Below are 48,589 nucleotides of genomic sequence, written 5' to 3' on the forward strand. Positions count from 1 at the left end.
CGGGCCGCCGCCACGTCGACGTGCTCGTAGCCGTGGCTGGTGCACTGGATCAGTTCCAGGTCCCGCGCGGCCTCGACGTGCGCGGCGGTGACCGGGGCGATGGCGGTGAGGATGACGTGGGCCTCGCTCAGCGCCCGGGGGTCCTCGTCGGTGGACTCCACCACGGTGACCCGGGCGGACTGGGGGAAGACGGCGCTGAGCGCGGCACCGGTCCGCCGGCCGCCGACGTGGGGGGCGATCACGGCGAGGACGTTCTTGCGGGACATCGGGCTTCCTGGTGGTCGGCGGCGGATGCGGGCGGGGCGATCCGGCGGCGCCGGCCGTGACGCCTCGCGGTCCTCCGCGGGGCCCGGTGGTCCTCCGCGGGCCGGAGCCTCGCCGGGATCATCGCAGCGGGGCCCGCCCGGCGTCCACGACCCCCCTCGGGATTGCTCACCGGATGACAAGAACGCTGCACAGTCGCGACGAGTCCGATTGACCGCGGCGGGCGGCGGTGACCACCCTGGCGGCAGGTGCGGGTGTCGCATCCGGCGCGGGTACGGATCACGGGTGAGGATGGGGAACATGGACGCGGACGTCATCGTGGTCGGCGCCGGCCTGGCCGGTCTGGTGGCCACCGCCGAGCTCGCCGACGCGGGCCGCCGGGTGATCCTGCTGGACCAGGAGCCCGAGGCGTCGCTGGGCGGGCAGGCGTTCTGGTCCTTCGGCGGGCTGTTCCTGGTGGACTCGCCCGAACAGCGGCGGATGGGCATCCGCGACTCACTGGAGCTGGCCCACCAGGACTGGATGGGGACCGCCGGCTTCGACCGCCCCGAGGACGCCTGGCCGCGCCGGTGGGCCGAGGCCTACCTCCACTTCGCCGCCGGGGAGAAGCGGGCCTGGCTGTACGGCATGGGCGTGCGGTTCTTCCCCGTCGTGGGCTGGGCCGAGCGCGGCGGCTACACCGCCAACGGGCACGGCAACTCCGTGCCGCGCTTCCACATCACCTGGGGCACCGGCCCGGGACTGGTGGAGCCGTTCGCCCGGCGGGTGCGTGCGGCGGCCGGGCGCGGGCTGGTCTCGCTGCGCTTCCGCCACCAGGTCGACGACATCATCGTCTCCGACGGCGCGGTGCAGGGCGTGCGCGGCACGATCCTGGAGCCCAGCGACGCCGAGCGCGGACGGCCCAGCTCCCGGGTCGCGGCCGGGGACTTCGAGCTCCGCGCGCAGGCGGTGATCGTGACCTCCGGCGGGATCGGCGGCAACCACGACCTGGTCCGGGCGAACTGGCCCGCCCGCCTCGGCGAGCCGCCCCGGCACATGCTGTCGGGGGTGCCCGCGCACGTCGACGGCCGGATGCTGGCGATCACCGAGAAGGCCGGCGGGTCCGTGATCAACCGCGACCGGATGTGGCACTACACCGAGGGCATCACCAACTGGAACCCGATCTGGGACAACCACGGCATCCGCATCCTGCCCGGTCCCTCCTCGCTGTGGCTGGACGCGCGGGGCAACCGCCTGCCCGTGCCGCTCTTCCCCGGCTTCGACACCCTGGGGACGCTCAAGCACATCATGTCCACCGGGTACGAGCACACCTGGTTCGTGCTCACCCAGAAGATCATCGAGAAGGAGTTCGCGCTCTCCGGCTCCGAGCAGAACCCCGACCTGACCGGCAGGGACGTCCGCCAGGTCCTGCAGCGGGTACGGCCCGGCGCCCCCGGCCCGGTGGAGGCCTTCAAGCGCCACGGGGCCGACTTCGTGGTGGCCCCGAGGCTGCGCGACCTGGTGGCGAAGATGAACGAGGTCACCGGCGAGGACCTGCTGGACTTCGACGTCGTGGCACGCGAGGTCGTGGGCCGCGACCGGGAGATGGCCAACCCCTTCACCAAGGACCTGCAGATCGCGGCGTTGCGCAGCGCCCGGGCCTACCGGGGCGACCGGCTGATCCGCACCGCCGTACCGCACCGGCTGCTCGACCCGAAGGCCGGGCCGCTGATCGCGGTGCGCCTGCACATCCTGACCCGCAAGACCCTGGGCGGGCTGCACACCGACCTGTCCTCGCGGGTGCTGGACGCCTCCGGTGCCCCGCTGCCGGGCCTGTACGCCGCCGGGGAGGTGGCGGGCTTCGGCGGGGGAGGCGTGCACGGCTACCGGTCGCTGGAGGGAACCTTCCTGGGCGGCTGCCTGTTCTCCGGCCGCGCGGCGGGCCGGGCCGCGGCCGAGGCGACCGCCTGATCCTCCCAGACGTTCCGGAAGGCCGGGCGGGCCGTGTCAGAGGACCGCGAGGTTCCCGACGGTCCGGTGGACCGGGACTCCCGGGACGGGGACGGCGCCGGTGCGGTTGACCCAGCAGAAGCGCACCCCGGCCTCCTGCGCGCAGCCGCCGTCCCCCACCGGGGAGTCGCCGACCATCAGGGCGTCGTCGGGTTTGGCCTCCAGCAGCGACAGGGTGTGGTGCAGCAGCGCCCCGTCGGGCTTGCGCAGGCCCACCTCCGGGGCGATCACCACGTGCTCGAAGAACCTCTCGATGCGCGTACGGCGGAGCTTGGCCCGCTGGACCCGGGCGATGCCGTCGGTCACCAGCGCCAGCCGGGAGCGGCGCGCCAGCCGCCGCAGCGCCTCGCGCGCCTCGGGGAAGAGCACCGCGTTGCGGCCGAGGGCCTCCTCGAAGGCCGCCGCCACCCGGGGGCCCGCGCCCAGCCGGGCCCAGCGCTCCAGCCGCAGCTCGGCCAGGCCGATCCGGCGCTCGCGGTAGTCGGCCCACAGCGGCTCGTTGGCCGCGTGGAAGTCGCGCAGGAACGCGCTCAGGCCGGTGCGGAAGAAGCGCCGGTGGGTCTCACGAAGCGCGCCGTTCTCGGTCCGGGCGTAGTCGACCACGGTCCCGTCCAGATCGACCAGCAGGACCCGGTAGCGACTCTCCCTCGCCGAGCTCATCGCGCTCCGACAGCCGGAGGATCTCCTCGACCGTCGCCACATCCGCCGTGTAGATGTGCGGGACGTCGACGAAGACCCTCATTGACCCACAGCCCACCCTGAGATCCTCCGCGACCTCGCTCTGGATACTACGCAGAGGCACGTAGTTGAGATAGCAGGTGAAGGCGTTCTGCGAGCGGAATGTCGCGGTCATCGTCAGCCGCTCCTCACGGAGCCGGAAGGCGAGGGCGGTCAGGCACGGCACCGCGTCGGGCCGCTCGCCGGGCACGGTCAGCGAGATCCAGCCGCTCTTGCTGTACGGCTTGGCGCGCAGCATGTCGGTGACCCAGCGCAGCTGGTCCACGCCGAGCAGCTGGCGCAGCCGGCCGCCGTAGCTGTACTTGAACGGCGGGACGACCGCCGGCTCGCTGAACTTGCTGGCGTACAGAGGGATCTTGACGCTGTCGGCGTGGGCCGCCAGGACCGGGTCGTCCCAGCCCAGTTCGGCGATCTCGAACAGCACCGCGGGGGCCTCGATGATCGGACCCCGGTCGTCGTCGGCCGGTCGGCCGTTGTTCCTCACATGATTCATCAGCCAAATCCAGGTCTCCCCACAGGACGTGAATCGGAGGAGGTCTGCCATCAAGTCTCCACGTTCGGGAAATGGAAGGGGTTCTTGGGAAGCCGGCGCTGGCGCGAGACGTTGGCCCGCACGTAGTAGACGGAGTAGTGGATCGCCGAGAGCAGGCCGATGAGCACCACGAGCACCGCCGGATCGGGACTGGCGCCCAGCAGGCCGAGGACGCCGACCGCGATGTAGGAGCTGTTGACGAGGGACAGCATCATCACGTTGATCCCCGGCCAGGCGAGCGGCGCGTAGGTCTCCGGATAGCGCGGGTCCACCGGCAGGTTCGGGGACCAGCTCAGGGCGGAGAAGTGGTCCTTGAGCTGGACCACGTAGAGCAGCCGGAAGTTGTTGAGCGCGCGTGCGGTGCGCATGTGCGCGTTCACCGCCTCGATCAGCCGCAGGAACGGCAGCACGCTCAGCAGGCCGAAGCCGAGGACCGTCGCGAACAGGTAGCGCGGGGCGTCGTCCCACGAGGTGAGGGAGACGGGATTGATCACCTTCGCGCTGGCGAGGGCGATCGCGGCGACGAAGGGCGCGCCGAGCATCGTCATGGACAGCCGCGTCATCTTGATGCGCTCGTCTTTGGCGGCCAGATAGACGTGGTAGGTCCCGACGAAGTCGATGGCCACCAGTTGCAGGAATTCCTTGGGGTCCACGGGCAGGTTGTCGAGTCTCTCGGGCAGCGACTCCGCGGTCATGCGCGGCAACATTTTCTTCATCCGGCCCAACCTCGTGGGTTGTGAACTTTTTCCAGTAAGGAAATTTTGACTCACTTGTCAGCTCTGCGCGCAGGTTTCGTGGACTTATCTTAAATAACTTTGCCAAGGTCAGGGGCGTCGTCGGCGAGGCGGGGCCAAGAATGAGAAACCTTCACGGACGGAGAAGATCGTGCCGCTCTTCCGGAACGCGGCCTTACGGCCTCAGAAACGCCCGGAACGGGCCGCGCGGCGGTGGAGCATCCACAGTTTGAGTTTGGCGGCGGCCAGGAAGCTCCACAGGGCCAGCCAGAGCAGCAGGGCCGCCCACCGGCCGACGTCGCGGGCCGCGTCCCCCTGGGAGACGGTGGCGAACGCGCTGACCAGCACGGCGGCGAAGGCGCCCGCGGGCAGATAGAACGCGAGTTTGACCGCCGTCCAGGCCGTCGGGCGCGGGCCGTAGAGCCGTTCGAGCCGGTCCTCCGGGGTCTCCGGCCGCACCCGGTGGCGTTCGGCCCGGCCCGGCTCCCCGGATCCGGCCGCGGAGGCCCCCGCCCGGGACATGGGCTCCGGAGGCGCCGCCTCCGGAGCCCGCCCGGCCCGCTCCCGGTCGTAGCGGGATCTCCGCTCCGGATCCGACAGCAGGCCGTACGCGTCGGCTATCTCGGTGAAGAGCGCCTGGCCCTGGGGGTTCTTGTCCGGGTGGTAACGGCGGGCCAGGCGCCGGTAGGCATGCTTCAGCTCCTCGGGCGTGACATCGGGCCGGACGCCGAGCACCTGGTACGGATCTTTCCCTTGGAGATCGTTCATGCTGGAGAACCCGTCCGCACGGGGATCTGGGGAAGATCCATTCTGGCACGCGGGCGGGTGGATGAACCGTCCGCGCGTGATGGTCCTCAGGACATGTTTTGTCCGGCCGTGAGAAGGCCCGTCACTCGCGTGACAGCGCCGGTCCGTCCACCTCCCCGCTCCGCCGCGTGCGCGCGTCGTGGGCCACCGCGAGGGCGACCAGGAGGTACGGCGCGCTGAGCACGGCGAAGACCGTGCCGTGCCCGGCGAACTCCGAGACGACGGCGTACAGGCCGTAGGCGAGGACCGTCGTCAGGTCCGTGCCCAGGTTGGCCAGCGAGGTCACCGTGGCCCGGCTCGGCCCGGTGATGCGCTCCTGCAGCCGCGCGTCGGCCACCACGGTCAGCATCTGGAAGGCGCAGAACGCCGCGGCCACCAGGAAGAGGCCCTCCGGACGGCCGGAGAGGGCGCCGCCGCCCAGGATCAGGGCGGCCAGCGCGATGACCGCCGCCAGCGCCTTGGCGGTCAGGCGCCGCCCGGCCCCGGCCAGCAGGCCGCCGGCCGTCATGCCCGCCCAGACGAGCAGCACCCACACGGGCACGTCCCGGTCGGGGACGCCGGTCTCCTGCACGAGCAGGGCGACGTACTCCTCCAGGGCGCCCCAGACGGCCGCCACCGCGGGGACGAGCAGCAGCGCCCGCCGTACGGACCGGTCGCCGCGGGCCTCGGCGAGGCCGGAGCGCAGGATCGCGACGTACCCGCGCGGGTCGTCGTCCTCGTCCGGACCGTCCGCCGAGCGGTGCTCGGGCAGGGCCAGGGCGACGGCCGCGCACAGCAGGCAGGCGACCACGCTCGCCACGCCCAGCGCCGGGTAGCCGCCGAAGGCGAACACCGGCCCCGCCGCCGCGGTGGCCACCCCGACCGCGATCAGGCTGGCCGTCTCGGTGCGGCCCAGGATCCGCGCGTAGCGCCCGGCCGCGCCCAGGCGGTCGAGTTCCTCGTAGGCGAGCGCCTCGAACGCGCCCGAGACCAGCGACCCGCGCGCACCCCACAGGACGAACCCCAGGGCGAAGGCCCAGTAGGAGGGAGCGAAGGCCCACAGGGCGAACCCGGCCGCGCCCAGCAGCGGGGCGACCGCCAGCAGCAGCCGCCGCGAGACCGCGTCGGCCCACACGCCGGAGGGCACCTCCAGGACGATCCCGGTGAGGGCCCAGAGGACGAACAGCGAGGAGATCTCGGAGACGGACAGGCCGGTGTCGGCGAACAGCAGCGCGTACACCGGATAGAGAAGGATGAGGTCGTCAAGGAAGACGTAGGCGTAGAGAGTGGCGGCCAGCCGCTTCGCACGCGCTCCGGGCGCACGTGAAGATGAAATGATCATGAGGTCTTTCCGTGGGGACGATTCGGACTCCGGGTGGCTGGCATCCCGGGTGGTCCGCGGCATCGCGTCCCGCGTCGACCTCTAGAGGTTCATCAATGTCGCCATGTCATGCCCGTGATTCTACGCACCGGGCGCCCTCGTGGGACAGGGGTTATCGGGCCGCGGGGTGACGGGCCCCCGCCGGCCCTCACCCCGCGGGCCCGTCATCCCCGGCGCTGCGCGTAGACGGCGACGGTCAGGGTGCCCGGGCGCCGCAGGTACTCGGTGATGATCGCGCGCAGGCGGACCCGGACCGTCACCCGTCCGGTGCCCTTGGGAGAGGGGAAGTACGTGTATCCGCCCACGCGTTCCTGGGGCCTGAGGCAGCTCCCCCGGAGTGTGCGGGCGCCGACGCCGACCTCCTTGACGACCCCGCCGGAGAGATCGCCCCCGCAGGAGGTCACGATCGCCAGCGGTCGCCCGGGGTTCGGGAAAGTGAGCGTCGCCTCCCTGGAGGCGGGCCAGGTGACGGTCCTGCTGTCGACCAGCTCGAACCGCTCGTCCCCCGTTCCGAACGTCATAGGCGGTTCCGGAGCGGGTGCGGAGGCTCTCATCGGGGTGTGGGGTGCCCATTCGTAGACGCCGAACCGCCACGCTCCCGGACGTAGCCGCCCCTTCGCCGATTCCGTACCTTCCATGACGTTCATCTTGATGACGAACGTCGCCCGGCGGGCATCGGCGGGAAGGGGCATCACGTTCACCGGGCTCGCGACCCCGCACATGGGGACGGCGGAGATGCCGGGGAACATGGTGAAGGGCTTGGCCGTGCCCGGGACTCGGACGGTGACGACCGGGAAGGGGTTCCCCGCCCGCGTCCCCGGGCAGTCCACCACGAGGGCCAAGGGCCTGCCGTGCAGCTCCACCTCGAACGTCACCGACCTCTCCCGGGGGAAGTCGATCTTCGCCGTGGCCGCCCTCCGGTAGACCGTTCCGTCGGACTGGGTGAACCGGGCCGGGAGCCGGGTGTCGCCGGGCGGCTCGTCCGGCAGGGGAGTGACGATCTGAACCTCGTCGCCGGGATCGTGCCGCAGCAGGAGGCCCCCCGAGACGGCGGCCGTGACGGCGAGGGCGACGGCCACGACCGCGGCGGTGACGCGGCGGCGCCGGGCGGCCCGGATGCGGGAGCGCAGGGACTCCCACGGGACGGGGTGCTCGCCCGCCGGGCGGCTGCGCTCCTCCAGCAGGTCGTGAAGGTCACTCCGGCTGATGGGCATGGGTCCTCCCCCTCCCGGTGGGCGTGGACGCGAACGAGTCGTCGATCCGCAGCCTGGCCAGCGCCTTGCTGGTCTGGCTCTTGACCGTCCCGACGCTGCAGCCCAGCGTCTCGGCGGTCTGGAGTTCGGTCATGTCCTCGAAGAACCGCAGGACCACCACGGCCCGCTGCCGGGCGGGCAACCGCCCGAGCGCCTGCCAGACGACCTCGCGCTCGTCGATCCGGCCGGTCGAGTCCTCCGTGCCTCCCCGGTCGGGAGGCGATCCGGTGCTGATCTCTCTCTGCCGCCAGCGCCGCCGCCACCACGAGAGGTGGACGTTGACGATGATCTTCCGGACGTACGCCTCGGGTTCCTCTCCCACGCGGGACCAGGCCTGCCACACCTTCATCAGCGCCGTCTGCACCAGGTCCTCGGCCGCGGCCCAGTCGCGGGTGAGCAGGTAGGCGGTGCGGAGCAGCCGCTGCCAGTGCGCCGCGACGAACGCGTCGTACGCCGATCGATCCGCCATCCACCCCTCCTCGACCCCGACGGCCACCCGTAGTACGCCTCCGATGCGCAGGAAGGTTGCCGGGAAGGGGGAAATCGGGGGACGGACTCACTCAGTCGCGTCGGCGCGGTACAGCATCGCCTGGTCCGGGCACATCCTCGGGCACGCCACCCCCACGTGCGCGAGGGCCGCGCCGCTGAGGATCTCGCCCTCCCAGGCCGGGCCCCACCAGCGCGGAGGCCGCAGCCCGGCGGGCGGCGTGCCGACCGGCACGGGCCGGACCCGGTAGCGGCGGGCCGGATCGAGGCCGCGGAAGCGCAGCCGGGCGGGCGGGTCCGGATACGGGCTGTCCAGCACGACCATCGCGATGAGGGCGCGGGAGCGGTCCGGGGCGACGACGCCGTGCACCAGGACGCCCTCCTCGGTGCCGTCCATCCGGACCAGGTCGCCGCCGAGCAGCAGGTCGCGCCGTTCCTTGAAGAACGCGATCCACGTGCGGAGCTCGGCGAGCTCCTCGTCGGTCGCCCTGGCCAGGTCCCACTCGATCCCGAGGTGCCCGAAGACCGCGGTGGCGGCGCGGAACTGGAGATCGTGCCGGCGGCCGGTGGTGTGGGAGCGGCCCGAGGCGATGTGCGAGCCCATGAACTCCGGAGGGATGAGCTGGGCGGTCCAGCGCAGCATGCCCTGCCGGTCGTGCGGGTCGATGTTGTCCGAGACCCACACCCGGTCGGTGCGTTCGAGCACGCCCAGGTCGACGCGGCCCCCGCCGGAGGAGCACGACTCGATCTCCAGACCGGGGTGCGCGGCCCGGATCTCGTCCAGCAGCCGGTAGACCGCCCGGGTCTGCGCGTGCACGCCGGGCCGCCCTCCGTCGCTCTGCGTGCCGGCCTCGACGAGGTCGCGGTTGTGGTCCCACTTGACGTAGTCGATCGGGTATTCCCCGAGGATCGCGAGGATCTGCGCCTTCACGTGCTCGTAGGCCCCGGGGATGCCCAGGTTGAGGACCTGCTGGTGCCGGGACTCCACCGGCCACTCGGCCCGGGCCGCCATGATCCATTCAGGATGCGCGCGGGCGAGGTCGGAGTCGGGGTTGACCATCTCCGGCTCGAACCACAGACCGAACTGCATGCCCAGTCCGCGGACCCGATCGATCAACGGGCGCAGGCCCTTCGGCCAGACGTCGGGGGCGACCACCCAGTCGCCCAGTCCCGAGCGGTCGTCGCGGCGTGAGCCGAACCAGCCGTCGTCGAGCACGTATCGCTCGACGCCGATGGCGGCCGCGCGCTCGGCGAGGTCGAGCAGGCGCCCCTCGTCGTGGTCGAAGTAGACCGCCTCCCAGACGTTCAGGGTCACCGGCCGGTCGGCGGATACCTGAGGGTCGCGGGCGCGCAGGTGCCGGTGGAAGCGGTGCGCGACCTCGTCCAGGCCGGTGCCGTACGACCCGTAGACCCACGGGCTCCGGTAGGCCTCGGCGCGCGCCAGCCGCACCTCGCCGGGCAGCAGCAGCTCCCCGCCGCCGATCAGCCGCTCCCCGGTGTGCACCCGCTCGGCGTAGTGGGTGTGGTTGCCGCTCCAGGCGGTGTGCACGGCCCAGACCTCGCCGTGGGCGAAGCCGAAGCCGGCGGTTCCGGCGTGCAGGACGTACGCGCTGTCGGCGCCGGTACGGCCCCTGCGGTTCTCACGGACGTGCGCGCCGAGGGGGAACGGGCCGCGCCGGGGCACCCGCTCCAGGTTGTGCCGGCCGCCGAAGTCGAGCAGCTCGGCCGCCTCCGCCGGGACGGGATAGGCCAGCACGAGGTCCTCCAGCTGGTAGACCTCGTGGCCGGCGTTGAACACCGTCGCCCGGCTGCGCACCAGCCCCGAGGGGAGCAGTTCGATCGTCAGGCCCAGGTCCAGCCGGTTCGTGTCGTCGGCGGCGATGACCTCCACGGTCCCGGGGCCCGAGGAGACGAAGCCCGAAACGCGGGCGCCGTCCAGGGAGATCTCGCGGGTGGCGAACGCCGGGGACCAGGTGACCCCCGCGAACGAGCCGCGCAGGCCCGGCCGCCCGCACCATCCGGTGTGGTGCTCGGGCACGAGGGCCAGGCGCGGCACCGGGTCGGGGTTGTTGGATCCCACCACCGGCACGGTCGCCGTGACGAGGGCCGCCGCCTGCGCGGCGTCCAGCCCGGGCAGCTCCCGTCCCCAGTGCACGACGGCGGGCAACCGGCCCTCGCGCGCGTCCAGCAGCAACGTCACACCGGCGGCCGTCAGCGCGACGACCGCGTCCGGGCCCGGACCGTGCAGTGGCATCCTCTGCTCCCGCCTGCGTCGCCGCAGGCCGCAGCTCTGCGAGCCGGACCTCGCGGTGGGCGTTCAACGATCAGTGCGAATGTGCTTCCCATCACATCTGATATCAAGCCGCCCGCCCCGGCAACCGCAGCCGGATCTTCGGGGGCAGCCCTTCAGGAAGGACAGGAGGGCCTCGTTCACCTCGGCGGCGTGCGTCCACAGCAGGCCGTGCGGCGCGCCGTCGATCTCGACGTACGCGGCGGAGGGCACCAGCCGGTGGAAGGGACGGGCGGTGGCGTCGATCGACAGGATGCGGTCGGCCGTCCCGTGCGCGATCAGCGCCGGGAGGCCGGACCCGGCGACCGCGGCCGGGATCCCGTCGAAGACCGACTGGTCCACGCCGCCGGGATTGCCGCCGGTCTTGAGCAGGAAGGGCTGCAGGGCGCCCAGGAAGGCGACCTCGCCGACGCGCGCCGTACCGTACCTGCCGATGCGTCTGCTTCTCCCAGTAGTGGCCGTCGAGCGGATAGCCGTGGCGGAGGTGGCGGAGGTCCCGCGGGAGACCGCCGGCTCCGGGCCGCTGGCCGCGATGCCCTGCTTCGACCTGTACGCCGCCGCGCCGACGACGAGCGCTCCGTGACGGTGGCCCTCACCGGCGAGGGCCGGGTTCTGCAGAAGCGGACGCGCCACATTCCGGACGTCTTTATAGTTCAGGAATTTTAGTGGGATGGCCCCATGTGGTGTTTCCGAGGAGTACTCATGTGATTATCGGAGAGTGAGCTTCGAAAGTCATGAGATGCGGATCGCGGAGGCTCGGGCACGGGTACAGGCGGCTCGTCATCGGGCTGTGCGGGCGGGCGCACGGGCGCGGGAAGCGAAGGAGCGGGTGAGGAAGACCGCGGAGCAGCTCGCCCGTGTGGAACAGGCCAGGGCGGCCCAGGCCGAGCGGAGGGCGCGGATCGCGGAGATCGGCGTCCGCCCCGGAGAGATCCGCGTGATGACGACCGAGGTTCGCGGGCGGCCGGTGGAGCCGCTGAAGGCCGTGACGATCGCCCGGCCGCCCTCCTGAAGAGGGGTGCGCGAGACCTGAGGGCCCTGAACCTTCAGAGAACATCCTGATTGCGGGAAAGGGCGTGCGCTTTCGGGGGTCATACCGCGGGGATATGGCTTTCTTGACACATCTTTCGGAGCTCTCTGCCAGCCGCTAGCTTGACCTCAACCCCTTACAAGGAGTGCAGATGTTGAGTAAGAGCTGTGGGCTGGTAGGCGCCGCCGTCCTCGCCGCCTGCCTGGCCACCCCCCTCAGTCCCGCAGCCGCCGACCCCGGCCCCCAGGCCGCCCCTCCCTCGCCCGCTCCGCCCGCGATGGTCGACGCCATGCAGCGCGACCTCGGCCTCACCGAGGAGCAGGCCAGGACCCGGCTCGCCAACGAGGAGCGCGCCGCCACCGCCCAGTCGGCACTGAGCGGCGAGCTCAGCGCCGACTCGTACGGCGGCGCCTGGCTGAACCAGGACGCCTCCAAGCTGGTGGTCGCCACCACCGACCCGGCCGAGACCCCCAAGATCGAGTCGCAGGGCGCTCAGCCGGTGGTCGTCGAGCGGACGCTCGCCCAGCTCGACGGCATCATGGCGCAGCTCGACCAGGCCCCCCGCAGGGCCAAGGCCCAGGCCGCGCTCTGGTACGTGGACGTCACGTCCAACAAGGTCGCCGTCCAGGCGCCCACGGTCCAGGCCGCCGAGGCCCTCGCCAAGGCGGCCGGCGTCGACATGAACGCGGTCACCGTCTCGGCCACCGCCGAGCGCCCGACCCCGTTCATGGACATCATCGGCGGCTCGCCGTACTACATCGGCTCCAGCCGCTGCAGCATCGGCTTCGCCGTCACCAGGGGCACCACGCCGGGCTTCGTCACCGCCGGGCACTGCGGCCGGGCGGGCTCCAGGACCACCAACCCGACGGGCACCTTCCAGGGCTCGTCGTTCCCCGGTAACGACTACGCCTGGGTCGCCACGCCCGGCCACACGCCCCGCCCGTGGGTGCGCGGCGCCGGAGGCGCCATGGTGACGGTCCGCGGCTCCACGCAGGCGGTCGTCGGCTCCTCCATCTGCCGCTCCGGCTCGACCACCGGCTGGCGCTGCGGCACCGTCCAGCAGCACAACGCCAGCGTCACCTACCCGCAGGGCACCGTCAGCGGCCTCACCCGCACCACGGTCTGCGCCCAGCCCGGCGACTCCGGCGGCTCGTTCATCTCCGGCAGCCAGGCCCAGGGCGTGACCTCCGGCGGTTCCGGCAACTGCACCACCGGCGGCACGACGTACCACCAGCCCGTCAACGAGATCCTGAGCGTCTACGGCCTCAGGCTCACGACCGGCTGACCCGCTCCCTTCCCACCTCGGTACGCCCGGGCCCTCCGCCCGGGCGTACTGCCATGTGCGTGGAAGACCGGGGCGAATCGGTCACGATGAAGCACCTTGACATCAAGATAGATGGAAGGGGTCGTGATGCTTCATCACATCCAGGACGTCCGGCCCTGGGCGCTGCCGGCCGCTTCGACCGCGGGGGACCGCTGGCCTGCCACGCCGAGGGGTTCGCCCAGCAGCTCGCCGAGGCCACGGAGAGAGGGCTGGTCCCCGACCCGGCCGCCGTCCGCGCGGTCTGGGACGACGCCGCGGCCGCGCCCGAGTGGGCAGGCCCGGCGCTGTGGCTCCACGGCGACCTGCATCCGGCCAACGTCCTCACCGCGGACGGCGCCATCTGCGGGGTGATCGACTTCGGTGACCTCTGCGCGGGCGATCCGGCCTGCGACCTCGCCGCCGCCTGGCTTCTGCTGCCGGACGGCACGGCCGACCGCTTCCACGCCGCCTACCGGCCGGTCCCGGACGACGCGACCCTGCGCCGCGCCCGCTGCTGCGGCTGCGACTTCGTGCTCGACTCGCTCCCGACTGACCGGCGGCCCCGAGGCGCTTGGCCGACAGCCCTGCGGCGACTGACCGGCGGACTCGAAGCGCTTGGCCGACTAGCCCGGCCGGACTTCGTCGCCGACTCTCAGCTCGCCGAGGTTCCTGGGCACCAGGCGGATGCCGAACCAGGTCTTGCCGTCCCAGCGGCGGTGTCTGGCCAGGGTTCTCAGGGGCTCCTTGCCGCCTCGCTGAGTGTCCGGGTCCCAGGTGGTGACGGCGCAGCGGTCGCACAGCACCGAGACGCGGAAGTCGACCTCGCCGATGCGGACCGACGTCCAGGCGTCCTCCGCGAAGGGTTCCGCGCCGTCGATGACGGCGTTGGGACGGAAGCGGGCGATGTCGAGGGGGCCCGGGAGGTGCTCCTGACGTTCCATGGCGCCTTCGGAGATCCAGTCGTCCAGGCGCTGGAGCGAACTCCTGGAGACGAGCAGGAGGGGTCCGTCCCACAGGCCGCCCTGTTCCTCGGTGACGGTCCGGCGGCCGGGGTCCTCCAGCCAGATGAGGCGGGCGGGCCTGCCGAGCAGGCGGGTGAACCATTCATGGGCGTCGGCGTGGGCGAGCACGGCCCGGTCGAGGTTGGAGCAAGCCATCGGGATCGTGTCACCGGTTGCCGGGGGGACCTTGATCTCGCCCATGCCCTCCGCCGACAGATGGAGGCCGCCCTCGGGGGTCTCAACGGCCGAAACCGAGAGGAGCCGGGGGTGCTGGCCCACCCAGATCAGTTCTCCCAGCGGATCCACCACGCCCCACAGACGGTCGCCTTCCAGGCCCCAGGGGAGGACCTGGGCGGACGGGCGGGAGATGCCTCTGGCGGATTTGAGGGGATAGGTGCGGATCTCCGCTAATTCCATTGGGCAAGGATAAGAGAAAGCGCTCTCTCATGGAATGGGAGCGCTCCCAAAAAATACTCGAAGCGGGATGCCGGACCCCTTCGAGATGTCGGGTTCCCCGACGAGGCGGCGGGATCCTGGGCTTTTCTCCGAGGCGTAGTGAGCATCCTCCCCGGAGGTGTCGGTCCTGATGTGTACGTTGCCGTCCGCGTCGGCACCCGGCCCTTGAATGAGGAGTGAAGCGGCATGGGCACCTGGGACAGCGGTCCTTTCGACAATGACTCGGCCGCCGACTGGTGCGGGGGCCTGGACGACGCCGACCCCAACGACCGGGCGGGCATGGTCCGGCAGGCGTTGCTCGACGTCACGGAGTCTGCGGACTACCTGGACGTGGACGAGGGGGCGGCGGCGATGGCGGCCGTGGCCATCATCGCGGCCGAGTGCTGCGACGGCCCGCCGGTCACGTCGGCGTACGCGCCGGACTTCCTGCTGGAGGGCGGCAGGATCGGACTTCCCGATGACCTCGTACCGCTCGCGCTGCGTGCGCTCGATCGTGTCCTCGGTGAGGACTCCGAACTCTGGCAGCTGTGGGAGGAGGCTGACGGCGGCCGGTCGCTGCTGACGGAGGTCGGACCCCTGCGGGCCGCCCTCATGCGAAGGACGACCGGCTGAACGGCTCTCCGTCGTCTGCGGGCCGTACGGCCGGCGCCCACGCACGATCGCCGGAGTCGTGGACGGTGAAACCGCCAGCTCAGGGGTGAAACCGGCGTGAAGCCGCGACGAAGCCGACGGCACGAAGACTCTTCTCGGACGCCGGGAGGTACCCGGCGGAGAGAGGAGACGCGTCATGGCGGACCTCAGTGCCGTCCGGGCCGAAGACCTGGTCAAGGAGTTCGGAGACTTCCGGGCCGTGGACGGGATCGACCTTCACGTACGGCAGGGCGAGATCTTCGGAGTCCTGGGCCCCAACGGCGCGGGCAAGACCACCACGCTCCGGATGCTCGCCACCCTGCTGCCCATCGACGGCGGCCACGCGGAGATCTTCGGCGTCGACGTCCGGCGGGAGCCCCACCGCATCCGGCAGCTGGTGGGCGTCACCGGTCAGTACGCCTCGGTGGACGAGGATCTGACAGCCCGGGAGAACCTCTGGCTGTTCGCCCGTCTGCAGGGCCTGACCGGCACCCGGGCCAGGGCCGTCGCCGGAGACCTGCTCGAACGCTTCGGTCTCCAGGAGGCGGCCGACCGCCCCCTGTCCCAGTTCAGCGGCGGTATGCGCCGCCGCCTGGACCTCGCGTCAAGCCTGATCACCCGCCCGCCCCTGATCTTCCTGGACGAGCCCACGACCGGCCTCGACCCGAGAACCCGGGGCCAGATGTGGGACACCATCCGCGAGCTGGTCACCGACGGCTCCACGATCCTCCTCACCACCCAGTATCTGGACGAAGCCGATCAGCTGGCCGATCGCGTGGCAGTGATCGACCGGGGCCGGAAGGTCGCCGAGGACACCCCCGACGCCCTGAAGACCCAGGTCGGCGACTCGACCCTGCAGCTCAGCCTCGCGGACGGCTCGGACACCGCCCTGGCGGCGAACGTCGTCCGCCGGCTGCTGGGCGAGGATCCGGTCCTGACCCCGGAATCGGGACGGATGAACGTCCCCCTCCCCGACCCCGACCGGGCCGCGGACGTCCTGATCGGCCTGCGGGAGGCAGGTCTCGGCATCTCCTCGGTGAGCGTCGCCAAGCCGACGCTGGACGAGGTCTTCCTGGCGCTGACCGGCCACGGCGCCGACGACGAATCCCAGATGGAGGCGGCCCGATGACCACCACGAGCACCATGACCCCGGCTGCCCTCGGCTCCCGGCGCATCGACCCGTCCGCGGTGGTCGCCCGTACCACGCCCCGCACCTCGCTCCAGGAGACCTGGGTCCAGACCCTGTCGATGGCGTGGCGGGCCCTGAAGAAGATGCGCCGCAAGCCCGAGCAGTTCTTCGACGTCCTCATCCAGCCCCTGCTGTTCACGGCGATGTTCGCGTTCATCTTCGGCGGCGCGATCTCCGGCAGCGTGGCGGACTATCTCCCGGTCCTGATCCCCGGCATCCTCGCGCAAACGGCTCTGACCGTCTGCATGGCGACAGGCGTGCAACTGCGCGAGGACATGGACAAGGGGGTCTTCGACCGCTTCAAGTCCCTGCCGATCGCGAGGATCGCCCCCCTGGCCGGTCCGATGATCGCCGACCTGATCCGGTACGGCATCGCCTCGGTGCTGACGCTCGTCACCGGCCTGCTCATCGGCTACCGTCCCGGCGGCGGCGTGCTCGGCAGCATCGGCGGCATCGCGCTCACCGTGTTCGCCGGTTGGTCGCTGGCGTGGATCTTCACCTGGCTGGGCACGATGGCGCGTTCGGCGCAGAGCGTCCAGGGCATCTCGATGATGATCATGTTCCCACTCACCTTCCTGTCCAACGCCTTCGTCCCCGCCGAGACGCTGCCCGGCTGGCTGGAGGCGTTCGTGAAGGTCAACCCGGTCTCGCACGTCGTCTCCGCGGTGCGCGACCTGTTCAACGACGGGGCCGTGACGGCCGAGGTCGGCTGGGCGGTCGTCGGCTGCGCGGTCGTCGTCGCGATCTTCGCCCCGCTGGCGGTCCGTTCGTACTCCCGCAAGATGTAGCCCGCAAGATGTAGCCCGCGAGCCGCAGTCCGCAAGCCGGTGGCCCGCGAGCCGATAGCCCGCGAGCCGGTAGCCCGCAAGACGCTGACGGTGTCAGACCACCCGCTCCAGGACGGCGCGGGCCTCGGCCAGCAGGTCGGGGCCGCGCCGCTCGCCGTACTCGGCCTCGATCCGGGACATGACGCCGGGTGCGACCCGTTCGGCGTGCGCGGACAGCGCCGACCACCGCATCGTCGGAGTGAACTGGTTGTAGGCGAACCGCTCGGCGAGCACGAGCAGCCGGACCGCCTCCTCGGCGGGCAGCGCCTCCTTCAGCAGGCCCCAGACGCCCAGTCCGGCGAGCACCATCCCCGCCATCGGATAGTCCCTGAAAGGAGGGTTCGGATCGAACACGGTCAGAGCCTTGGTCCGCAGCGACTCGAAGAGGTCAGCGCCGTCGTCGCCCTCGCCGTACTGCGCGAACGCCGGGAGCGCGATGACCTCGCCCAGGACGGCCCACGGTGTGAGACCGTCCGGCGCGCCCCGGACGCGCGGGTTCCCGAGCCTGTCGGCGGCCTCGCGGTACCGTCGCAGTCCTTCGGCGACGTCGCCGTCGGCGAGGGCCAGCTGGGCTCTGCCGACGGCCACCGACAGGACCTCGCCGTAGGTGCCGTGGGAGGGGAGCGCTTCCAGCTCCTCGATCATCCGCGCGGCCTCGTCGCGGCGGCCCTCGACGAGGGCCGCCATGGCGAGACCGGTGCGGACCTGGACGGCGTCGTCCACCGCCCCGAGGCGTTCGAGCACCGGGAGCGCCTCGGCGGCGTGCCAGGATGCCGTGGCGGAGTCGCCGGAGCGCGCGTACAGGCCGGCCAGCTGGGTGTGCAGCACCGCCCGGTGCCAGGGACCGCCTTCCTCGCCGACGAGTTCGAGGGCGGCCCGGCCCGCTTCGATCGCTCCGGCCGGGTCGCCGGCGTTCTCCAGACCGTGGCTCAGCCAGTGCAGCGCGGTCCGGCGGACCAGCGGGTCGGGGTCGGCGGTCAGCTTGTCGAAGCCGTTCTCGGGGTCCGACATCGTGGTGAGCAGTACGGTCACCATCGCCCGGATGGCCGGGTCCGCCGAGTCGGCGCCCAGCCCGGACAGCAGCCGTGCCAGCGGCCTGGCCTCCTCGAAGGAGATGATGATGGTGTTGATCAGCGCGATGCTCAGGGCCACCCGGGTCCGGTCGAGGAGCCGGGGCGGCGGCGTCCAGCCGGTCAGGGCGGCGGCGACGGCCGGGGCGAGGACGATGCTGCGCGGATGGTCCCCGCAGATCGACCAGTAGCCGCCCAGAGCGGAGAACAGCACCACCACCGATTCCAGGTCGGGGTCGGCGAGGGCGTCGCGCAGGATGTCGGCGAGGTTCGTCTCCTCCGAGCGCAGCCGGTCCATCGCGTCGACCTGCTCCGGGGAGTACAGCCGCACGCCGTGCCGGTCGGCGTAACCGACGGCCCACGCGCGTACGGCGGCCCGCGCCTCCGCGGTCTCACCGGCCGACTCCAGCCGCATCCGGCCGAACTCGCGCACCGTCTCGAGCATGCGGTACCGGATGCCCTCGGCCGTCTCCACGACGGTGAGCAGGGACTGCTCCACGAGCTCCTCGACGTCGCCGAGAGCGCCGTCGCCGAGCACCTCCTCCGCCGCGTCGAGGGTGAAACCGTCCGGGAAGGCCGAGAGACGGCGCAGGGCCCGGCGCTCCCGCTCACCGAGAAGGTTCCAGGACCAGTCGATCACCGCCAGCAGCGTCCGGTGCCGGGAGGGGGCGCTCCGGTCGCCGCCGCGCAGCAGCGCGAACCTGTCCTCCAGCCGGCGGGCGATCTCGGCCGGCGACATCACCCGCACCTTCGCGGCCGCCAGCTCGATCGCGAGCGGCAGGCCGTCCAGGCGGGTCACGACGGCGCGCACGTCATCCTCGTCGAGGCGCACACCGGGCCGGGCCGCGGTCGCGCGGTCGCGGAACAGCTCGACGGCGTCACCGGTTCCCAGCTGGGGCAGCGGGTAGACGCGTTCGGCGGCGATCGCCAGCGGTGAGCGGGTCGTGGTGAGGACGCGCAGCTCCCGCGTGGTCGCGGCCAGATAGGCGACCAGGTCGGCGGCCGCCTCCACCAGATGCTCGCAGTTGTCGAGCACCAGCAGCGTCGGGGCCAGGTCGAGCTGCTGGGCGATCCGGGCGCGGACGTCGGCGAGCTGCTGGGGAGTGAGCGTGCGGCGTCCGGTCACCGAGTCGCGGACGCCGAGCGCCGACCCGACCTCGCCGACCAGGTCCTCGGGCGCGGTCACGCCGACCAGTTCGACGAAGTGCACCACCGGCTGCGGGACCTCACGGGCGACGGCATGGGCGAGCCGGGTCTTGCCGAGCCCGCCCGGACCGAGGACCGAGACCACCCGGGACGTGGCGAGCAGTGCCCGCACCCGCCGGAGGTCGTCGTCGCGGCCGAGCAGCGGGGTCGCGTCGAACCGCACCCCGGCGCGCACCGGGCTGTCGAGCGCCAGCAACTCCCGGTGGACCCGCCGCAGCTCCGGGCCGGCGTCGGCGCCGATCCGGTCGCGCAGGCCCGACCGGTAACGCTCGAAGCGTTCCAGCGCGGCGCCCGTCCCGCGTACCGCCGCCTCGCTGCGCAGGAGGTCGGCGAGCAGCCCTTCGTCCTCCGGATGGGCACGCCCGGCCTCCTCGAGCACGGGCAGGGCGAGGCCGTGGTCGCCGCTCCGGCTCCGGGCCCGGGCGAGTACGGCCCGCGCGGACGCCAGGTCGCGTTCCGCGCGCCGGCGCACCTCGGCCAGCGGGCCCTCACCCTCGGAGGGCAGCGCCCCGGCGCCCAGCGCGAGCGCCTCCTCCGCCGCCGCGGCGGCCGCCGCCGGATCCTCGGCGAGCAGCGCCCGCGCCCGGTTCGCCAGATCGTGCAGCCGGACGGCGTCGACCTGATCGGGCGGGACCTCGAGCCGGTAACCGCCCCCTTCGGTGGCCAGCGCCTCCGGCCCCACGACCGCCCTGGTACGGGACACCAGGACCTGCAGCGCCTTCGCCGGATTGGCCGGCTCGTCGTCCCCCCACACCTCCGCGACGAGCCGGTCCGCGTTCACGGTCCGGCAGGTGAGCGCCAGGGCGGCGAGCAACGCCTGAGCCCTCTCGCCGACCACCGGCTGCCCCCGCCACCGCACGCCGTCGAGCAGGCTCAGGTAGATCGGCATGGCCCAAGTCTAGGCTTCACCGAACAGCCCGGACCGGGCCCGCGGTCCTCAGGCTAGGAGGCCTGCCGGGACTCGCAGTCATGTGCGAGGTCGATCAGATCCTGAGTGTTGTTCTCGACGACGCATCGGGTGATCCGGAAGCGGCTCAGGGCCTCCACGATCTTGTAGATCAGGCTGCCGCCCGTCGTCTCCGAAGTGACGCGCACTGTTGTGGAGACACCGTCTCGGGCGGGAAGGAGAACGTACTCCATCGTGGAGCGCGGTCCGACGACGGACTCGGTGAGGAAGCGCCGGGGAACGTCGAGTTCGACCACTTCGAAGTTCGCGCTCGATGACTGACCGTAGACCGTACGGGTCTCACACCAGCGCGTTCCCAGCCCGAAAGGGCCGTCCGTGAGTGACTCGACAGCGTCGATCTTGCTGAAGAGCTCCGCGCGCCGGGGGATGTCAGTCAGTGCGGCCCAGACGGTCTCCACGGGAGCGGCGATGGTCCGCTCAAAGCTCATCGGCTTCATGAAGGGAGCGTATTCGGTGCCGCCGGGCTCGGCGGCCCCGGCCGGTGCTCGCGACAGGTGCTCCGTTCAGAACGGGGTGGGGATGTACCGCAGCGGGAGGTCCGGTTCTACGTAGCCGTTGGCCCGCTGGCGCTTGGGCAGGGTGAAATCCTTGTGGGCGAGCGGCTTGTAGGGGACCTGGCTCAGCAGGTGGCTGATGATGTTGAGCCGGCCCCGCTTCTTGTCGTCGGTGCGGGCGATGTACCAGGGCGCCCAGGCGGTGTCGGTGGTGGCGAACATGGCGTCGCGGGCCCGGGAGTAGTCGTACCAGCGGCTGTAGGATTTCAGGTCCATGTCCGAGAGCTTCCAGATCTTGCGCGGATCATGGATGCGGCTCTCCAGCCGCCGGGTCTGCTCGGTGGGGCTGACCTCCAGCCAGTACTTGAGCAACAGGATCCCCGAGTCGACCATGGCCTTCTCGAACGCCGGCGTCAGCCTCAGGAACTGCTCGGTCTCCTCCGGCTTGCAGAAGCCCATCACCCGCTCGACTCCGGCGCGGTTGTACCAGCTGCGATCGAAGATCACGACCTCACCGGCGGCCGGGAGATGGGGAACGTACCGCTGTATGTACATCTGTGATTTCTCGCGCTCGGTCGGGGCGGGCAGGGCGACGACCCGGAACACGCGGGGGCTGACCCGCTCGGTGATCCGTTTGATCGTGCCTCCCTTGCCGGCGGTGTCGCGCCCCTCGAACACGATGCAGACCCTGGCCCCCGTGCTCTTGACCCACTCCTGCATGGCGACCAGTTCGCCGTGCAGCCGCCGCATCTCTTCCTCGTAGTCCTTGCGCTTGAGCTTCGGAGGCGCGTCGGCGGAGGTCTCCGGCGTCTTCGCCTGATGCTTCCTGTCCCTCTTCTTGGCCACGTGGCTCACCTCTCGGCGCTCGCGATCCGCAGATCCTGCACCGCCGTCCCGGGTGCCGAGGCCGGGCACGGCCGGCCGCTGCTTCGACCACTCTTGGCCTCGGCCGAGCCACCGCGTGGGCAGGCCATGCCAGCATGGAGCCGCCGGTACGGGGTCGCCATCCCTCACAGCGGGTGATTCGGCGACCCGGGCACCGTTGCCGGAGATCCGCCGCCCGTCGTCCACGCGGGTCTGGAAGTCCCGGTCATCAAGTCCCTCGCAGAACAGCGCTATGAGATCATCGGCGTCATGACGACGATCAGAAAGGGCCATGCCGCGTAGGCGCCCCGCTGCGGTTCGCCCACGATGGGCGCGATGCAGAACCCACAGACCCTCGATCCATCAGGTCCCCGGCCTCACGGCCCGGCCGATGGCCGCGGTCATCGCTCTTGAGCACACGATCCTGCAATCGGGAGAAGTGGCGGCGGCGCTCATGGCCTGGACCCGGGACGTCATCCCCGGCACCACGACTCAGCTCCCGCCCACGTGCTCGTGTCCCGGATGCTCATGGGAAATCGATCCACGCGGACATCTCGAGTGGATACTCACCGCCCTGCCCGCCTGGGCCAGGCCGTACCTCTACAGCCTGGTGCTTCCCATCGACCAGAGCTTCATCGCCAGAACGACCCCTGACCCCCACGCCTCACCCGACTGGCCATGGTGGCGGCAACGCCGCCGTCCGTACTTCGGGGACGGCATCGGCTGAACCGGCGACGGGCCGGCCCGGGTCGGGAGTTCTCCCCTGACCTGGGCCTTCGTTCTGAGAGCGGGTAACGGGTGTCGGTCAGCTTACGATCATCGCCATGGGTGAATCCCCGCAATACGGCAGATACCGTCATGACGCCGTCGTGCTCGCGGAGATCGGGCGTCGTTTAAGGGCGGTGATGGGTGAGATGGCGAAGAGAGTGTTCGTGTTGCTTCGGGGACGTCGGCCGGTCGCGAAGCTGGAGGTGGACGGTGAGGACTTTCCCCGCCTGTACTGCCGGGTTCACCCTCTTCCCGGGTTCGAGGCGGTGCGGCCCGTGCTGGAGAAGGCGTGGGAGTCGGTGGAGAACAACGGCAGTGTCTGGCCGATCGTGCGCATGCGGTTGCTGCGGCTGCGTTTGCGTCCGGACTGCGGCGGTCCGTTGATCACGCGGGTGATGGTGATCCTTGATGGCGAGCGGGCGGTGCTGCGGTACCGCTATGGGCTCGTGGCTCGCCGACGTCTGCGGTGAGAGCCGGGGCCGCGGGCTTGGTGAATGATGCGATGGCTGGGGGCGTGGGCGCCTTAACGTGCCCGCCGCGATGACCTATCGGCACGCCAGCAGGGGTGCTCGCTCCCGTGGGCTGGTTGCACGTCAATTGCACGGAAGATCGAGAAGGCTCTAGAAACGATCAAGGACCGGGTTGGGGATGTCTTCCTGACCTGGGCCTCGGTGCGTGGAGCGGGTGAAGGGGACCGGACTCGCGCTGTCAGCTCGGGAAGGCATGGATCATGCCTCGTAGGAGCACTGGGCTGGGTGTTCAGTCGGTCGTGAGTGACCGTGGTCGATCCCTTGTCACCCTGTCTGATGGCACGCCAATGGTACGAGGTCAACGGTGCTTTGCTTCGCTGTATGCCGCGTGCGTCCCGTGTGCCGTCGGCCCGTTCGGACGAGCAGCGGGCCGGAGCCGGGGGCAAGATGGAGCGACCTGCCGGAGGGGCGGTCCCGGCCTCCTATACCGTTGGGGCGATAGAAGAAGGTTGTTGACAAATCAGGCGATGTGGAACATTGAGGCTTTTTCATCCTCCAGTGGACCGCCGACTGGTTACAGCATGATCGCGGGTGCGGCGTTTGCCTGATGACGTAGAGAAGCTCCTGGTAGACGGGTTGATCACCACAACCATCACCGTCACAGCCAGGAGCTTCAGGTGCTGTTCTACCGCGCCGCGGTCGATGTGTCGCGTCCAACGCTGACCTACGTGGCCGGCATCATCCGACGGCACCGCACGACGATCAGCACCCCTGGCGGCGACTCGACCCCGGCCAGCAGGCCCTGCTGGTCCTTGTCTACCTGCGAAAAGGCGAGACGTTCGCCGAGATCGCCGCAGGCTTCGGCGTCTCGGTGGCTACCGCTTGGCGCTACGTCGAGGAAACCGCGCGCCTGCTGTCGGCCCGCTCACCAAAACTCGACCGGGCCCTGCGCAAGGCCAGGAAGGACAGGCTGCACTACCTGGTGCTGGACGGCATGCTGATTCGCATTGACCGCGTGCGGGCCGACCGGCCCTACTACTCGGCCAAACACCGCGTGCACGGCATGAACATCGGAGGTCATCGCTTCTCCGGACGGGACGATCATCTGGACCTCCGGCGCCCTGCCGGGCACGATCCATGATCTGACCGCCGCCCGCATCTGGGGCATCCTGCGCGCGCTGGAGCGGGCCGGCATCCTCCCCCTCGCCGACAAGGGCTACCAGGGCGCCGAAGGGCCGATCGTCACGCCGTACAAGGGCAAGGACAAGCCCGAATCCCAGAAGCAGGCCAACCGCTCCCACGCCCGGCTACGCGGTCCCGGCGAGCGCGCCAACGCCCAGCTCAAGAGCTGGCGTATCCTCCGTCGGCTCTGCTGCAGCCCCGGCAAGACCGGGCACCTGTGCAAGGCCATCGCCGTCCTGCACAACTACACGGTCACCCGGGATGAGAAAGGTTCACTGGATCGTGGTGAGGACTCCGGATTCGATCACGATCACACTGCCGTTGGTGACACTGCCGATTTTTCTCTACGCTCCGGGGGAACCTGAGCAGGTTGAAAATGGAGGGGGCCTTGGCCTTGCGGTTCGAGCATCGCGACACCGAGATCGACGCGAGCATCGTCGACCGCGTGTGGCGTACCCGCAGCGATGTCGAGGACACGATGACCTCCGCGGCGCGCACCTGCCGGCATCTGATCCTCTCGCGGACGCGGGGACGCCTGCTCGCCGGTCTGCGCGGGCCGGAGACGAGGGCGACCACCGCACCGGTCTTGCCGGATGCCGAGTTCCTGGGGGTCCGGTTCGCGCTCGGCACGGTTCTTCGGCCGCATCCCGCAGCCTCGGCCATCGACGGGTACGTGCCGTTCCCGGTGACGGACTCGGGCAGGATCGTCATCGGCAGCCAGGACTGGGAGGCGCCGACGTACGAGAACGTCGAGCACTTCGTCCGGCGACTGCAGGACGCGGGTCTGCTGGTGCGATCGCGCCTCGCGGAGCAGGAGCACGCCGCCGAGCATCCCAAGGCCAGTCCCACCGAGCGTACCCTTCAGCGTCGCTACCGCGCGATCACGGGGTTGTCGCGAACCACCGTGACGCAGATCGACCGCGCGAACGCCGCGGCCACGATGCTGCGCGACGGCCACGACTGGCGCACAGTCGTCGAGACGCTCGGGTACTTCGACCAAGCCCACCTCGCGCATGCGCTGCGTCGCTACGTCGGGCGCACCGCGCGCGAGTTGCAGGCGGGCGAGCATGCCGCGATGTCGTTCCTGTACAAGACCCGCCCTGGACCCGGCAGCTAGCGTCCGCCTGTCGGCCGCCCCCGGCCGGCCGTCCGCAACCCGAATTCAGGGGAGAACCGTGCTGCTCAGCGTCAACATCTTCGTCAGTCTCGACGGCGTCATGCAAGGACCCGGAGCCCCCGACGAGGACCGCTCCGGCGGCTTCGACCGCGGCGGGTGGCTCGTCCCGCACGCCTCGGCGCACACCAACGAGGTCGTCGAGAGCTGGTTCCGTGAGGCCGATGCGTTCCTGTTCGGTCGCACCAGTTTCGGCCTGCTCGGCGGGTACTGGCCGAAGGTCACCGAACCTGACGACCTGATCGCCACCAAGCTCAACACGTTGCCGAAGTATGTCGTCAGCTCGACGCTGACCGACGAGGAAGCCGACTGGAGCCCGACGACCGTCCTGCGCGGTGACCTGCTCGATGAGGTACGCCGCCTCAAGGAGCTTCCCGGCAAGGAGCTCCAGGTTCACGGAAGCTGGAGGCTCGTGCAGACGCTGCACCGGGCAGGACTCATCGACGTCTACCGGCTCCTTCAGTACCCGGTCGTCGTCGGGACGGGGAAGAGCCTGTTCCCGGACGGATCGACCCCCGCGACGTTCACCACCGCACAAGAGCACGCGCGCGTACTGCCCGGCGGCGTCGTCTCGCTGACCCTCACCCCCGCGAGCCTCGGCACGATCTCCGCGGGCGCCTACACCGTAGACGAGGGGCGCTCGGCGACGGTCCTTGGCTGACACCGGTGCCCGACCGGCTTCGGGAGGCTGATCTCCGGCCAAGACAAAGGGGGCCTCAGCTCATCGCCACCACCGGTTCCATTCCGCTGCGCGAAAGCCAGAGCAGGAGCCCTTTTCCAACCTGGCGGCGCTGGTCAACGTAGGCGCAAGAGGACTGGGTTGAGGTGAGATGAGGCCCCCAGTAAGACAGCAGTCGACCAAGATCCGATGCCCCAACCGGGAGCCTCGTCTCATCCGCTACTGCCTTCTGCAAGTCCGCCGCGACCTGGGCCATCAGGATGAAAAGCCTCATTGATCACTCCATAGAGAGGGTGATCTTTTGGGCGTGTCAGGCAGGTTCTTCGGGTATGCGATCGGACTGCTGCTGCTCGCCGTGGGGGTCACGCTAGGTTTGATCGTTCTCCCGCGTCTGGTCTACCCACCACTGACCAACGAGCAGTTGCAAGGTGTCGGTGAGGCGTTGATGAGACTGCAGCTCAAAAGCGCACGGTCGGCGCTGGAAGTCGAGTTCCGCTGGCAACTGATCGCCTTGGTGGGCATGTTCCTGGGAGCCGGAATGATCGGCTCCTGGATGTGGTCCAAGAAATGATCCTATCGATTCCTTCGATCATGGAGCGGGTGACGGGAATCGAACCCGCGTTGTCAGCTTGGGAACCATCTACTGATCTTGCCGCCCTGACCTGGGAAAACGGGGATGCAAGTCAGAGTGGATCGCTTGCGTGTGAGTGACTGCGGCTGTCCGCCTGTTCCGGCACGAATCTGGCACGCGATCGAGGTCGCCGTGTTGCGACGTTGTCAGCCGAGCCTGGCACCGTGCGGCGTCAGATGTCGACGAGTTCTGGCTCTTCCTTCAGTGGCCCCGGGAAGTGACCGGTGACCCTGATGAGCGCCTCGGGTGGCTCGCCCTCCACCTCGCGTGGAGTCCGCTGGCCCGGATCGTCGGCTTCCAGGTCCTTCTCAACCGAATACGGCGGCGATCCGACACTTACGACATGTGGGAAGCGGCCAACCTGGTATTCGGCGGCTACTGCTCCACCGACAGCTTCTGGTGCTTCCAGGCCTGGCTGATCGGGCTTGGCCGGAACACCTTCGACCTTGCCGGGACTTCCGTTGATGAATCAGGCGGTGATCCGGGTCATCTCCCGCAGTTCCCTCCGGGTCGACTCGCAGTCCATCGCCCGCAGCCGGGCCAGCACCGGTCCGGCGTCCGCGTTGAATCGCAGCTCCTCCGGGCAGCCTTCGACGATCCGCCACAGCAGCGTCACGGCCGCGCTCGAGTCACCGTCCATCGCGTGCGCGGTGGCCACGGCCAGCAGGTGCCGCGCCTGGCGGTCCTTGTCGGGGAGGCGGTCGGCGTCGACGCCCGCCGCGAGGCGGATCGCCTGCGCGTACCGGCCCATCCGGACCGCGACTGCCACCCGGTGCAGGTCCACCTCCAGCGCGAACTCCGGGCCCAGCCGGTTGCCGATCTTACGGGCGTGGTTCAGCAACTCCTCGGTTCGCAGCACGTCGCTCGCCTCGGCGGCGGCGAGCGCGGCCGTCAGGTAGCAGAGTCCGGTGGCCTCCAGCGACTCGGGCCGGTCGTCGATCACTGCCAGGCACAGCCGGCGCGCGTCGGCGTACCGGCCGAGCGAGACGAGCACGCCCGCCATCTCGGCCTGGATGATCGCCGAGCCCTCCGAAGAGGCCACCGCACGATCGGCGGCGACCAGGGCCAGCGCGTGCTGGCCGCAGCTTCGCAACAGCGCCGCGAACAGCCGGTACACCTGGATGAGGCCGGCTGTGCCGGCTTCCCGGTCCGCGCCGGTGGCGGCCCTGACCGACAGGTCGGCCATCGACAGCAGCGGCGGCAGGCGGCGGCGCGTCTCGGTGTAGCGGTGGGGCGAGCGTTGCCAGACCTCCCACGCCGCCATCACGTGCTGCTGCACCCGCAGCACGCTCTCGGCCGCCTCGCCGGTGAACCGGCCGGGCAGCAGCAGCGCGTTCCCGACCTCGTCGGATTCGCCGTGGTCGCAGGCGGGCGGGAGTTTCGTCCGGCCGCCGACGAGCTCGGAGAGATCCTCGACGCGGAGCACTTCGGCGATCCGCATGATGGTCGACAGCCGATCCAGGGGTTTCACCCCGTTCTCGACCAGGCGGAGCCATTCCTCGCTGCATCCGACCAGGTCGGCCAGGATTCTCCGGGTAAGGCCGCGCGAGCGGCGCCTGGCCATGATCCGCGTGCCGTCAACCAAGAAATCACCGACCATGCCGCCACATTAGGCGAGGAATTCGAGGTCCTCGGTGGCCGGAAATGACGGCAACTCCCGGACACCCTGTCCCCCCTGGAACGCGGGTTATGTTGGAGGGTTCACCATGACACAACTCCAGTTGGATCTAGCCGGTCGGGACTCTCGGACACTGCCGCTACACCGTTCGGCGGGAGGAGACCACGATGGCGATCGACGTCGAGTCGATTCGAAAGGAATTCCCGTTCTTCGAAACCGCCCCTGACGATTCCCGTCCACCCGTGTACCTCGACAGCGCCGCCACCACACAGAAACCCGCCGTTGTCCTGGACGTGTTGAACCACTACTACATCCGCACCAATGCGAATGTGCACCGGGGCGTGTACCGGCTGGCCGTACAGGCGACCGAGCTGTACGAAGGGGCGCGGAGCAAGATCGCCGCGTTCGTGCGCGCTCCACGAGCCGAGGAGATCGTGTTCACCAAGAACGCGACCGAGGCCGTCAACCTGCTGGCCAACTCGTTCATCTGGGCGGACGGACGGCTCCGCGTCGGTCCCGGCGACGAGATCGTCCTGACGGAGATGGAGCACCACTCCAACCTGATCCCCTGGCGGCTGCTGGCCGAGCGGGTGGGGGCGAAGGTCAGATATCTCGGCATCACCGACGACGGCCGCCTGGACCTCGCCGACCTGAGCGAGAAGATCGACGAGCGGACCAAGGTCGTCGCGGTCGTGCACGCCTCGAACATCCTCGGCACGGTGAACCCGGTCGCGACGATCGCCGCCCGCGCGCACGAGGTCGGCGCCCTGATGGTCGTCGACGCGGCCCAGTCGGTCCCGCACCTCGGCATCGACGTCACCACGCTGGGAGCCGACTTTGTCGTGTTTTCCGGCCACAAGATGTGCGGCCCCACCGGAATCGGCGCCTTGTGGGGCAGGTACGAACTCCTGGAAGCGCTCCCGCCCTTCCTCGGCGGCGGCGAGATGATCGAGAACGTCGCGGTGGACGCCATGCACTACGCCGCGCCCCCGCTCAAGTTCGAGGCCGGCACACCCCCGGTCGCGCAAGCCGTCGGCCTCGGCGCCGCCTGCGACTTCCTGAGCGAGATCGGCATGGACGCGATCGCCGCCCATGACCAGGCCCTGATCGAGTACGCCCTGGACCGGCTCGGCAACGTGCCCGGCATCCGTTTCATCGGCCCGACCGACACCGCGAACCGGCTGCCGCTGCTGTCGTTCGTGGTGGACGGCATCCCGCTGCAGCGCATGCGCGCGAGTCTGGACGAGGCGGGCATCGCCGTCCGGTCCGGCAACCACTGCGCGCAGCTCGCGTGCAGCCGGTTCGGCGTCCCCGCCGCGATCCGGGCCTCGTTCTACCTGTACAACTCCCCCGACGAGGTCGACATCCTCGCCGAGACCCTGGAAACGGCCACGAGGTCCCAGGCCGCCGTGACCGCGGACACCTCCTTCGATGTCAGCCGGGTACGGCCGTACAAGGACATCCTGCTCCCGTCGATCTTCCAGCCGTGGGCGGAGTACATGGTCCAGGCGCTGGCGCCGGTCCCCGGCACCAAGGCGCTCGACGTCGGCACCGGCCCCGGCACCGTCGCCCGGGTGCTGGCCCAAGCAGTCGGCCCCACCGGCGCCGTGGTCGGCACCGACCTCAACCCCGCCATGCTCGCCCTCGCCGCCGAACTACCCGCCGCCGACGGCGCCCCCATCCAGTACGTGGAATGCGGCGCCACCCCGCTGCACGTCTCCGACCAGGCGTTCGACCTGATCACCATGCAGCAGGTCCTGCAGTTCGTTCCCGATCGCGGTGCGGCGCTGGCCGAGCTGCGGCGGGCCGCCCGACCCGGCGCGCGGATCGCCATCGCCACCTGGCAGCCGCTGCACCGCAACCCGCTCTTCCGCGCCCTGCACGATGCCGTCGCCGCCGTTCTCGGCCCCGACAAGGCAGATCTTTTCGAGGAGCCGTGGTCCCTGTCCGGGATTGAGGTCGCCACGCTGGCGAAGGAGGCCGGTTTCGTCGACGTCGAACTCCGCGAATGGACGCTGCCGGCCACCGTTCCCGGCGGGCCTGACGCGATCTGCTGCCTGTTCGACTTCTCCGCGGTCAGTCCGTACATCGGTTCGCGTCGCGCCGACCTCACGGCCGCCGTACGCGCGAATCTGGCGCACTGCACGGATGAGACCGGCGTCCACTCGGAGACCGCGGCGACCCTGGTGACTGCCCGAGCCTGACCGCCGCTCTCTCCTGCGAAGGCCACTTTCCGCCGGAAGGTGGCCTTTCAATCCCGGGAAGCGTCTGACGGGTCTCGCTGGTGATCCTTGACCCGAGAGGGAGGCGGGGGAAGAACAGCTCGAACGATCGACGCGATCCGCTCGGCGCCGGCAGCTCACCGTGTAACCGGGCAACGCACGGGTCGAAGGCGAGCGAAGCGAGCGGGGGTTTCGGGGATCGAAGGGAGCGGAGCCCCTTCGAAGCGCTGCCTGAAGCCCAGAGGTGCGAAGCGCCCCTCATGGTGGAAGGCCTCACAGTTCGGAGCGGGCGACGGGAATCGAACCCGCGCTGTCAGCTTGGGCACCGGCTACTGGCCTTGCTGTCCTGAGCTGGAGAAGCGGGGGTGCGGGTCAGAGCGATCTGGTTGACCGTGGGTCCCCGTGAGTGACCGCGGCTTCCCGCCTGTTCTGGTACGGATCTGGCACGTGATCAAGGAATGACCACTTCATCATCAGGACCATCGGGCCGTGATCAGAGACTCACAGCCCGGCCCTAAACAGTGCTGGACGGGCACGAATGTGGCCGGTTGCGTGCCTTTGTTGCAGTACCTCGGCACCGTAGGCAGAGTGAGCCGCATGATCGAGATCGACGGCCCTTTCTATCGGGTCAGCGAGCCCGGCTTCGAGATGCTGATCCCTCGATGGGAGGGGCAGGAACCCGAGAGTGCCGAGGAGGCCGACGCGACCGTCACCCTTCCGGACGGCACTCGTCGTTACGCCACCTTCATGACCCTCGATGTCGTCGGTAGGGTCATGGACCGCTGGAAGAGCACGGGCGAGAACCTCGGCGGCCGGTACTTCCGGTGCTCCGACCTGATCGTCATCCGTGAGCCGGGCTTCGCCTCGATGATCGACGCCGTGCGGGACATGATCGCGACAGGAGAGATCGACAGCGCTTGCACCGTGCTTCCACCTGACAGCGAAGAACAACATGCGGATTGAAGAGGAAGGTTCTTATGAGGTGCTCGGTGCTCGGTGCTCTGAGCTTGCGGTTAGCTGGGTGATCCGATTAGAGCGCCGGGAGCATTCCGCGTATCTTCCGGATCTTCATAGGCCAAGAGTGTCAGCGGCTATGGGAGGACTTCGAATCTTATGGAGGCCGTGGTCTAGGTTGGAGTCGCTCTAGCGTTCAACATGGGAAATCGTGCCGTCACCTGCGCTCATGCAATCATCGGCGAACCTGCACAGGCGATCGATCCAATCTTTCGGCGCGGCGGGATCGACGTTGAGTTCCTTCAGCCATGAACGTTCCCAGAGGCCGCCCGGAGCGAAGAACCGGGTGGCATGGTCGGTTCCCGGGCGTTCGTCCAAGTGGAGGAGTGCGCCCATCACCCACGACTGGTCGTAGCGGTACTCCGGATGAGGAAGATAGCGGTCGAGGTAGTCGATGAGAGGTTCGGTGTCCTCCGCTCCTCCGAAGCGGGCGAACGCGAAGCAGTATCCCTTGCCTGCATAAGGGCCGCCACTTTCCAAGAACAGTTCGCCAAGATCGCGGCGGAAGCGAGTGCGACGGTCAAGACCTATCAGGTAGGCGGCGACAAGCCGGGGACGCCAGTCCCCGCTCAGCAGTACGCCAAGTTCGTGATCGTCCGTCCAGGTGGCTCCCAGAACGGCCTGCTCGCACGGGTCGGCGGCGCAGGTCTGGAGCGCGAGTGACTGCCATCCTGGTGCCGTGGCGAAAAGGGGCGACCACGGCTGCGACCGCAGACACCGCCCTGTGCTACTCCCCTGAGCGAGGGAGCGGCATCCCCCCTGCGGGTGAGGGCGCCTGGGGCCCGGCCCGGAGAAGCTGGTGACCATGAGCTCCACGCACACGGCTCACCCGCCTACGTTGTCCGCGCCCCCGAGTCGGCTCACCATCTGGGCCGGTCGAACCATGATCCTGATTGCCGCGGCGCATACCGTTGTGTTCGCCCGCCTAGCCCCCTGGTCCAGCTGGCTCGCCGGGGACCTCCGCAACCGTGCCGCGGACAGCGACTCGGTGGCAACGTTCTGGGCGCTGCCCGGTGGATTCGTCGTGGTGCTGGTGCTGCTAGGGCTACTGGTGGCGCGGGCAGGGCGGCAGGGACAACGCGTTCCCGGGTACGTCGGCTGGGTGATCCTCGCCTGGGCGGCGCTGGCCGTCAGCCTGATCGGACCAAGTGGTTTCCTTCTCGCAGCCATCCCTGCCGGGCTGCTCATTGCGGCGGACGTCACCGCCAGACGACACTCTCGCGGTTCGTCCTGAGCAACTCTTGCTACCCGGAAACCCCGGTAGGGCGCCCCCCAACCCGCGTGGAACACAGCTCCGCGACGTCAGGCAGCCGATAGCGGAACGTCTCGCCGATCGCCCCAGCCATGTGAGAAGGTCAGCCATCACCAGGCGAGCGTGAGGGCTGCATGCGGGTGGCGGTGCGGCCCCGGTGCGGCGGCCGATGGTCGAGTACGGCGCGCGGGCGGTGAGCGGCCAGCGGTCCCGCGGGCCGACTGAAGTCGGATGCGGGCGCTCGGGTGGTCGCCCTGCCGGAGATCGTCATCGGTGGCCTGACCTGGCACCTTCAAAGGTTCAGCGAAGCAGATCCCGACGGCCTGGTCTTCGTGGGGGAGAAGGGCGCACAGCTCCGGCGGAGCAACTTCACGAAGATCTGGGCCAAAGCGATCAAGGATGCCGGCCTTCCGGCAATCCACATCCATGATCTCCGCCACACGGGCAACACCCTGGCCGCGATGACTGGTGCCTCGCTCAAGGACGACGGCGAGGACGGTGACGATCCGTCCCCTGCCGGAGCCAAGATCAATTGGTCTGGCGCGAATCTGGCACGCGAGTGAGAGCAGCCCCGGAAAACAATCAAGGCCCGGGTCGGGATTTCCTCCCTGACCTGGGCCTTCGCTCTGAGAGCGGGTGACGGGAATCGAACCCGCGCTGTCAGCTTGGGAAGTCTCTAACCCACCTGGTCGCTGAGCTGGCGAAACGCTGACCTGCGGGGGAGTGCTTCGGCTGCCCGTGATTCCCCGTGAGTTCCCCTTGTTCCCTCTGCTGACGGGCACGCGACGGGCACGCCCTGAGAACCCCCGTGCGGACGCACACACCCCGACCGCCGGATCTTCCCGTCGCCGTCGTCCCACCCTCCGGGGAGCGGGCCGGGGCCAGGGGTCAAGGTGGAGCGCCCCACCGGACGAACGACCTTGACCCCTGGCCCCGGCCTGCTCGGCTTGTCCTGGGGCGGCGGCGACGGGAAGATCCGGCCCCCGCCATCCACGAACTCGGCTCTTGCTCCTGGCGATCATCCCGGAGCCGGAGTGCCCCTGCCGGAGGCACATGGTTTTTAAGAGCGGCAGATCAGGAGGCGCACGAATGTCGGAGGTGATCGTTACTTTGGCGGCATACCTGAGGAAGACGGCTTGGAGTGGTGCGGATGGAGATCACATACGCCGACGTCGCTTGGCTGGCCGAAGACTATGAGTTGGGCGACGTGTGGTGCCTGACCTTCGTGTGGGGGCTCGACGAGGCGGAGGCGCTTCGACGCGTGGGCGCCGCAGAGGGGAGCATTCGGCCGCTCACATATGAAGAGCTGGATGATGAAGGGCTGTTCCCCGACACGGTTTTAGCCGGGAGGCTGGGCGGCTGGACCGTGCTCATCGAGAGAGGCGGATGGCAGGCAACAGAACGCGATGCCGTACGGGCCCTGTCGGCCGCGACAGAGGTTGTGTCGGTCCTGCGTCACGACCACGCGACCGGCAACTTCGTGTACGCCCGCGACGGAGAGACAGTGACCTCCTTCAACCCCACGATTCCCGCATGGCGCTACGGGAGGGACCCTGATCGTCTTGTGGACGCCATGAGGGCCGTGGGCTTCGATCCCGCACGTACGCCGGGAGGCGAGGACGAAGGCGAGAACGCCGATCATCCGGCAGTGGGCAGGGCCTTGCTACTGGCAGTACGGCTGACTCGCGTTGTCCTGACTCCGGAGGTCTTGCGCGGGCCATTGCTGGGCGGTGTCGTCCGTTCACCGGTTTAGGGCTCATGCGGCGGCGGCGTGCCGGTGGTCGGTGCGTTGGTTGGGTACGGCGGGTGCGCGGGTCGGTGGACGGCCCGGGTCGCCGCCGGCCGGGACCGGCGCCCACGCCGCACGCCCGGGCGGCGTGCGGCAGAGGGCCGGGTACGGCGGCGCGGCGCGCCGCCGCTTGATCCCTATAAGAACAATTCGGCAGTGAGTGGCGTAGCTGTGGGTGATGAGGCAGACGACCCTGTCCGCACCCCGGGTCCCATTCTTTACCGTGCGGGCGACCTCATCGCGGAGGCTGTAGGCGCTGTCGTGATGTTCTACAACCTCGCGGCTGCATGAGACATCGCTACTTCGACGGGGCTGAAGGCCAGCGCACCGTGAGGACGGTCGAGTCTTCCTCGGCCTGCCAGGAGTGGTCGATACCGGGGCCCCAGACCACGTAGTCGCCTTGGCGCTCCAACGTCGTGCTGCCCATGGTGAGGTCAAGGCGGAAACGGCCGCTGATGAGCACGATGAAGGTGGTTCGGTGGTCGTCGGCGGTCCACTCTGGGCGTTGCTGGCCGGCGGGGTGGATGCCCCACTTGATCTCAAGGTCTTCGGTGGAGCGGACGCCGTCGGTCTGGGGGTCCATGAAGTGGCCAAGGAGCCAGCCCTTGTTGCCGTCGGCGTCGTCGGTGGCGTTTCCGGTGTACCAGTTGTCGGCCATGCTCACAGCTCCCATTCGATCGAGGGCAGGTTCACGCGGGGACCGCCGATTTCGGCAAGTCGCCGGAGTCCTTCGGACAGGGCGAACAGACCTTCGTTGCTCCAGGCGGGATCATGCAGGAGCGAGCGGATGAGGCCGGCGTCGAGGGTGGAGTAGCGGCGCATGCCGCTGCATTCCCAGTTGGCCGCGATGTGGCCGCCGAAGCGGCCCCACCACTCCTCGTCCTCGATGACGATGAGCGCGGGGAATTCGTAGTTGCCGCTGACCAGGTTGAAGCCGAAGCCGGTGCTCTCCACTCGCCAGTGCTCTGGATGCTCGGTCAACCACATCATGGGTTCGGAGAGCCGGCTGGCGTGCATCGGGTCGGCGTGGAGCTGGTCGCCATGGGTGGAGTCCACGTCATCGCGGCCGAAGAGCTCTTCTTCCATCTCGCGCTCGATGGTGGCCAGGATGGAGACGTCCTCGCCGAAGTCCACCAATGGCTCGTGGAACGCCTTGGGGATGACCGCGAGCTTCTGCGCCGAGTTGAGTACGTTGCCCGAGCGCTCCTGCACAAGGATGACGTAGTCAGGGCGTCCTCGGCGGGCACGGCTCGCCGGACGGGCGATGGCGCATAGCGCCAGTGAACCGCCGGCACATAGTCGCTCAGACGGGTGAGCCACCGTCTTCAGGTCGGGCAGGTAGCGATCCCTCAAGGGGAGTGCACCCGTATGGATCGGGCGGCCATCGGCCAGGGCGTCCAGGAGTTCTCGCTCCAGCAGGTCCATGGACAGGGCGTAGTGGACGAACTGCGTGATGCCGAAGCCGGCGCTGAGCCGTCCGGGGCTGATGTCGACCTTCGTCATCCGGTACAGCGGGGTGTTGACGATTCGTCTGCCGGCGATGAGGGATTCGGCGAGACAGGCCACGGCAGCGTCAGAGCAAAGCTGGTCCATGGGAACTTGCGGGGAGGTCATCTCGGTCAGCGTGAAGTCTCCCTCCTCGGCTCCGAGCAGGAAATTCAGCCCGATCCAGTTGTGGTGCGTCACGATGCTGGTCGTGATGAGAGCGTCCTGCTCGCGGATGCGGTAGGGGAGAAGTCCTTCGTCTGAGACAGCGGCGCCGTAGTAGCTGGCGAGGGCATGAGCGACTTGCCCGAGGCTGATCCGGCCCCGCACCTGAGCCCGGTCACTCAGCGTTCGGGGGTCCAGGCCGACGAGGTGAGAGGCGACCTTCCGCCGGCTGCTTCCCGGCGCCCAGCCGGCTTGTTGGTCGAGCCAATCGAGTCCGGCGGTGATGTGCGGGTCGGTGGCAAGGCGTAGCTCGGCTGCGCTGACCGGCGCGGGAACGTCTTCATCGGCGCTGAAGGACTGGCGATCCTGTACGGCGTGCACCGGAGTGGAGCCCGCGGCGTCTTCCGACGTTTTCACTGTCTCGTCGCGCTGGGAGCGGACGAAACCGAGATCTTCCGGCCTCTGCCCGGTGAGCTGGGTCAAAGCCAACCGGTAGGCGGTACTGGGCCAGCGGACGTCCCCCGTCTCCCAGCGGCGGACCCGTTCGGGGTCGCACGTCAGGCGTTCGGCGACACCGGTCGCGGTGGCGTTGATCTGCTCGGCCAACTCCAAACGGGTGAGCCGGTTGGCGTTGCGCCACGCCCGTAAGCGAGCGTTCGGCACCTTGTCGGGCATCCGCAGACGTTCCTCTCGGCTGGGGGACTCAAGAGGGGAGCAGGGAGGGGACCGGCCAGGGGTCCCGTCGGGATCTATTTGCCGGTGGACTTGCCGTCAAGTAACCACCGTACGACAGCCCGCCTTCCGCCGCAGGAAGCGCGGTTCAAAACAAGGAGATGGCGACGGTGACCCGGCCAGACGAGAACAGCGAGACACGCCCTTGCCCCGCGTGCCGGGGCCGTGGAACCAAGCTGCGCCGCTCGCGCCGTGGCCTTCTCCTCGGCGAGAGCAGCACCGATCCCGAGACCTACGGAGAGCAGGAATGTCTCGACTGCCTCGCAAGCGGCCGGGCCGAAGGGAACGGCAGATGAACTCACTGATGGAGGCGGCGGCGGCCTTGCTGCGTCATCACCGCCACCAGCGCGACCTGCTCGCGCTGACCCGGCTGCAGGCGGCCCTGCTGGCCCGGGGGCTGCGTGCCGAATGGCGCGACAACAACAGTGCGCTGCTCATCTGGCGCACTGATCCGGATCTGCCGGTGCTGGTGGCGATGAGCTACGGCTGCAGCCACTACTGCTGGCGCTGGCGTGACGATGAGCACCGTCACCCGGTCGGCGACTCCGACGGGGCCGCGCGGGTGCTGGCCGAGTTGCTCGGCTCCTGAAGACGGGCGCGGCGGGGCAGGGTCCATCGGTGCGGAGGGCGTCCGATGAGCGTTACCCCTGCCTCGCCGCGCCGTGTGCTCCTCGGCAGGTGAAAGAACACGGTCGTGCAGTCCACCCCTGTGCGTGCGCCCCAGGGTCTTTCACCTGTCGAGGGGTTCTGTGTGCCTTCTCGCAATGTTCTTCTTATCCCCGGTGGGGTGACAGGACGACCACGCCGGGATACGCTCCGCTTGGTAAGACAACCCGTCAAATGCAGGACGGTCATGATGTCGCTTGAATCCGTACCGCCGAAGTATGCGCAACTTGTGCAGACGATCCAACGGCGAATCGAGGCGGGGACCTATGCTCCCGGCTCGCTTCTTCCCAGCGAGAACCAGCTCATCCAGGAATTCGGCGTCTCCCGGCCCACCGTGGTCGCCGCCCTGCGGGTCCTGCGCGAACAGGGCTGGATCGAATCCCAGCAGGGTAAGGGCCGCTTCGTGCGCGGTCGCCCTGCACTCACCTCCGCCGAACAGCCTCGACTCGGCCAGGCGTACCTGACCGCCCCGGAGAGCACATCCCCGGGGGAGGTGATGGAGGCGGCGGCGCTTGCCGCTCCCAACCGCATCGCCGCCCTGCTCGGCCTGGCTCCGAAGGGCAAAGCATTCCTGCGTCGTCGGCTGGTCAGCCGGGACGGGGAACCGACCGAACTAGTCTCGCTGTGGGTGCCAGTGGAGGTTTCCGAAGGCACCGACCTGACCAGCGCCGAACCGCTCCCACAAGGACTGCGGGATCACCTTCAGGCGCGCAAGGGCGTGCGATTTGATCACGTGGTGGAGCAGATCACCGCGCGCATGCCCACGGCCGAGGAGACCGCGCAGCTCGGCATGCCGAAGAACACGCCATTGCTGGCGGTCTACGGCGCGGTCAAGGACGCCTCGGGTACGGCGCTGGCCGTAGTAGAGGTGCTGCTTCCGGCCGATCGGCATGAGCTGGAAGACGCCTATCCGATCAGTTAGGCATCCATCACCTCACCCCAGAGCCCGCTTAGGCACTTGACCTATCAAGCGGGCTCTCTTATTCTCGAAACAGTTGACAGGTTAAGTGTCTGTCATACGACAAGAGGAGAGCCATCATGGCGCTGCAAGGCCCCATCCCCGTCAGCTTCGATCAGGTCTTCCCGCACGGCTGCTACGTCGTCGGAGAGGTGGAGGCGGTCAAGGACTTCGACGCCTCCACAGGCGGCCGGTTCGTCCAGGCCCGCGACAAGCTCACCAGCGAGCTGGTGTGGCAGATCGCGGTCATGGACGCCGACCCGACCGTCAAGCCCGCCCAAAAGACCGTCGCCGTCAAGATCCTGGCCCCCATCCAGCCGGTGCCCCCGGCCCCCATGCCGGGGCTGCCCTTCACCCCGGTCGAGTTCGACCACCTCACCGTCACGCCCTACGTCAACGGCGCCGGCCGTCTCGCCTACTCGATCAAGGTTCGTGAGATGCGTGCCCCGCGCACCGGTTCCACTCCCGTCAAGACCACCACCACACCCACGAAGGACGCCGCCTGATGACTCGTCGCCGTACCCACCGCATCAGCATCATCAACCTCAACACCGGCCGGGGCGCCCGCGCCACCCACCACCGGTATCCGGCCCGCACGCCGGTCCTGGCCCTGGACTTCGGGGCCGTCTCGGTCCTGGTCACCACCACCGCCAGCGACCAGGTGACCGCCGCCGACGTCGACTTCGCCCGCCAGCTCGCCCGCGAGGCCGACGCCTTCGCCTGCTCGGTCGAACGCTCCTTTCGCGGCTTGGCCTGCGGACGGGAGGCGGCGGCGTGAGCGAGCACAAGCCCTACACCTACGTCACGACGTCGATCGATAAGGACACAACCCGGCTCGGCATCGACTTCTACACCGCCGACCTGTGGGTCTCGGTGCTGGACATCGGGGGCAAGCGGCCGGCCTTGACCGTCTCCAGCCGCGAGGCCCGGGTGTTGGTCTCCTCCACCGGTGGCGGGCCGATCACCGATCAGGATCTCCGAATTGCTCGCGAGATCGCCGATGCAGCCGCGCGCTACCTGGCCGACTGCGAGCGCCTGCACGCCGCGCAGACGGTCATCCCTGGCAGCACCGATGAGGCTGCGGCCTGACAAGGAAGCGGGGCCGCTGGAACTGGTCCTTCCGGCGGCCCCTCGTCTCCCCGGACACACATCGCAGAGAGAGCTGAAGTCTAATGTTCAAAAAACTGCCCGGAGATGAGGCCCGTAGCCTCGTCTCCACCACACCCGATACCGCCGTGGTCTTCCGCCCGGCCGTCGTGCAGACCCCGGCGATCATCACGATCCTGATCTTCCTCGGACGCCTGATCGTCGGGCTCGTCCGCACCACCTGGCGTCACCCGATCGCCGTGGCTGTGCTCGCCGTCCCCGTCGCGCTGTGCTGGCTGTACGGCTGGCGCGTCGCCCTGCTGGTCATCTGGATCCCCTTCTCGGTGCTCGGTCCGTGGGCGCTGGTCAATCGGGACTCCTTCAACGCCCACATCGGCTGGCGGCTGCTGGCCTTCTGGCGGCTGATCTGGGTGTATCGGCGGCACTGGCAACCGGTAATGATCGTCTCTGGTCTCGGCCGTCACCTGCGGGGCCGCGACTGCCTGCCCCGTCTGCTCAAGGTCACCTGCACCTCGTGGGCCGACCTGGTCACGGTGAAGATGCTCAGCGGGCAGGCCGTCACGGACTGGGCCGACCGGATCGAGCACCTCGCCCACGGCTTCGGTGCCGTCGCGTGCCGGGTCACCGTGGCTCGCGCCGGGCGGTTGCTGCTCACCTTCCCCCGCAGTGATCCGCTGGCCGTCCCGCTCCCGGCCGTCTCTCTTCCGGCAACCCCATCGGTCGGCCCGGTGGAGGTCGGCAAGCAGGAGAACGGCCAACCCTGGCGGCTCAAGGTTCACGGGACGCACGTCCTGGTCGCCGGGGCCACCGGGGCGGGCAAGGGCTCGGTCATCTGGTCGGCGATCCGTGGCCTTCTGCCTGCCGTCCGGGCCGGGCTGGTGGAGCTGTGGGCACTGGATCCCAAGCTCATGGAACTGTCCTTCGGCCGGGCCGTCTTCGGCCACCGGTATGCGGCCAGCCCTGAGGAGTGCGCCGACCTGCTCGACGAGGCGGTCTCGGTCATGCAGAAGCGGGCGGCCCGCTTCGCCGGAGTCCAGCGCAACCACATCCCGACCGCAGAAGACCCGTTCATCCTCGTGATCGTCGACGAGGTCGCGTTCCTGACCGCCTACCAGCCCGACAGGGCCCTACGGCAGCGCATCACCGCTGCCCTGGCCACTCTGACCACTCAGGGTCGGGCAGTCGGCGTCGGTGTCCTGGCGGCGCTTCAGGACCCGCGCAAAGAGGTCATGAACATCCGCAACCTGTTCCCCGACAAGATCGCACTCCGGCTGGATGAGTCCGAACAGGTGGACATGGTCCTCGGCGACGGTGCCCGCGACCGGGGTGCGCTGGCCGATCACATCTCGCCGATCCCGGAGCAGGGCGCGGGCATCGGGTTCGTCCGGCTCGAAACCAGCCCTGATCCGATCCGCGTTCGCGCGGCTTACGTCTCCGACAGCGACATCCGCGACATGACCGCTCTGGTCGTCGGGGAGCTCGCTGAACCCGTCCACACTGAGGAGCTGATCCGATGATGATCACTATCGATGGCACCCGTACTGAGATCCAGCAATTCCAGGATGGGCCGGTCCTGGTTCTTGTAGCGGCCGAACCGGCTCAGCGCGTGCATGCCTACAAGCTCGCCGACGTCCGCATCTGCCGCTGCCCCTACAGCTCGGCGTACAGGCTCCTGGCCGATCTGGTCGAGATGGATGACCGGGGGGCCACATGACCCAAGCAACCGCCGACCCGGAGCCCGGCTCGGTGAACGGGGCCGATCTCACCCTTCCCCGCACCATCCGCGACACTTTGCCCGTCGCCCTGGACGTCGCGGTGGAGGTCGCCAAGCTCAACGGGGTCTGCATCCGCCCCATTGAGATGCGGCGGCTCGACGCCCACACCGGGAGAACCGAGTCCTTCGACATCCCGTGCGGGACCACCCAGGAAGCGAAATGCCCGCCGTGCGCCCAGCGCAACAAGCAACTCCGCAAGGCCCAGTGCCGGGAAGGCTGGCACCTCGATCACGAACCCGTCGCCGAACCGGCCCCCTCCACCGAGGACCAGCGCTGGCTGATCGAGTTCCGCGCCGACGTCCAGACTCAGCGCGATCAAGCTGAACACGACGGGGAAGACACCTCCGCCTGGGATGAGGCGATCGTCGAGATCGATGCCGAGATCAACGCGGCTGGGATGCGGGGCAACGTGCTCGGCCGGACGGCCCCCAAGCGCTCCCGCTCCACCCGGCGGCGGCAGGATGCTCCGGACCTGCCCAAGCGGGCCAAGGCGAACACCACGCTCGGGCGCACCTTCACCGGCACCGATGGGAGAGTGCTGCGGCCGTCGTTGTTCGTCACGCTCACCCTGGCCTCGTACGGCAAGATCCGGGCAGGCCAAGGCGTGCCGGTCGATCCCTCGACCTACGACTACGCGCGGGCCGCCCGTGATGCCCTGCACTTCTCCAAGCTGGTCGATCGCTTCGTGCAGAACCTGCGGCGCGTGGCCGGATACGACGTGCAGTACTTCGCCACGATCGAGCCACAGAAGCGACTCGCCCCACATCTGCACATGGCCATCCGGGGCACCCTGCCGCGTGCCGAGATCAAGCAGATCGTCGCCGCGACCTACCACCAGGTGTGGTGGCCGGCGGTTGATGAAGCCCGCTTTGAGGGCGATCACCTGCCGGTCTGGAATCCGCGAACTGGTCTGGATGCGGGGGATGCCTCTGCGGACGGCCAAAGCGGCGATTACCTCGACCCGACCACCGGGGAAGTCCTGCCCACCTGGGACGAGGCCCTTGACCAGCTCGACCAGGACGAGGCGGCCGAACCCCTGCACATGCTGCGCTTCGGTGATCAAGTTGATGTTCAGGGCGTACTCGCCGGAACCCCGGATGCCGATCAGTGCATCTGGTACCTGTCGAAGTACCTGACCAAGAGCCTCGGTGACACCCTCGACCCAGAGGAACCGGGCTACCGGGCGCGGCGGGAGCATGCAGCCCGGATGGTTGATGCGCTGCGCTACGAACCGTGCTCACCCGCCTGCGCCAACTGGCTCCGGTACGGCATCCAGCCCAAGGGAGCCAAGGCGGGGATGACTCCGGGTCGGTGCCGGGGCAAGGCACACAAGCCCGAACACCTCGGCTACGCCGGACGTCGCGTCCTGGTCTCGCGCAAGTGGTCCAACAAGACCCTGCGCGAGCACAAGCAAGATCGCCGGGCCTGGGTGCTCGACGCGCTCGGCCTGGCCGATGATCCCGCCGAGAACGATCCACACCGCTACCTCTGGCACCCGGTCTCCGGCAAAGACCCCACCCGGACCCCGCTGGCCAAACGGCTGCTGCGCAGCATCGCCGACCGGCAACGCACCCGGGCACGGCTGGCCGAACTCCAAGCCAGAGCAGACGGCAGACCCCTCGACGAACTTTCGGCAACTCCCCTCTCGGGGGTGGCCGCATGACCAAGAAGACCATGCAAGGGCCGGCCTCCCCACTCCCGGAGTGGGCGCAAGGCAGGCTGCTCACCGTCGAAGAGGCCGCCGAGCGGCTCAACACCTCGGTCCGCTTCCCGCGTCGCCTGATCGAGGAACGCCGGATCGCCTTCATCCACGTCGGGCGCAACGTCCGCATCCCCGAAGCGGCGCTTGAGGCGTTCATCGCGGCGGGGCTCGTCGAACCGATCACCACCACACGACGCAGGAGGGCTGCGTAATGGCCAAGAGCGCACTCGGCGCCCCTGAAGAAGAGCCTCGCCGATCTCCGAAGAGCAAGCCGGTCAAAAGACGCTTCGGCCGCGTTCGGCAACTTCCCTCGGGCCGGTGGCAGGCTCGCTACAAGGGACCGGACGACATCGACCGGGCGGCCCCGGAGACCTTCGCGACCAAGCGCGACGCTGAGGTCTGGCTGACCAAGAAGGAAGCCGAGATCCTCGCGGAGGACTGGACGAACCCCGACCTCGGGAAGATCTCCTTCAAGGAGTACGGCTCCGACTGGGTGAACGAGCGTCCCGGCCTGCGGCCCAAGACGGTTCAGCTCTATGAGGGTCTTCTCCGGATTCACCTGGTCCCGACGTTCGGCAACCAGGCCGTCAACGAGATCAAGGCGGCTCACGTCCGCAAGTGGCGCAAGAAGCTCCTGGACGCGAAGGTCGGGCCGGTGACCGTGGCCAAGGCGTACCGGCTACTGAAGGCGATCATGAACACCGCCGTGGAAGACCGGATGATCAAGGCCAATCCGTGCCAGATCAAGAGCGGCGGCAATGAGGAGTCTCCGGAGCGGCCCACCCTGACTGTCAAGCAGGTCTTCGCCCTGGCCGACGCGATCGAACCCCGGTTCCGGGCGCTGGTGCTCATGGCGACTTTCGGCAGTCTGCGATGGGGCGAGCTGGCGGCGCTTCAACGCAAGCATCTCGACCTGGAGGCCCGGACGGTCAAGGTCATGAGGGCCACCACCGAACTCAAGGACGGCTCGGTGACCATCGGTCCGCCCAAGTCGGCTGCGGGTCTCCGTACGGTGGCCCTGCCTGAAGTGGTGATCACTGAACTCCGCGCACACCTGGAGGAGTACACCGCCGATCACGATGAGGCGCTCGTCTTCCTGGGTGCGAAGGGGGCCATGCTCCGCCGGCCGACGTTCAGCCGGATCTGGGCCAAGGCGCTCAAGAGTGCGCAGATCTCCGGGGTTCACTTCCATGATCTCCGCCACACGGGCAACACGTTCGCCTCGCAATCGGGCGCGACGCTCCGGGAGCTGATGAACCGGATGGGGCACTCGACCACCCGGGCGGCGTTGATCTATCTGCACACCGAGAACGACCGAGACCGGAAGATCGCCGATGGCATGGGCAAGCTCGCTGAGGACGCCCTGAAGGACGAAGATCAAGAGGGATCGGGCACGTAACGGGCACGGAAGATCGAACAGCCTCGGAAAACAATCAAGGCCCGGGTCGGGAGTTGCTCCCTGACCTGGGCCTTTGCTCTGAGAGCGGGTGACGGGAATCGAACCCGCGCTGTCAGCTTGGGAAGCTGATGTTCTGCCATTGAACTACACCCGCAGCGGTTAACCGCGTCCACCACTGTAGCGGATATTCGCCGTACTCTCGCCCTCCCCAGACCCCGGAATCGCTGCGAATGCGGGGGCGGGGCGTTGGTAGGTTGCCCACGTGCTGCTTTCCGATCGTGACATCCGAGCCGAGATCGAGTCCGGGCGGGTCAAGATTGATCCGTTCGACCCGGAGATGGTCCAGCCGTCCAGTGTGGACGTGCGGCTGGACCGTTACTTCAGGGTCTTCGAGAACCACCGTTACCCGCACATCGATCCGGCGACCGAGCAGCCCGACCTCACGCGGCTGGTCGAGCCCGACGGGGACGAGCCGTTCATCCTGCATCCGGGGGAGTTCGTCCTGGCGAGCACCTACGAGGTCATCAGCCTGCCCGACGACATCGCCTCGCGGCTGGAGGGCAAGAGCTCGCTCGGCAGGCTGGGGCTGCTCACGCACTCCACGGCCGGGTTCATCGATCCGGGGTTCAGCGGGCACGTGACGCTGGAGCTGTCCAACGTCGCGACGTTGCCGATCAAGCTCTGGCCGGGGATGAAGATCGGTCAGCTGTGCCTGTTCCGGCTCAGTTCGCCGGCCGAGCATCCTTACGGGTCGGAGCGGTACGGCTCGCGCTATCAGGGGCAGCGGGGCCCGACGCCGAGCCGTTCCTACCTGAACTTCCATCGCACCCGGATCTGAAAGAGGTCAACCCGGGCATGAGCAGGGCCGCCAGCGGCAGCAGGGCGGTGGCGGCGCTGGCGGCCAGGAAGAGGTCGCGGCCCATGAGGTCGGCGAGGGGGACCGTCAGGGACAGCGCGAGCGGGGTCATGCTCAGCGCGGCCATCCACTCCAGGGAGGCCACCCGGGCCTGACGGTCGGGCGGGACGGTGCGGAGCATGCCGAGGATCCACTCGATGGCGGAGATCTCCAGGCCGATGCCGGCCAGCAGGTAACCGGTGAAGACCCAGCCGGGGACGATGGGCTCCATCAGGACGAGCGGCACGAGCCCGTACGGCACGAGCGCGACCATGGCGATCAGGCCGGGGCGGCGCGAGGTCAGACGCATGGCGATCATCGCGCCGATCAGGCCGCCGAGGGACAGGGCCGCCAGGGTGAGGCCGTACATGCCTTCCAGCGGTGACTTGTACGGCGAGACGGTGGTGACCGGGAGCAGCACCTGCGCGGGGGCCACGATGAGGGTCTGGTGGAGCGCCGTGACGGAGATCACTGTGGCCATCCAGGGCCGGCGCGACACCTCCGCCACGCCCTGGCGGATCTCCGCCGAGACGGGCAGCCGGTGCTCGTGGGCCGCCGGGGGCTCCTGTACGTGGCGCAGGAGCAGGGCGCTGGCCGCGAAGCCCGCCGCGGCGAGCCAGAGGGCCGCCCGGGGGTCGTGAAGCATGACGGTCAGGGCGCCCAGGGCCGAGCCGGCGGCGGCGCCGAGCCGCCAGGAGGCGCTGGTCAGGCCGATGCCCGTGCGGTGCAGGCTGGTCGGCAGGACCGAGGCCAGGCAGGCCTGGAAGGCCGGGCGGAAGAACGCCTCGGTGCCGCCGGCCAGGAAGATCGCCAGGCCGAGGACCAGCGGCGGAGGGGAGGGCCAGAGGGCGACCGCGGTGACGATGAGCAACAGGGAGCACTGTGAGATCGTCATCACGGTCCTGCGGGGCAGCCGGTCGGCCCAGACCCCGCCGAACACCGCGAAGGTGACCAGCGCCACGAGACGCCCGGCGAGCACCACGCCGACCACGGAGCCGCTGTGGCCGCCCTTGAGTAACGAGACCACCACGGCGATGGGGAAGATGTGGTCAGCGGCGACAGAGGCCGTCAGACTGAACCAGAGCAGTCGGAACGGGCGTTCCCGCCATGCTCCCCGGACCCCCATATGTGACCAGTATTCGGCATAACATGGTCAAAAACCAGCAAATCGGTCACCGGAAAGATGTCGTCAAGCTCTACCCCCCGTGGTGTCGCGAGGCATACGGAGGGTAGCCACAAAGCGAAGAGAGGGCGTCTAGCGGGTGAAGTTCGCATTTCCGCTGGTAACCCTTACTCTTCTCTGCGGACCATCCCCGCACATCTGGAGAACGACGTGCGCCTGCGTCTCACACCTAGTGAGGACAGCTACTACGGCTTGTTCGCCGACTCGGCGAACAACCTCGTCACAGCGTCCCGCCTACTGGTAGAGATCATCAGTGACGGTTCGGACAGGGAAGCCCTGGCCGAGAAGATGCGTGCCTGCGAGCACGCCGGTGACGAGCGCACTCATGCGATCATGAACCGGCTGAACGAGAGCTTCATCACACCGTTCGACCGTGAGGACATCTACCGCCTCGCGGCCAACCTCGACGACGTGATGGACTTCATGGAGGCCGCCGCCGACCTCATCGTCCTCTACCAGATCGACCACCTTCCCAAGGAGGTCGTCCGGCAGGTCGAGGTCCTGGAGCGCGCCGCCGAGCTGACCGCCGAGGCCATGCCCCGCCTGCGCTCGATGAAGAACCTCAACGAGTACTGGATCGAGGTCAACCGTCTGGAGAACCAGGCCGACCAGGTCTACCGGCGGCTGCTGGCCCGTCTCTTCAGCGGTGAGTACGACGCGCTCACCGTGCTGAAGATGAAGGAGGTCATCGACCAGCTCGAGGAGGCCGCGGACGCGTTCGAGCACGTGGCCAACACGATCGAGTCGATCGCGGTCAAGGAAAGCTAAGTGGATCTCTCGCTCGCCCTCGTCATCGGCGTGGTGATCGTGGCGCTGATCTTCGACTACACCAACGGCTTCCACGACGCCGCGAACGCGATCGCGACCTCGGTCTCGACCCGCGCGCTGACCCCGAGGGCCGCCCTGTTCATGGCCGCGGCGATGAACTTCCTGGGCGCCCATCTGGGCACCCAGGTGGCCCAGACCGTCGGCAAGGGCATCATCGACGCCCCCGAGGGCTCACACGGCCTGGTGATCGTGTGCGCCGGTCTGATCGGCGCGATCACCTGGAACCTGATCACCTGGTACTTCGGGCTGCCCTCCTCCAGCAGCCACGCCCTCATCGGCGGCCTGATCGGCTCGGCGCTCGCCTCCGCGAGCGTCATCCACTGGGACGGCGTGCTGGAGAAGGTCGTCATCCCCATGATCCTCTCCCCGCTGGTCGGCTTCACGCTGGCCGGCACGGTCATGATCGCCATCCTCTGGATCTTCCGCCGGGCCAACCCGGCCAGGGCCAACCGCGGCTTCCGCCACGCGCAGACGCTCTCGGCGGCGGCCATGGCCCTCGGTCACGGCCTGCAGGACGCGCAGAAGACCATGGGCGTCATCTTCCTGGCGCTCGTGGTCGGCGGTTACGTCCAGGAGGGCGACCCCATCCCCCAGTGGGTCATCCTGGCCGCCGCGACGGCGATCTCGCTGGGCACCTACGCGGGCGGCTGGCGCATCATGCGCACCCTCGGCCGCCGGATCATCGCCCTGAACCCCCCGCAGGGCTTCGCCGCCGAGACCGCGGCCTCGACCGTCCTGTACGGCGCGGCCATCGGCTTCGGCGCGCCGATCTCCACCACCCACACCATCACCAGCGCGATCATGGGCGTGGGCGCCACCAAGCGCCTTTCGGCCGTCCGCTGGGGCGTGGCCGGCAACATCGTGACCGCCTGGATCCTCACGATCCCGGCCGCCGCGCTCGTCGCCGCCCTGTCCTACTACGCGCTGCACTGGATGGTCGAGTAGGCCGTCCCCGGAAGGTCCCGGCGGAGCCGCCCGCTCCGTCCGGGACCTCTTCCACGTCCGGTGCGCGCCGTACCCCACCCGGTACGGCGCGCACCGTCACTTGCGGTACATCACGTCGGTGTCCCAGCGGGTGAACCCCAGCCCCTCGTAGAGGCGGATCGCCGGGGTGTTGCTCTCGTCCACGTACAGCATCACCTGGGCCAGGCCGAGGGAGCGCAGGTGCGCCAGGCCCGCCAGGGTCAGCGACCTGCCGAGCCCGCCGCCCTGCTCGGCCGGGTCGACGCCGACCACGTAGACCTCCCCGATCGGGTCGTGCCCGTGGCCCTGCGCCCCGTGCACCTTGGTCCAGTGGAAGCCGACCAGCCTGTCCCCGCCGTCCGCACCGCTTCCGCCGTCCGCACCGCTTCCGCCGTCCGCACCGCTTCCGCCGTCCGCACCGCTTCCGCCGTCCGCACCGCTT

At 69.3% G+C, this 48,589-nt stretch carries 49 protein-coding genes, 1 tRNA gene and 3 pseudogenes; 32 read left to right on the forward strand and 21 right to left on the reverse strand.

From position 1 onward, the window contains the following. Positions 1 to 266: Rossmann-fold NAD(P)-binding domain-containing protein (locus tag Psi01_RS08780; protein ID WP_204063450.1), on the reverse strand; the 266-nt coding region annotated here is incomplete at its 3' end. A 289-nt stretch (positions 267 to 555) separates the two neighbouring features. Here Psi01_RS08780 and Psi01_RS08785 point away from each other — a divergent pair. After that, on the forward strand, positions 556 to 2,214 hold the full coding sequence (locus tag Psi01_RS08785; protein ID WP_204063496.1) for an FAD-binding dehydrogenase: 1,659 nt from the start codon (positions 556 to 558) through the stop codon (positions 2,212 to 2,214). 36 nt (positions 2,215 to 2,250) lie between these two features. Here Psi01_RS08785 and Psi01_RS08790 read toward each other — a convergent pair whose 3' ends face one another. From Psi01_RS08790 to Psi01_RS44530, 9 genes are all read right to left on the reverse strand, one after another. Beyond that, positions 2,251 to 2,856 carry an HAD-IA family hydrolase gene (locus Psi01_RS08790; protein ID WP_204063451.1) on the reverse strand — a complete coding sequence of 202 codons (606 nt, stop codon included), beginning with the start codon at positions 2,854 to 2,856 and terminating at the stop codon, positions 2,251 to 2,253. Then, complete coding sequence (locus Psi01_RS08795; RefSeq protein WP_204063452.1) at positions 2,816 to 3,475, reverse strand: thymidylate synthase; 660 nt, start codon at positions 3,473 to 3,475, stop codon at positions 2,816 to 2,818. The genes Psi01_RS08790 and Psi01_RS08795 overlap by 41 nt, the downstream gene beginning before the upstream one ends. Before the next feature lie 59 nt (positions 3,476 to 3,534). Further along, positions 3,535 to 4,239, reverse strand: a complete 705-nt coding sequence (locus tag Psi01_RS08800) for a hypothetical protein (protein WP_204063453.1) — start codon at positions 4,237 to 4,239, stop codon at positions 3,535 to 3,537. Positions 4,240 to 4,440: 201 nt separating this feature from the next. Then, the gene (locus tag Psi01_RS08805) at positions 4,441 to 5,025 is read right to left on the reverse strand and encodes a J domain-containing protein (protein ID WP_204063454.1); all 585 of its coding nucleotides are present in this window, start codon (positions 5,023 to 5,025) and stop codon (positions 4,441 to 4,443) included. Between the two features lie 121 nt (positions 5,026 to 5,146). Continuing rightward, positions 5,147 to 6,385, reverse strand: a complete 1,239-nt coding sequence (locus tag Psi01_RS08810; protein WP_204063455.1) for an MFS transporter — start codon at positions 6,383 to 6,385, stop codon at positions 5,147 to 5,149. 203 nt (positions 6,386 to 6,588) lie between these two features. Next, the gene (locus tag Psi01_RS08815; RefSeq protein WP_204063456.1) at positions 6,589 to 7,638 is read right to left on the reverse strand and encodes a hypothetical protein; all 1,050 of its coding nucleotides are present in this window, start codon (positions 7,636 to 7,638) and stop codon (positions 6,589 to 6,591) included. Continuing rightward, positions 7,619 to 8,146: a SigE family RNA polymerase sigma factor gene (locus Psi01_RS08820; RefSeq protein WP_204063457.1), complete on the reverse strand. Its 528-nt coding sequence runs from the start codon at positions 8,144 to 8,146 to the stop codon at positions 7,619 to 7,621. The genes Psi01_RS08815 and Psi01_RS08820 overlap by 20 nt, the downstream gene beginning before the upstream one ends. An 87-nt stretch (positions 8,147 to 8,233) precedes the next feature. Continuing rightward, on the reverse strand, positions 8,234 to 10,417 hold the full coding sequence (locus tag Psi01_RS08825; RefSeq protein WP_204063458.1) for an alpha-galactosidase: 2,184 nt from the start codon (positions 10,415 to 10,417) through the stop codon (positions 8,234 to 8,236). 63 nt (positions 10,418 to 10,480) lie between these two features. After that, complete coding sequence (locus Psi01_RS44530) at positions 10,481 to 11,086, reverse strand: alpha/beta fold hydrolase (protein ID WP_204063459.1); 606 nt, start codon at positions 11,084 to 11,086, stop codon at positions 10,481 to 10,483. A gap of 196 nt (positions 11,087 to 11,282) precedes the next feature. On the opposite strand from Psi01_RS44530, the gene Psi01_RS08835 reads away from it, so the two are divergent. From Psi01_RS08835 to Psi01_RS08845, 3 genes and pseudogenes are all read left to right on the forward strand, one after another. Beyond that, positions 11,283 to 11,465 (forward strand): hypothetical protein, encoded by a 183-nt coding sequence (locus tag Psi01_RS08835; RefSeq protein ID WP_204063460.1) that lies wholly within the window; start codon positions 11,283 to 11,285, stop codon positions 11,463 to 11,465. 169 nt (positions 11,466 to 11,634) lie between these two features. Further along, the gene (locus tag Psi01_RS08840) at positions 11,635 to 12,768 is read left to right on the forward strand and encodes a S1 family peptidase (protein ID WP_204063461.1); all 1,134 of its coding nucleotides are present in this window, start codon (positions 11,635 to 11,637) and stop codon (positions 12,766 to 12,768) included. A gap of 86 nt (positions 12,769 to 12,854) precedes the next feature. Continuing rightward, a pseudogene (locus Psi01_RS08845) lies at positions 12,855 to 13,250 on the forward strand (phosphotransferase); the annotation flags it as partial. A gap of 159 nt (positions 13,251 to 13,409) precedes the next feature. Here Psi01_RS08845 and Psi01_RS08850 read toward each other — a convergent pair. After that, positions 13,410 to 14,204 carry an MOSC domain-containing protein gene (locus Psi01_RS08850; RefSeq protein ID WP_204063462.1) on the reverse strand — a complete coding sequence of 265 codons (795 nt, stop codon included), beginning with the start codon at positions 14,202 to 14,204 and terminating at the stop codon, positions 13,410 to 13,412. Positions 14,205 to 14,429: 225 nt separating this feature from the next. Between Psi01_RS08850 and Psi01_RS08855 the strand changes: the two genes are divergently transcribed. The 3 genes from Psi01_RS08855 (at position 14,430) to Psi01_RS08865 (ending at position 16,850) form a co-directional block, all read left to right on the forward strand. Continuing rightward, the gene (locus tag Psi01_RS08855; protein ID WP_204063463.1) at positions 14,430 to 14,855 is read left to right on the forward strand and encodes a DUF4259 domain-containing protein; all 426 of its coding nucleotides are present in this window, start codon (positions 14,430 to 14,432) and stop codon (positions 14,853 to 14,855) included. 175 nt (positions 14,856 to 15,030) lie between these two features. Next, complete coding sequence (locus Psi01_RS08860; RefSeq protein ID WP_204063464.1) at positions 15,031 to 16,002, forward strand: ATP-binding cassette domain-containing protein; 972 nt, start codon at positions 15,031 to 15,033, stop codon at positions 16,000 to 16,002. Next, positions 15,999 to 16,850: an ABC transporter permease gene (locus tag Psi01_RS08865; RefSeq protein WP_204063465.1), complete on the forward strand. Its 852-nt coding sequence runs from the start codon at positions 15,999 to 16,001 to the stop codon at positions 16,848 to 16,850. Before Psi01_RS08860 ends, Psi01_RS08865 begins: the two co-directional genes overlap by 4 nt. A 93-nt stretch (positions 16,851 to 16,943) precedes the next feature. On the opposite strand, the gene Psi01_RS08870 is transcribed toward Psi01_RS08865, so the two are convergent. From Psi01_RS08870 to ppk2, 3 genes are all read right to left on the reverse strand, one after another. After that, positions 16,944 to 20,054, reverse strand: a complete 3,111-nt coding sequence (locus Psi01_RS08870; protein WP_204063466.1) for an ATP-binding protein — start codon at positions 20,052 to 20,054, stop codon at positions 16,944 to 16,946. 53 nt (positions 20,055 to 20,107) lie between these two features. After that, a complete protein-coding gene (locus Psi01_RS08875) occupies positions 20,108 to 20,569 on the reverse strand; it encodes an SRPBCC family protein (protein ID WP_204063467.1) in 462 nt (153 codons plus the stop codon). A 66-nt stretch (positions 20,570 to 20,635) separates the two neighbouring features. Continuing rightward, the gene (gene ppk2, locus Psi01_RS08880; protein ID WP_239127344.1) at positions 20,636 to 21,472 is read right to left on the reverse strand and encodes a polyphosphate kinase 2; all 837 of its coding nucleotides are present in this window, start codon (positions 21,470 to 21,472) and stop codon (positions 20,636 to 20,638) included. A gap of 409 nt (positions 21,473 to 21,881) precedes the next feature. Here ppk2 and Psi01_RS08885 point away from each other — a divergent pair, with 409 nt between their 5' ends. The 7 genes and pseudogenes from Psi01_RS08885 to Psi01_RS44535 form a co-directional block, all read left to right on the forward strand. After that, complete coding sequence (locus tag Psi01_RS08885; RefSeq protein ID WP_204063469.1) at positions 21,882 to 22,217, forward strand: hypothetical protein; 336 nt, start codon at positions 21,882 to 21,884, stop codon at positions 22,215 to 22,217. A 97-nt stretch (positions 22,218 to 22,314) separates the two neighbouring features. Next, the gene (locus tag Psi01_RS08890) at positions 22,315 to 22,728 is read left to right on the forward strand and encodes a hypothetical protein (protein WP_204063470.1); all 414 of its coding nucleotides are present in this window, start codon (positions 22,315 to 22,317) and stop codon (positions 22,726 to 22,728) included. A gap of 677 nt (positions 22,729 to 23,405) precedes the next feature. After that, positions 23,406 to 24,167 (forward strand): annotated as a pseudogene (locus tag Psi01_RS08895) (transposase family protein); the annotation flags it as partial. Positions 24,168 to 24,298: 131 nt separating this feature from the next. Continuing rightward, the gene (locus Psi01_RS08900) at positions 24,299 to 25,027 is read left to right on the forward strand and encodes a helix-turn-helix domain-containing protein (protein WP_204063471.1); all 729 of its coding nucleotides are present in this window, start codon (positions 24,299 to 24,301) and stop codon (positions 25,025 to 25,027) included. A gap of 58 nt (positions 25,028 to 25,085) precedes the next feature. Continuing rightward, positions 25,086 to 25,745, forward strand: coding sequence for a dihydrofolate reductase family protein (locus tag Psi01_RS08905; protein WP_239127346.1), 660 nt, complete (start codon positions 25,086 to 25,088; stop codon positions 25,743 to 25,745). Between the two features lie 325 nt (positions 25,746 to 26,070). Continuing rightward, a complete protein-coding gene (locus Psi01_RS08910; RefSeq protein ID WP_204063473.1) occupies positions 26,071 to 26,334 on the forward strand; it encodes a hypothetical protein in 264 nt (87 codons plus the stop codon). Positions 26,335 to 26,470: 136 nt separating this feature from the next. Further along, positions 26,471 to 26,833 (forward strand): annotated as a pseudogene (locus Psi01_RS44535) (DUF4240 domain-containing protein); the annotation flags it as partial. Positions 26,834 to 26,863: 30 nt separating this feature from the next. Here Psi01_RS44535 and Psi01_RS08920 read toward each other — a convergent pair. After that, positions 26,864 to 27,994 carry a helix-turn-helix domain-containing protein gene (locus Psi01_RS08920; RefSeq protein ID WP_204063474.1) on the reverse strand — a complete coding sequence of 377 codons (1,131 nt, stop codon included), beginning with the start codon at positions 27,992 to 27,994 and terminating at the stop codon, positions 26,864 to 26,866. 185 nt (positions 27,995 to 28,179) lie between these two features. On the opposite strand from Psi01_RS08920, the gene Psi01_RS44400 reads away from it, so the two are divergent. Beyond that, on the forward strand, positions 28,180 to 30,216 hold the full coding sequence (locus Psi01_RS44400; protein WP_204063475.1) for a SufS family cysteine desulfurase: 2,037 nt from the start codon (positions 28,180 to 28,182) through the stop codon (positions 30,214 to 30,216). Positions 30,217 to 30,831: 615 nt separating this feature from the next. Continuing rightward, complete coding sequence (locus Psi01_RS08930) at positions 30,832 to 31,197, forward strand: hypothetical protein (RefSeq protein ID WP_204063476.1); 366 nt, start codon at positions 30,832 to 30,834, stop codon at positions 31,195 to 31,197. 180 nt (positions 31,198 to 31,377) lie between these two features. Here the strand turns inward: Psi01_RS08930 and Psi01_RS43225 are convergent, their stop codons facing one another. Continuing rightward, positions 31,378 to 32,055 carry a DUF6000 family protein gene (locus Psi01_RS43225; RefSeq protein ID WP_239127354.1) on the reverse strand — a complete coding sequence of 226 codons (678 nt, stop codon included), beginning with the start codon at positions 32,053 to 32,055 and terminating at the stop codon, positions 31,378 to 31,380. A gap of 31 nt (positions 32,056 to 32,086) precedes the next feature. Here Psi01_RS43225 and Psi01_RS08945 point away from each other — a divergent pair, with 31 nt between their 5' ends. From Psi01_RS08945 to Psi01_RS08955, 3 genes are all read left to right on the forward strand, one after another. Then, complete coding sequence (locus Psi01_RS08945; protein WP_373872475.1) at positions 32,087 to 32,482, forward strand: DUF6463 family protein; 396 nt, start codon at positions 32,087 to 32,089, stop codon at positions 32,480 to 32,482. Positions 32,483 to 32,745: 263 nt separating this feature from the next. Next, complete coding sequence (locus Psi01_RS08950) at positions 32,746 to 33,063, forward strand: tyrosine-type recombinase/integrase (protein WP_204063480.1); 318 nt, start codon at positions 32,746 to 32,748, stop codon at positions 33,061 to 33,063. Between the two features lie 587 nt (positions 33,064 to 33,650). Beyond that, positions 33,651 to 34,253, forward strand: coding sequence for a DUF6461 domain-containing protein (locus Psi01_RS08955; protein ID WP_203878486.1), 603 nt, complete (start codon positions 33,651 to 33,653; stop codon positions 34,251 to 34,253). Between the two features lie 334 nt (positions 34,254 to 34,587). Here the strand turns inward: Psi01_RS08955 and Psi01_RS08960 are convergent, their stop codons facing one another. Together Psi01_RS08960 and Psi01_RS08965 are read right to left on the reverse strand one after the other, a co-directional pair. Next, positions 34,588 to 34,947, reverse strand: a complete 360-nt coding sequence (locus Psi01_RS08960) for a cupin domain-containing protein (protein ID WP_204063481.1) — start codon at positions 34,945 to 34,947, stop codon at positions 34,588 to 34,590. Between the two features lie 2 nt (positions 34,948 to 34,949). Further along, on the reverse strand, positions 34,950 to 36,614 hold the full coding sequence (locus Psi01_RS08965; protein ID WP_204063482.1) for a helix-turn-helix domain-containing protein: 1,665 nt from the start codon (positions 36,612 to 36,614) through the stop codon (positions 34,950 to 34,952). Between the two features lie 349 nt (positions 36,615 to 36,963). Here Psi01_RS08965 and Psi01_RS08970 point away from each other — a divergent pair, with 349 nt between their 5' ends. The 10 genes from Psi01_RS08970 to Psi01_RS09015 all read left to right on the forward strand — a co-directional run bounded on the left by Psi01_RS08970 (position 36,964) and on the right by Psi01_RS09015 (position 44,278). Further along, positions 36,964 to 37,260, forward strand: a complete 297-nt coding sequence (locus Psi01_RS08970; protein ID WP_204063483.1) for a hypothetical protein — start codon at positions 36,964 to 36,966, stop codon at positions 37,258 to 37,260. Positions 37,261 to 37,524: 264 nt separating this feature from the next. Then, positions 37,525 to 38,259: a GntR family transcriptional regulator gene (locus Psi01_RS08975; protein WP_204063484.1), complete on the forward strand. Its 735-nt coding sequence runs from the start codon at positions 37,525 to 37,527 to the stop codon at positions 38,257 to 38,259. A gap of 116 nt (positions 38,260 to 38,375) precedes the next feature. Beyond that, positions 38,376 to 38,801, forward strand: a complete 426-nt coding sequence (locus Psi01_RS08980; protein ID WP_204063485.1) for a plasmid replication, integration and excision activator — start codon at positions 38,376 to 38,378, stop codon at positions 38,799 to 38,801. Further along, positions 38,801 to 39,073, forward strand: a complete 273-nt coding sequence (locus Psi01_RS08985) for a hypothetical protein (protein ID WP_204063486.1) — start codon at positions 38,801 to 38,803, stop codon at positions 39,071 to 39,073. Before Psi01_RS08980 ends, Psi01_RS08985 begins: the two co-directional genes overlap by 1 nt. Beyond that, the gene (locus Psi01_RS08990; RefSeq protein WP_204063487.1) at positions 39,070 to 39,384 is read left to right on the forward strand and encodes a hypothetical protein; all 315 of its coding nucleotides are present in this window, start codon (positions 39,070 to 39,072) and stop codon (positions 39,382 to 39,384) included. Before Psi01_RS08985 ends, Psi01_RS08990 begins: the two co-directional genes overlap by 4 nt. Positions 39,385 to 39,467: 83 nt before the next feature. After that, positions 39,468 to 40,919, forward strand: a complete 1,452-nt coding sequence (locus tag Psi01_RS08995) for an FtsK/SpoIIIE domain-containing protein (RefSeq protein WP_204063488.1) — start codon at positions 39,468 to 39,470, stop codon at positions 40,917 to 40,919. Next, entirely contained in the window at positions 40,916 to 41,116 is a 201-nt protein-coding gene (locus tag Psi01_RS09000) for a hypothetical protein (protein WP_204063489.1), read from the forward strand. Before Psi01_RS08995 ends, Psi01_RS09000 begins: the two co-directional genes overlap by 4 nt. Then, positions 41,113 to 42,840, forward strand: coding sequence for a replication initiator (locus tag Psi01_RS09005; protein WP_239127348.1), 1,728 nt, complete (start codon positions 41,113 to 41,115; stop codon positions 42,838 to 42,840). The genes Psi01_RS09000 and Psi01_RS09005 overlap by 4 nt, the downstream gene beginning before the upstream one ends. Beyond that, complete coding sequence (locus Psi01_RS09010) at positions 42,837 to 43,091, forward strand: helix-turn-helix domain-containing protein (RefSeq protein ID WP_239127350.1); 255 nt, start codon at positions 42,837 to 42,839, stop codon at positions 43,089 to 43,091. The genes Psi01_RS09005 and Psi01_RS09010 overlap by 4 nt, the downstream gene beginning before the upstream one ends. Beyond that, positions 43,091 to 44,278, forward strand: coding sequence for a tyrosine-type recombinase/integrase (locus tag Psi01_RS09015; RefSeq protein WP_204063490.1), 1,188 nt, complete (start codon positions 43,091 to 43,093; stop codon positions 44,276 to 44,278). The genes Psi01_RS09010 and Psi01_RS09015 overlap by 1 nt, the downstream gene beginning before the upstream one ends. 83 nt (positions 44,279 to 44,361) lie before the next feature. Here Psi01_RS09015 and Psi01_RS09020 read toward each other — a convergent pair. Further along, positions 44,362 to 44,432, reverse strand: a tRNA-Gly gene (locus tag Psi01_RS09020). Positions 44,433 to 44,540: 108 nt separating this feature from the next. Between Psi01_RS09020 and dcd the strand changes: the two genes are divergently transcribed. Next, entirely contained in the window at positions 44,541 to 45,116 is a 576-nt protein-coding gene (dcd, locus tag Psi01_RS09025; RefSeq protein ID WP_204063491.1) for a dCTP deaminase, read from the forward strand. Here the strand turns inward: dcd and Psi01_RS09030 are convergent. Next, positions 45,001 to 46,299 (reverse strand): MFS transporter, encoded by a 1,299-nt coding sequence (locus Psi01_RS09030; protein ID WP_239127351.1) that lies wholly within the window; start codon positions 46,297 to 46,299, stop codon positions 45,001 to 45,003. The two genes, dcd and Psi01_RS09030, sit on opposite strands and share 116 nt — an antisense overlap. Before the next feature lie 207 nt (positions 46,300 to 46,506). Between Psi01_RS09030 and Psi01_RS09035 the strand changes: the two genes are divergently transcribed. Both Psi01_RS09035 and Psi01_RS09040 read left to right on the forward strand, forming a co-directional pair. Further along, positions 46,507 to 47,124: a DUF47 domain-containing protein gene (locus Psi01_RS09035; RefSeq protein ID WP_204063493.1), complete on the forward strand. Its 618-nt coding sequence runs from the start codon at positions 46,507 to 46,509 to the stop codon at positions 47,122 to 47,124. After that, on the forward strand, positions 47,125 to 48,129 hold the full coding sequence (locus tag Psi01_RS09040; RefSeq protein ID WP_204063494.1) for an inorganic phosphate transporter: 1,005 nt from the start codon (positions 47,125 to 47,127) through the stop codon (positions 48,127 to 48,129). A 96-nt stretch (positions 48,130 to 48,225) separates the two neighbouring features. Here the strand turns inward: Psi01_RS09040 and Psi01_RS09045 are convergent. Then, positions 48,226 to 48,589 (reverse strand): GNAT family N-acetyltransferase (locus tag Psi01_RS09045; protein ID WP_204063495.1); only part of this gene is annotated, 364 nt, incomplete at its 5' end.

The sequence above is a fragment of the Paraplanobispora siamensis genome (assembly GCF_016863175.1).
Taxonomy (GTDB): domain Bacteria; phylum Actinomycetota; class Actinomycetes; order Streptosporangiales; family Streptosporangiaceae; genus Planobispora; species Planobispora siamensis.

What these genes read in the sequence shown, in the direction of transcription:
- Psi01_RS08785 (WP_204063496.1), top strand. Translation starts at nt 556, where the DNA reads ATGGGGAACATGGACGCGGACGTCATCGTGGTCGGCGCCGGCCTGGCC.
- Psi01_RS08800 (WP_204063453.1), bottom strand. Translation starts at nt 4,239, where the DNA reads ATGAAGAAAATGTTGCCGCGCATGACCGCGGAGTCGCTGCCCGAGAGA.
- Psi01_RS08805 (WP_204063454.1), bottom strand. Translation starts at nt 5,025, where the DNA reads ATGAACGATCTCCAAGGGAAAGATCCGTACCAGGTGCTCGGCGTCCGG.
- Psi01_RS08810 (WP_204063455.1), bottom strand. Translation starts at nt 6,385, where the DNA reads ATGATCATTTCATCTTCACGTGCGCCCGGAGCGCGTGCGAAGCGGCTG.
- Psi01_RS08815 (WP_204063456.1), bottom strand. Translation starts at nt 7,638, where the DNA reads ATGCCCATCAGCCGGAGTGACCTTCACGACCTGCTGGAGGAGCGCAGC.
- Psi01_RS08820 (WP_204063457.1), bottom strand. Translation starts at nt 8,146, where the DNA reads ATGGCGGATCGATCGGCGTACGACGCGTTCGTCGCGGCGCACTGGCAG.
- Psi01_RS08825 (WP_204063458.1), bottom strand. Translation starts at nt 10,417, where the DNA reads ATGCCACTGCACGGTCCGGGCCCGGACGCGGTCGTCGCGCTGACGGCC.
- Psi01_RS08840 (WP_204063461.1), top strand. Translation starts at nt 11,635, where the DNA reads ATGTTGAGTAAGAGCTGTGGGCTGGTAGGCGCCGCCGTCCTCGCCGCC.
- Psi01_RS08850 (WP_204063462.1), bottom strand. Translation starts at nt 14,204, where the DNA reads ATGGAATTAGCGGAGATCCGCACCTATCCCCTCAAATCCGCCAGAGGC.
- Psi01_RS08855 (WP_204063463.1), top strand. Translation starts at nt 14,430, where the DNA reads ATGGGCACCTGGGACAGCGGTCCTTTCGACAATGACTCGGCCGCCGAC.
- Psi01_RS08860 (WP_204063464.1), top strand. Translation starts at nt 15,031, where the DNA reads ATGGCGGACCTCAGTGCCGTCCGGGCCGAAGACCTGGTCAAGGAGTTC.
- Psi01_RS08865 (WP_204063465.1), top strand. Translation starts at nt 15,999, where the DNA reads ATGACCACCACGAGCACCATGACCCCGGCTGCCCTCGGCTCCCGGCGC.
- Psi01_RS08870 (WP_204063466.1), bottom strand. Translation starts at nt 20,054, where the DNA reads ATGCCGATCTACCTGAGCCTGCTCGACGGCGTGCGGTGGCGGGGGCAG.
- Psi01_RS08875 (WP_204063467.1), bottom strand. Translation starts at nt 20,569, where the DNA reads ATGAAGCCGATGAGCTTTGAGCGGACCATCGCCGCTCCCGTGGAGACC.
- Psi01_RS08885 (WP_204063469.1), top strand. Translation starts at nt 21,882, where the DNA reads ATGGCCGCGGTCATCGCTCTTGAGCACACGATCCTGCAATCGGGAGAA.
- Psi01_RS08890 (WP_204063470.1), top strand. Translation starts at nt 22,315, where the DNA reads ATGGGTGAATCCCCGCAATACGGCAGATACCGTCATGACGCCGTCGTG.
- Psi01_RS08920 (WP_204063474.1), bottom strand. Translation starts at nt 27,994, where the DNA reads ATGGTCGGTGATTTCTTGGTTGACGGCACGCGGATCATGGCCAGGCGC.
- Psi01_RS44400 (WP_204063475.1), top strand. Translation starts at nt 28,180, where the DNA reads ATGGCGATCGACGTCGAGTCGATTCGAAAGGAATTCCCGTTCTTCGAA.
- Psi01_RS08930 (WP_204063476.1), top strand. Translation starts at nt 30,832, where the DNA reads ATGATCGAGATCGACGGCCCTTTCTATCGGGTCAGCGAGCCCGGCTTC.
- Psi01_RS43225 (WP_239127354.1), bottom strand. Translation starts at nt 32,055, where the DNA reads ATGGTCACCAGCTTCTCCGGGCCGGGCCCCAGGCGCCCTCACCCGCAG.
- Psi01_RS08955 (WP_203878486.1), top strand. Translation starts at nt 33,651, where the DNA reads ATGGAGATCACATACGCCGACGTCGCTTGGCTGGCCGAAGACTATGAG.
- Psi01_RS08960 (WP_204063481.1), bottom strand. Translation starts at nt 34,947, where the DNA reads ATGGCCGACAACTGGTACACCGGAAACGCCACCGACGACGCCGACGGC.
- Psi01_RS08965 (WP_204063482.1), bottom strand. Translation starts at nt 36,614, where the DNA reads ATGCCCGACAAGGTGCCGAACGCTCGCTTACGGGCGTGGCGCAACGCC.
- Psi01_RS08970 (WP_204063483.1), top strand. Translation starts at nt 36,964, where the DNA reads ATGAACTCACTGATGGAGGCGGCGGCGGCCTTGCTGCGTCATCACCGC.
- Psi01_RS08975 (WP_204063484.1), top strand. Translation starts at nt 37,525, where the DNA reads ATGATGTCGCTTGAATCCGTACCGCCGAAGTATGCGCAACTTGTGCAG.
- Psi01_RS08980 (WP_204063485.1), top strand. Translation starts at nt 38,376, where the DNA reads ATGGCGCTGCAAGGCCCCATCCCCGTCAGCTTCGATCAGGTCTTCCCG.
- Psi01_RS08985 (WP_204063486.1), top strand. Translation starts at nt 38,801, where the DNA reads ATGACTCGTCGCCGTACCCACCGCATCAGCATCATCAACCTCAACACC.
- Psi01_RS08995 (WP_204063488.1), top strand. Translation starts at nt 39,468, where the DNA reads ATGTTCAAAAAACTGCCCGGAGATGAGGCCCGTAGCCTCGTCTCCACC.
- Psi01_RS09000 (WP_204063489.1), top strand. Translation starts at nt 40,916, where the DNA reads ATGATGATCACTATCGATGGCACCCGTACTGAGATCCAGCAATTCCAG.
- Psi01_RS09005 (WP_239127348.1), top strand. Translation starts at nt 41,113, where the DNA reads ATGACCCAAGCAACCGCCGACCCGGAGCCCGGCTCGGTGAACGGGGCC.
- Psi01_RS09010 (WP_239127350.1), top strand. Translation starts at nt 42,837, where the DNA reads ATGACCAAGAAGACCATGCAAGGGCCGGCCTCCCCACTCCCGGAGTGG.
- Psi01_RS09015 (WP_204063490.1), top strand. Translation starts at nt 43,091, where the DNA reads ATGGCCAAGAGCGCACTCGGCGCCCCTGAAGAAGAGCCTCGCCGATCT.
- Psi01_RS09030 (WP_239127351.1), bottom strand. Translation starts at nt 46,299, where the DNA reads ATGGGGGTCCGGGGAGCATGGCGGGAACGCCCGTTCCGACTGCTCTGG.